This is a genomic window from Tissierella praeacuta DSM 18095 (assembly GCF_900128955.1).
Taxonomy (GTDB): Bacteria; Bacillota; Clostridia; order Tissierellales; family Tissierellaceae; genus Tissierella; species Tissierella praeacuta.
On the sequence record NZ_FQTY01000011.1, the window covers coordinates 1 to 57671 of the forward strand.

Sequence of the window (57671 nt, forward strand, 5' to 3'; positions counted from 1 at the left end):
TTTTCAAAAGTAAGATTGAAGAAGCTGGAATGACCCAAAGCATGTCCAGAGTTGGTAAATGTATAGATAATGGTCCTATGGAAGGTTTTTTTGGTATATTAAAGACTGAAATGTTTTACGGTAAGAAGTTTAAAACACTTGAAGAATTAAGGGAAAAAATAATTCAATATATAAAATTTTACAATGAAAAAAGATTTCAAAAAGGATTAGGATGCATGGCTCCTTTAGAATATCGAAACCATGCATCCTAATGTGCATAAATTTTAATTAAATTGATTGTCTACTTGACAAAGGTCAGTTCACAAAAGACTCTTTTCATTCGTTGATATAGTAAGAACAAATGAAAAAAGTTAGTTCTACGACCACTAATAAAGTTAAATCAAGGAAAGACTACTACTTATTCAAATGGAACAAAAGTTGGCAATTACCAGATGGAACAAAGATAAATGTTCGTTCTCATAGTAAAGATGGACGAGTTACACTTGAAATTTAAGGAAAAGGGAAACATAAAATAAAGATTAGATATAAGTAGAGGCGTGAATATGAAGAATAATAGTTTTAAAAAATGGATTCCTCACAAGGATGTTGATGAAGTTTATGATATAACAAAGATCGGATTTCAGAAAGATAAGGGTTCATAGTTTTATTGGTTCCAGATAATCTAGAACATAATAAGCGTTCTAATCATCTCCTTAAATTAACTTGGGATGATGTGCTTTCTTATCAGGTAACTCAAGAAAGCTATAGACCAGATGTATGGATATCTGACCAAGATGAAGTATGGACTTTTTATATAAGTGAATCTTCAGGGTACTTACAAAACTTTTTAAAAGACAACATACTTGCCCCTGAGAAAACTTATCATTTTTTTATAGGAGGAACAAATTTTATAATTGATATAATATCCGATGAATATCCAAAGGTAACCTTTGTTAAATAAATTGAATGCTTGGATGAAATAATATGGAAAATATAAAATCTTATTTTAGTTTTTAAGAATTTTTATATTCTCTTTCACCTTGAGATTTTTATTAGTAGTATTAATTCCTTATAATTGTGTAAAGGATATCTCAATTAAAACTTGTAATTAACTATTTAATATAAAAAATTAATTACAAGTATTGAAAAATAATACTTGATTTAAAGGGGAGGATTAAATTTGAGAAAAAAGTTGCCAGTTTTATTAATTATAATATTTATTATAATGTATATATTGTATTTTTATTTCATACAAAGGTTTTTAGCTAAAAAAACATTTAATGAGTATATCCAACTTCAAGGAACAACTGAAGAAAATATAAAATCTAAAAGAATATTTAAAGATTATAAACAAGGTGGTTATTTTATTGAAGTCATTTACAAAGATGATCCAGATTTTATTTATGACTATAAGTATTCAGTAGATGCAATTAAAAATATGACTAATTACAAAGCAATAAGATGTGATGTTTATACTAAATATAATGAAGCAGTAGAATTGTCAGGCGATGTTGAAAATATAAAGTATCCGCCAATTGAGTAGAAGTAAGTCATTTTTAGTATAATTTAATTATATCAAACTTATTTCAATTATGATTAAAGGGGGGGTAATTTATGAAAAGAAAAATTAGTTTACTTATGGTAATTGTAATGATGCTATCTTTTACAACAGGGGTTTTTGCAGATGGTGTTGAACAAGAAAAATTAGTGATTACCCTTGAAGATGGTACTAAGGTTAGTGAAAGACAGTTTATTGAAATTTTAGAGTTCTATGAAGGAGAAATTTATAAAATTTCTTCTGATATAAATGTTTTAGAAGGGCCTATAAATAATATTCAAGTAAGATCGGTTGCAAATATTACTATGGATGAGGTTATGACTATAATGGCAGGGACTTGGATGATTCCTGGAATTGGTAAAGTAGTTGTAACAGGAGGAGCTATTTTAGTAGGTGGTATTGCTCTTTATAAAGTTAGTTCTGAGACTGCTAGTAAAGTTAAATCATGGTTAATAGCAAGGGCAGAAGTTAAAGAAACTGAAGAAAGAGTGAAAGAGGTTTTGAAAGGAAAAATAAAAGATCGTAAAACAGGTGGAGATACGCATGTTTATAAAGGTAGTGGGGGTAAAAGAGCTGCTGAACGAGATTTTAATAAATTAAATCAAGGAAAGACTACTACTTATTCAAATGGAACTAAAGTTGGACAGTTACCTGATGGTACTAAAATAAATGTTAGACCTGGTAGTAGTAATGTTAGTGGAAACAAACCCACTCTTGAAATCCAAGGTAAGGGAAAGCATAAGATAAAAATTCGATATTAACGATATTAAGTAGGTGATAAAAAATATGTTTGAAAGTAATTTTGATAAAAATTTCAAAAAATGGATTCCTCATCAAAATGTTGATGAAGTTTATGATATGGAAAATGTAGGGTTTGAGAGAGATGAAGGGTTTGTCGTATTATTAGTTCCAGATCATTTCGAGAAAGATAAACGTTCAGAATATAATTTAAAATTAGTGTGGGATTATGTGATTTCTTATACAGTTACTGATGAAAGTTATAGACCAGAGATGTGGAAAACTAAAGAGGATTCTAATAATGAGATATGGACTTTTTATATAAGTGAATCTTCAGATTATCTAAATAAATTTAGAGAAGAAAATTATCTTGTAGCTGAAAAAACATATCACTTTTTTATATGTGGTACAAATTTAATGATTGATATAATATCCGAGGAATATCCAAAGGTAACCTTTGTTAAGCAAATATAAAGAAACAATAAAAATGATAAAAGAAGAATTATAAATATATCTTTAGAACCTGAGCCTATCAGGTTCTTTTTATATTTCTAACAAAACTAGAGAATGATTTCATCTGCTAAAATTTTTTTAGGCGAAGGAAAGATTATTTTTTTCTATATCTTTGTCACCTTCGTTTAAGCATTATCTCCAACAAAATAGGACATAAAAAAATACTCTTTAAATAATTATAAAAACACAGAAATACAATTGGTTAACTTTAAACTAGTAAAAGACTTAGATGATTTTAGAATAATAATAATATATTGTTTAATAAATTTAGATGATGAAACATGTCAAGAAATACTATCATATTCTAAGGAATACCTTTTAGGAAACTTACAGAAAGGTTCAGATATTAAAAGCATTAAAATTACAAAATTTCAAAAATGGATAGAAAAGCAATCTGATTTAAAAAAGTTTTTAATAGATGGATTAAAAAGATATTATGAAAACTGGAGGATTGATTGCAAAGATGAATATGAAGAAAAAATGAGAGATATATGTATTGATGAATTAAACTATAAATTGGAGAATATGGCTTATATTGAATCATATTTTATGTATCAAGATGGCTATCCAGATACATTTATAGCAAGATTAGATGCATATTCAAAATATAAATTATTAAACCATTATTATATGGAATTTTCAATAGATGGACAAGTATTAGATGAATGGATAGAGTGATATTTTTAAAATGAACTAAGTTTCTTAAAATTATTTGATAAAATAATACTTGGGGTGTCAAGGGTTTTTCTTATTGCTATAAAAAGTAAAGAAATTCATAATATAAATAGAAGGAGGATAAAAAGCTTTAAAACTTACATATGGTTTAATAAGAGAACAAAAATATAAGAAAGAGGGTGAAGAAAATATGATGGTAAATAAATATATCCTTATAGTTATAACACTAATATTTACATTTATTACAAATTATATTTTTAAAATGTCTTTTTTAAAGGGTGGAATTATAACTATAGGTCTAGTTACTCTAGGATATATTCTATATATGAATATTAAACAGAGAAAAAGATACTCCATTCTAGAAGAAGAATTGGATCCAGAAAAGTTTATAGAAGAGACTCACAAGGCCTATAGACATGCTGGAAAAAATAAGGAGTTAAATAGCTTATTAAATATGGACTTAGCCTTTGCTTATATGAGTCTTGGAGAATATAATAAAACTATGGAGTTTTTAGATAAAGTAGATCCTAAGCAACTACCAAAAACAAATAATTCCCTAGTTGGCTATTATACTTCCCTTATGATAGTTTATTATAATTTAGATGATTGTGATAGGGCTAGGGAGATGTATAAAGAAGCAAGTAAATATCAATTAAAAAATAAGAGAGCTGAACATCTAAGGGCTATTTTAGATGCTAATAAATATTTCTATGAAGGTGATTATGAAGCTAGTAGAAGATTATTTTCTTCCTATCCAAAAGATAAGATGAGTAAGAGATTTGAACTAGAAATTCTTTATGTTTTAGCTTGTATTGATGAAAAAGAAAGAAATTGCCAAAGTGCAAACTTAAAGTATAAGAAAGTAGCAAAAGAGGCTAATGGATTATATATTGGTAAATTATCAAAGGATAAACTTAAGGCTGATTATAGCTCATAGAAGGGGACAAGAATAAAAATAGTTATTAATTTATTTTTTAATTAAATATTTTAAAAATAGTGCTGGAGTGGTCTAGAATTATTTTAGGGGTATTTATATTAAGTTAATAAAGGAGAACAACTATGAATTGTAAGAAGTGTAATTTTTATTGTTATGATGACGAATATATTTGCCCTAATTGTGAATCGCTTTTAGAAAGGGAACTTCCTATAGATGAATATGAAAGATCCTTATTTATCTATAATAAGATGCTTGAGTTTAAAGAAAGAAAAAGAGCAATAAAAATAATTAAAATATCAAGGAGGTTTTTATTAATAGTATTAATTTCTGGTCATTTTATTTTTTGATGGTGGTTGGATACTTTTATAACATATCCTAATCGTATTGATCCTTACCAAAATACAGCTTGATGGACTATAGTTTTTGCATTAGCTTTTTATATTATACTTTTAGGCAAACCAGGCATACCTTTAGGTAAACCTTATATGGAAGGTGAAAAATTTAATAAACCTATTGGTTTAATTAATAAGAGTAGTATTAAAAAGAGTACACATGTAATTATAATATCCTTGATATTCATTTTAACGTATCTTTTTTATTTAACTTTTTTAAAGAAGATGTTTTTATCAGGCTTTATATATTGGCCGTCCTCCAAACTTGAATCTTTTGGTATAGATAAAATAGGTATCGTAATTGATATACGATATTTTATACAGTGTCTTATCATTGGAATATACTATGGGTTACATCCTATATATAACATTACTGATGCGGATTATTATCTACTTAATAGAATAAATTTCCATAATAATAGTACATTACACTAGACCTACTTTGAATTGCTTGATAAATATAGCTTTGGGTAAGATGTGATTAAATTTATATGATATAAACTCTCATTTCAAAATGATAAACTTGTATTATCAATCTTGGATTATAAAAATTTACTTCAAATGGCTAAATGGTTTGTGTTGGATAAAGAAAAAGATATACATCCTTGAAAAAAGAATATATGAACTAAAAAAAGAGAATGAAAGATATATTTGATTGAAGCAAGTAAAAGTTGAAGTTTCAAAATGAAATTTCTAAGAAAGATAAATATATAAGAAATTTTGGGGAACTTATTATATAAAATAGCATAGTAGATGAATTTAATAAAAGACAGGATTTTAAAGATAAGTGCATCGATCTAGAGTTATGATAAATTAATGAACCTTAGCAGATTGATGTGTAGCAAATATTATTTAGATTGGAGAAGGATATCAGGATGGGGGATATAAAAAGATCTAAGTGGACTAAGAGATTTTTTATTTGTATTCTTGTAATACTAATATTATTTACATTTAGAAATTTTACCTGGTATAGAAATAAATATGAAATTAAGAAGTTAGTAAATAATAATCTAGATTTTTTGAATGAATGTATTCAAAATGGAACCTATGATAAAATTTATGAACTAGAAAAAGTCAAAGACATCAAGAAATGGCCTTTAGATGATAATGAATTTTTTATTGACTTCTATTACAATGGTTATGGAATTGCTTCAAATACAACTTATATTGGTTTTTATTACATAAGCGAGGATAAGCCAATAGGATTCCAAGGATATCCTAAAAACTTGAACCAGAGGGGAAAAGGATGGCAATGGAAAGAATTGAGTGGAGATAACTGGTATTATACAGAAAAGATAGCAGATCATTGGTATTATTATGAATCTGATTTCTAATGTAAAAAATAGTGAACTTTAATTTCTAGATATAGAACATTTATAATTATGTTCATCTAATGGTTAAGAAATAATCTAAAAAATATATATAATATAATAATGGAAACTATAAATGTATTAGGATGTCAAAGATTCTGATACATTTATTTTTTATACAAATTAAAAATTTAATATGGGAAATCATAGGACGAAGTTTAGGTTAAATATAGACCAACTGATGGTTATGGCACCTAATTTCCAATCAAGGAGAAGTGGCATAGTCATTAACAATTATGTTAATTGTAAGGAAGGTGGGAAAGACTGCAATTTCAATATGATTAATATTAGTAATATATGCAATGATTGTGGTGGATACATTCATTCTGATATCCTGTTCAATGTGGATAGATGTAGATATAAAGATTTAGTAAAAGAATGTTTTGGAAAAATAAAAGACTATTGGTTTCCTATGGAGGAAGTAGAATTACAGGAGGTATGCAATGATTTAGGAATTGAAATGACAACAGAACCAAATTGCTATGTGGAAAACAGTAGGGATGAAAGATTTTTAAATATACTAGCAGATAAAAATGCTAATATAGATGAACTAAATTATTTAATGAAAAGATTTGATAGCTTTACTACAGGGGAAATAGAAAAGTTCTATGCAATAGCCTTTGCAGAAGAACCTAAATCCATGGCAGAATTAATAAATCTTAGTTTTAATTTGCACTGTTATAGCCTAATAAACAACTTTAATGATTTTAATAAGCTAGGGAAGGATTTATATCTAACCGAAAAAATGGCAGTAGCAGCTGAAGAATTAGAAAAACTGGATACATTAAATAAAGTCTCAGATAAATTTATGGAAATGGATGGAGATGTAGAATATTTTGAAAGACTTGTGGACTATATAAATTATTTAACTATAGATGAGTTCCTCTTATTAGCTGATTTTATGTATGAATTTGAACTCTTTGATGGCATTAAGGATGTTGAAAGTTATGGAAGATATATGATTTCAGAATCAGGTCATTTTGAATATGATGATAATTTGTAGGTTACCTGATGAAATCCATAGGGGTATTATGTATTACTACAATGAACACGACAGTGTAAATGGAAAGGTAGAAAAATATGAATTATCTGTTGAAATGGTAGGAGATGAGTTGATGGGAGTAATAATACTTAGTATTTCATAAAGATGAATTTCAAACAAAACATTTTAAAACACTGATTGAAACAATTGAGAATAAAGTAAGTGATAAGTGAATATGCAGGTATGTTTTTGTTCCTTAAACGATGAGTTCAGGGGAATAAACAAATTATTGACAATGAACATAATATGTGATATAAAATATATAGAAAAAATAAGTTAATATATAAATTCTATGAAGAGAAAGAGTAGGCTAGTTGATCGTTCTGCAGAGAGTTGGTGTTATGCTGAAAGCCAATGTTCAAAGATTAGTTGAAAATCATCTCTGAGAAGCAGAGCTGAAATTTATTTTAGTAAGCAATGTAGGTAGTCCACCGTTAAAAGGAACACGTATTATAATGTACGCTGATGAGTGTTATAAATTAATTTTTTATATTTTAGTTTATAGAACTAGGGTGGTAACGCGAGTATAACTCGTCCCTTATTTGGGGACGGGTTTTTTTATTTACAAGAATAATCAATAAAGGAGGAGGCACATTATGGAAAGCGATATTGGTATTATAAACTGTAATCATAATATGAAAAAAACAAATTGGAGGTTTTTAAAATGGAAAAAATGGACAGTAAGAAGTTATTATTTGTAAGTTTAATGATATTTTCAATGTTTTTTGGTGCAGGTAATTTAATATTTCCGCCTCAATTAGGACAATTATCAGGAACAAATATGATTATATCAATGGGAGGATTTTTAATTTCAGCTGTTGGTCTTCCAATACTTGCAATTGCTGTAGTTGCTAAAGCTGGTGGACTTCATATACTGGCAAGTCGTGTGCATCCAAAGTTTGCCTTTGCTTTTACAGTTTTAATTTATTTATCAATAGGACCATTTTTAGGTATACCAAGAGCAGCAAGCTTAGCATTTGAAATGGGGATCTCACCATTTTTATCAAATACAGTAGGTGAAAGTAGTTTGCCATTATTTATATACACTTTAGTTTATTTTGGGATAGCCTATTGGTTATGTATGTCACCATCAAAACTCGTAGATAGATTTGGGAAAGTTTTAACACCAGTATTATTGGTTTTAATAGCAAGTATATTTGTATTTAGTTTGTTTAAACCAATAGGTGTATTTGTAGCACCTATTGGTGATTATGCACAGTTTCCTTTACTTAAAGGATTTTTAGATGGATATATGACAATGGATGCTATAGCAGCCCTTAATTTTGGTATTGTAATCTCTATTGTTTTAAAGGAAATGGGAGTAACAGAAGAAAAAAACTTGTGTCAAATACAATAAAGGCAGGGATGATAGCAGGGTTGCTATTAGCAATTATATATGGAATGCTTGCATATTTAGGAGCTGTTTCACAGACAAGGTTTGGAGTTACTGAAAATGGAGCTCAAACACTTACAAATATAGTATTTTACTTATTTGGACAAAAGGGATCAGTTTTACTAGGGGTAATATTCTCCCTTGCTTGTTTAACAACATCAGTAGGACTTTTAACCTCCTGTAGTCAATACTTTGCAAAGTTGATGCCAAAGGTTTCATATAGAACTTTGATTACAATACTCTCTGTATCAAGTATGATATTTGCAAATGTAGGATTGACACAAATACTTAAATTTTCAGTTCCTGCATTGACTGCTATATATCCAATGGCAATTGTTCTTATGGTAATTACACTTTTAAATAATTTTTTCAAGGGAAATTCTTATGTATATTTATTTACTATGATATGTACTTCCTTTGTCAGCATCCTAGAAGCATTAGGACAATTTGGACTAAAAGTTAATATCCTTAACAATCTACCATTTTATTCAAAGGGACTTGGTTGGATTATCCCAGCTGTTGTTGGTGCAATAGCTGGATTTGTTTACGGAAACCTAAATAATAAAGGAGTTAAGAAAAAATATATGCTGAAATCCGAATAGGTAAAGATAAATACTAAAAATCAGGAACACTTTTTAAACTACCTATAAAGTGAATAATGCATAGCATCAGAAAAAGTCTGGGCATAATGTCACCATACCAACAAAAGGGTGGTATTATGCCCTTTATTTTAGCAGTTTAAATAGTTCATATATGAACAGATAGTAGATTATTATGACTACAAATTGTAGGATCAGTAACAAGGATAAAGTATATGTTACTGTTTGCATAATATGAGGATTTATTAGTGGATTGATTTTCAATCATATTGAATTTATCAATGAATTAACCATGGAAGATAAATATTGAACCTAAGAAAGGATGTAATGTAGACAGCGGTTATGAAAAAGAAAAGGGTATCGGTTACACTGGTCTAATAGGTAGTAAATTATTGCCGTTGGAGTATAACTTTAGTTAGATTAGTTAAAGGACGAAGCAAAATAAAGATAAAAAGGAAAATAGAGGTGGAACTATGGAAAACAAAGATTTACAGAAAAAGTATATTGAGCATTTAAATGTATTGCTTATAACAGTAGATTTTAAAGAACTTGATATATCCTGTGATTCAACAGATCATAGCTATGCTAAAGATATATTAAAGAAGATGCATGACATCTTTATAGAAGTTTATAAGACAGATTATCTTGACAGTTATACTTATGAGTTTGTTGAAGTTCCAGCTATAATAAGAGGACGAAATACTGGACATATAGGACTTGGAATCGTATCACTTGATTTAGAATCATCTGGTGAGCATTGGGGAACTTACTTTTTAACTCCAAGGGGAGTTATCGACCTCATGTAGATTTTGATAATGTACCAGAAAAGATAGCGTAAAATATAGTATTAGTACCACTGGAAGGCATGGGTAATGCCTGTAACCAAATATTCCAAAATGTGAGGGATGAGACTATAGGTTTTATCCCTTTGTTGTTTATGAATACCACCCGCTAAGCGGGTGGTTCCAAAGAGCTTTTAGGGGTGAACAGAAAAAAGAAACCTCCTTTGATATAATAAAGTTAGGTCTGACCAACCAAACTTAATCAAAGGAGGCATCCATAATGGATAATAATAGTTTATCACATAACAAATGGGATTGTAAATATCACATAGTCTTTGCACCGAAGTATAGAAGACAAATAATCTATGGCAAGATAAAAACAGATATTGGCAAGATATTAAGACAGTTATGTGTGAATATAAAGGAGTAGAAATAATAGAATCAGAGGCATGTAAAGACCATATACATATTCTAGTAACTATTCTACCAAAAGTATATAAAGAAACAATTACAAGAGGATATAGCATATGACCAATTAAGCATGAAAGAGTTTGTAGACCCGTTTACTGGGGAAAAAATAAAAAACTAGATACAAGCAAATCCCATTTAGGGGCTGCTTGAGAGAATAAAGTGGTTGGCAGACCTTTCAATGTGTTTTGAGACACAGCAAGTACTATGCCCTTATAGGGCTAGAGCAAACTACCTGCTTTACGGGTGGTCATGATTATATTTATTTATTACTTTGAATATATTTCAAGCAGCTTATCTGAAGCAAGGTTGAATGTTAGTGGACCATAGCTGTTCATATTTTCATCAAAATAATAAATACGCCCATTTTTCATTGCGTCTATAGACTGCCACACAGAAGAAGATTTTAAGCTTTCAACAAAGGCTTTAGACATATCATAATTATGCTGGAATACAATAAAATTTGGATTCATTTCCAGTCTATAGTTGGGAAAAGCATTAAAATGCATCACTAGAATATGCAAGAATGATACTAAATAAATCCTACGAGGATGTTTTAAATTTAAGAGAAACTTTTACCAACGAAGAATGATTTTCTAAGGGTGTATATAAATGGGTAGGTGTAAGTACTATTGGAATTAGGTTATTATTGGATATGGTTGCGATTAATTGACAATACAATGACAGAAGAAGAGTTAAATATTTTAAAAAGATTTTAGAATTTGTAATATAAGTGAAACAACTATTTTTTCATTAATATATATTCTTGACAAAAAATGAATAGTGGTTTAATATTAAATTAGAATTCAATATAAAAGTGGGGATATGAAATGGCACAAGTTTTAAAAGAAGAAGTTAGAAACAGAATACTTGAGTCTGCACAAAAAGTCTTTTATGAAAAAGACTATAGAAGCGCTAAGCTAACAGAAATTGCAGAGGAAGCTGGTATTCCCGTTGCACTTATTTACACATATTTTAAAAACAAAGCATCTTTATTTGATGAAGTAGTCAAGGGGATTCTTGATAGAATCATTAAAATAATGGAAGATGAGGAAAAATTGGAAACAGGCAGTCCTTCTGAAAGATTTAATCAAGGTGGTGCCAAGCACCTTCCAAGGATATTAGAAGACAGAATTAAACTTATTATTTTAATAGATAAAAGTGCAGGAACAAAACATGAGAAAGCAAAAGAAATTTGGGTAAATAGATTGGGACAGCATATAGAAGAAGGTTTCAAACGCTATTCAAATAATAAACATGACCCTATGCTCTCACATATCTTAGCTAATAACTATGTTGAAGGGATTATGGAAATTGCTAGGCACTATCAGGATGATAATTGGGCAAAGGACATGCTTTTTGTACTTAATAAATGTTATTTTACTGGTGTAGAATCATTATAGATAAAAATAATAAGCATCTAAATACTGTAATAGAGACATTTAATTAAAGTATATATTTAGAAAAAACAAGGTTTCGCTATTTAGTGAAACCTAACTTTATAAAGCAATATTGAATTTTAATTCAATATTATTCAATTTTGAAAGGAGATGATGAATCATAGAAAAAAGAATGAAGTTGTTTTATGTTTTTTCATGTATTTTAGCTTTACTGCTTTTATACATATCAATTGTAATAGGTAGATTTGAAGTTTCAACTTCTAATATTATTTCTCTTATTAAAAGAGAGAATCTGCCTCAACATGTAGAAAAGGTTATATTAAGCATAAGACTTCCTAGATTCATACTTAGTTTAATTGTAGGGGCTGGACTTTCAATTTCAGGTGCTGCATTTCAAAGTATGTTTCAAAACAGACTTGCTAGTCCTGATATTTTAGGAGTAAGCAATGGGGCTGCCTTTGGAGCTGCTTTTGCAATTTTGTTTTTTTCAGGAAGTACAAAAGCTTTAATAGTAACTGCGTTCATTTTTGGAATTGTGGCAGTAGTTTTGACTTATACAATAAGTCAGATTCAAAAGAGTAGACAGACAATCACATTAATTCTATCGGGGATAATTGTTGGTTCGTTTTTTAGTGCTCTTTTATCATTTTTAAAACTTGTAGCTGATACTGATCAAGCTTTACCAGCTATAACATATTGGCTTATGGGAAGTTTTATAGGAGCAAGCTTCTATAAAATAATTGTAGCAGGAATTCCAATTTTATTTGGAACTGTTATATTAATAATGATGAGATTTAGGTTAAATATCTTATCTTTGGGAGATGATGAAGCTTTTTATCTTGGTATAAATCCAAGAAATAATAGATTTATAATTATCTTCGCTTGCACACTAATAAGTGCATCTTGTGTAATGGTGTCAGGCATAATTGGTTGGGTTGGAATGATAGTCCCAAATTTGATGAGACAGTTCTTTGGGGCAGATAACAAAAATTTAATTCCCTCATCTGCAATATTTGGAGGGATATTCATGGTAGTCATGGATCTTTTAGCAAGAAGTATTTCAGAGGCTGATATTCCTATTGGTATTTTAACAGCAATTGTTGGTGCCCCAATTTTTGTTTTGGTTTTCAAAAGATTTGATGGAGGTGGAAAATAAATTGGGATTAGTAGTTAAAGGCATAAGTTTTGGTTATGAGAGGAACAAAGAGTTGTTTAAAGATATAGACTTTGAACTAAACAAGTCTGAAATTCTAGCTATATTAGGTCGTAATGGCATTGGAAAGACAACTTTTTTAAAATGCCTTATGGGAATTAATAAATATAATAAAGGTGAAATTTTTGTAGATGGACATAAAGTTTCTAACTTACAAGAACATGGAAAAACTTCATATGTTGCTCAAAACAATAAAATAAATTTCCCCTATACATTTTTAGATATGGTTCTTATGGGAAGGGCTAGAGATATTGGTATTTTCTCTCTTCCCAGTAAAAAAGATAAAGTAGATGCCATGAAAGCATTAGAACAAATGGGAATTGCACATTTACACAACAAAATTTGCACCCAAGCCAGTGGTGGACAATTACAGCTTATGTATTTGGCAAGAGCCCTGGTACAAAAACCAGAAATACTTATCTTAGATGAACCAGAATCTTTTTTAGACCTTAAGAATCAGTCTGAAATTTTAAAGCTAATTGTGAAACTTGCAAAAAAAGAAAAGATTTGTTGCATAATAAACACCCACAATCCTGCAAATGCAATGAAAGCAGCAGATAAAGTACTTTTAATAGGAAAAGATTCTAATCATAATTATGGAAAAACAAAGGAAGTTTTGACAGAAGAAAGTATTAGCACCTATTTTAATATAAAGGCAAAAATAATTGACTTAGAACCATATGGTATATCCCAATATACGATGGTAGAAATATAAACATGGAGGGAGTATAAATGAAAAAAATATCAATTTTATTAAGTTTGATTTTAATCATGAATGTTTTCACAGGTTGTAGTTTAAAAAACAATAATGAGAATTCACAAAAAGAAGTGGAGAAAGCACAAGAACTTGAACAAAGGGAAAAAGTGAACACAGGAAAAGAAAATCCAGACAATAGAATGAGAAAAATAAGAGATTTAACTGGTCAGGAGTGGGAAATCCCCACAGCCGATAAAATCAATAAGGTTATGATTATTTCTCCCCCTTTACTTTCTTATTATACACTTTTAGTAAAGGATGTAGACAAACTTGTTGCAGTAAATCCATTGGCTTACACAGTATCAGGGAAAGATTTTCTCGATGTTATGCTGCCTGAGAGAGAACATATTGAAACAGGGTTTATTAAAGGATTTAATTCTAATACAGAAGAAGTATTAAAAATTAATCCTGATATTATTTTAGTATATGGAGATTTTCAAAAAAAGGGACTTGAAGATATAGATATTCCTGTAATTGATTTTTTCCAAAATACTTTTGACAATAGAGAATGGTCTGTTAATGCTTATAATCTTATGAAAGAAATCTTTGATTTTAAAGGAGAAACAGATTTAGATGAAGAGTGGGAAAAAGCTGAAAAAATTGTTGCAGAAGCATTAAAAAAAGTACCTGAAGACGAGAAAAAATTTGCCCTTATAATTCATCAAAACAATGGAGAGGAGTTGGTTATGCTTTCTACAAACTCATTCCATGCGGATTTCCTTGAGAAATCTGGAGTCCTTAATGTCGCATATAAGAATGATGATAAAGCTACGATGCACCAAAAGATCGCTATGCAACAAAGCCTCCTTTCAATGGAAGATATATATTCTTGGGATCCTGATATAGTATATGACTATCAAGGTAGAGATGCAGACTATTATTTACAAGGGAAAATTAAAGGGCAAGATTGGAGGGAAACCAGTGCAGTTAAAAATGGAAAGGTCTATGATTTTCCTCAAGGAGCATATAACTGGGGAGCAGCAGGCTTGGAGGGTCCCTTAACAATTGTTTGGATGACTATGAAAAATTACCCAGATACAATTGAAGAGACTTTCTTCAAACAGTATATGAAAGATTATTATAAGAAAATGTTTGGTGTTGAAATAGATGATAGTTTACAAGAACTGATTCTTGACCCCATAAAGAAGTAAATTGGAAATGATAAAAATGAAACATAAACAAGGTTTAACTTAAATGGGGGTTAAAGCCCCCTTAAGTTAAAAGCCAAAAATGAATATAAATTCAATAATATATTATTTATGGAGGTAAATTATGAATGAAAAAGAGTTAAGACAATATACAATAGGAAAAAATGTTTTATCCAACACATTACTTGCTCTTAAAATAATATTTGATTTAGTGCCGCAAGTGTTATTGGTGTTATTAATAAGCAAACTATTTAATGGAGGACTAACAGCAGATTATTTTAAGACTATTATTTTTAGTATGCTAATCTCCTATACCTTAAAAGAGATTTTTAACTATCTTGCAACTAAAGTTGCTCACGATAGAGCCTATAGCAAGCTTACGGAATTAAGGTTTGCTATAATAGAACATTTAAAGAAATTAGATTTAGGTTTTTTTAAGAAACATAGTACAGGAGAACTTACAAATATTATTCAGCATGATGTTGAGCAGGTGGAAGTATATTTAGCCCATGGGCTTCCTGAAATTATGTTAGCAACACTTCTTCCAATCTTAGTCTTTATAGCAATGCTGCTTATAGATTATAGACTAGCCTTTATAATGGTTGCTGGCGTGCCTTTAATGTACTTGGTGAGGATTATGTCAGCCAAGGCTATGGAAAAGAGATTTCAAATATATTTTGCAAGAGAAATGAAAATGCGTGAAGATATGATGGAGTATGTAAAAAACATTGCCGTTATCAAAGCTTTTGCAAAGGAGGAGGAATTTAGTGGTGAAACTTTAGAATCTGCAAGAACATATATATATGATTTGAAGAAGAGTATGGGTGCTGTAACTATTCCTATGGGGCTTATTGATATTTTTATGGAAATAGGAGTAGTTCTGGTTATGATTCTTGGAAGTATTTTATTATTAAATAGGAAAATATCGGTAGCTAAATTTATACTATCTATTATTTTATCTTCAGTATTTGTATCTGCTATAAGCAAGACTGCTACACTTCATCACTTCTCTATTGTCTTTACAGAAAAACTAAAGAGCATTAGTAAAGTGCTGGGAGTTTCTTTTCCAAAAGAAAAAGTAAATGAAAATCTTAAAATGGGTGATATAGAGTTTAAAAATGTAAGTTTTGAATATGAAAAGGATGGCTTTGCTTTAAAAGATATTAACTTGAAGTTTAAAGAAAATACTTTAAATGCTCTTGTAGGAGCCAGTGGTTGTGGGAAAAGCACCCTTGCAAGTCTTATAATGGGATTTTGGGATGTAGATTCTGGAGAATTAACAATTTCAGGGAAAGATATTTCACAATATAATGGAGATAGTATCTCAAACCTTGTAGGAAGCGTTCAGCAAGAGGTTATATTATTTAATTTAAGTATATTTGAGAATATCGCCATTGGTAAAGTTGGGGCTTCTAAGGAAGAGGTTATAGAAGCTGCCAAGAAAGCAAGGTGTCATGATTTTATTTCTTCCCTTCCCAATGGATATAACACTAAGGTTGGAGAAATGGGGGTTAAGCTATCAGGGGGAGAAAAACAAAGAATATCCATTGCTAGAATGATACTTAAAGATGCACCTATCTTAATTTTAGATGAAGCCATGGCAGCTGTAGACAGTGAAAATGAAAGGCTCATAGGTGAAGCTATTGATAATTTGAGTAAAGATAAAACTGTTATTACTATTGCTCATCACTTAAATACCATAAGAAATTCAGATCAAATTATCGTTATGGATAAAGGACTTGTCCTTGATGCAGGTACTCATGAAGAATTGATGGAAAGATGTAAGTTTTATAAGGATATGGTAGAGGCTCAAAACAAAGTAGATAGATGGGACTTAAAGGAGGGAGAATATGTTTAAAGAATTACTAGGGTTTTCCAGTAAAAAAGGGAAAAGAGATGTATTTATTTCAGCTTTATTCTTCTCCTTTTATGGATTAAGTTCCGTAGGAATGTTACTTACTGTTTTTTCAATTCTCTTTAAAATTTCCGATGGAACAGAGTTAAAAAAACTCTATGGAGAATTTATCTTGCTAATAAGTTTAGTTGTATTTAAAGGAAGCTGTAATATGATAGCTGATTTAAAGAAACATGAAGCAGGATTTGATATTGTACAGCAAATCAGAGAAAAAATGATTATAAAACTAAAACTTTTTAGTTTAGGTTTTTATACTAATGAAAGGTTAGGTGAATTAAACACTATTCTCCACAAAGATGTGGATAATATGTCTATGGTAGTAGGTCATATGTGGCCACGAATGTTTGGGGATTTCCTTATTTCTTTTGTAGTATTAATAGGACTTGCACTTTTGAACATAAGGTTGGCTCTTATTATGTTTGCATCTATTCCTATTGCTTTAGGATATTTACTCTATACAATTAAACAGGCTAAAAAAGTAGAAAATGAAAACAATTCTGCCTTAGCTGATATGGTAAGTTTATTTGTTGAGTATATAAGAGGTATTCCTGTATTGAAAAGTTTTTCTAATAATAAAAGTTTGGATAATGACCTTTTAGAAAAAACAAAAAAGTTTGGCGAGACAAGCAAGGCAGCATCTAAATTTAAAGCAAAGCAGCTTTCCATTTTTGGATTTTTGATTGATTTAGGATATTTGGTTCTTTTACTATCAGGTGGCATAATGGCATTAATAGGCAGTATTGACGTATTAGGATTTATGATTATGGCTGTAGTTTCTAAAGAATTTTATAAGCCTTTTGCTTCTATGGAAACCCACTATATGTACTATGTTTCAGCAGTAGATTCTTATGAGAGATTAGGGAGAATTTTGCATGCAGATGTAATACCAGATAAGGTAGATGGCATTGTTCCAAGACAAAACCATATATCATTTAAAAATATTGAGTTTTCCTATGAAGAAGATGAATTTAAAATGGAAAATCTAAATTTTAATATTGAGGAAAAACAGGTGACGGCTCTTGTAGGAGAGTCTGGAAGCGGAAAAACTACAATAACGAATTTGCTTTTAAGATTCTATGATGTAAAGGGTGGAAGTATTACACTTGGCGGTATTGACATAAGAGATATTCCATATGACGAGCTTTTGGATCGTATCAGTATTGTTATGCAGAATGTTCAACTATTTGATAATACCATTGAAGAGAATATTAGAGTAGGGAAAAAGGGAGCGACAAAAGAAGAAATAATAGAAGCCTCAAAAAAAGCAAGGATACATGACTTTATTATGAGTTTGCCTGATGGTTATGAGACAGATATTGGAGAAAACGGAGGGATATTATCAGGAGGACAAAGACAGAGAATATCCATTGCAAGGGCATTTTTGAAGGATGCACCGATTTTAATTCTTGATGAAATGACAAGCAATGTTGATCCTGTCAATGAGTCTTTAATACAAGATGCCATTACTGAACTTGCTAAAAACAGGACAGTACTTGTCGTAGCTCATCATCTAAAAACAATTCAAAGAGCAGATCAAATCCTTGTGTTTAAAAAAGGAAACTTACTTGAGAAAGGAAAACATGGAGAACTTTTGGAAAAGGGAGGGTACTATACCCAACTATGGAGAGCCCAGTATGGTGTTTAGGTAAGATAAAATAGTGTTTATTTTTAAATTTTATATAAAGATAGGAGTGCAAATATGAATATTACGCCAAATATTTATTATAAAACCATTTTACAATATAGAGAAGCACAGATTCTATTTGAAGCTATAAAATTAGATATTTTTTCCTATTTGGACAAACCAATTACATTAGAAGAAATTACAAAAATTACAAATTACAATAGAGAAAATCTTAATATTTTTTTAATGGCACTTTCATCCTGTGGATATATAGAAAAAAATGATTTGATATACTGTAATACTGTGGCAAGTAAAGTATATCTTTCTAAAAATAGTAAAAAATATATAGGACAAGCTATTTTATTTAGAGAAGAAATGGGATCTATTTTGGGAATAGAGAAAAGGGTTAGGTATGGATTTACAAAGGAAGATAAGACATATAACTTTTCAGAACTTGCTAAAGTTGTACATCATGAAATGTATGCAACTGGAAGAGTTTATGATTTTAATATAGAGATTAAGCAAATATTTTCTAATCCATGTATGTCATATAAAGTGTTGGATTTAGGTGGAGGTTCTGGAGTATTGGCTATTGAATTTGTAAAAAATTTCCCCAATAGTGTAGCCTATGTATTTGAAACCCCTGAAGTTGCCCTTACAACTAAAAAAATAATTAAACAAAATAATATGGAAAATTATATTTCTGTTTTAGAAGGTGATTTTAATGTAGACGATATAGGGAAGGATTATGATTTAATAATTGCTTCTGGAATTTTTAATTTTGTAAGTGTGGAGATTAATAAGTTTATAAATAAAATTGCTAGATGTAATTTTTTAGATAAAACACAAATTTAGACTAATACTAAAAAAGTGATTTTATATTCCAAAGTTAAGGAATATAAAATCACTTTTTTATTTATCCAAATCTCTAAACTTGGTATTACATGAGCGAGGGAGATAATCCTTATGTTTTTTAGCTATGTCTCTTACATCTTTAGGACAAATACCTTTGTACTTTTTATAATATGTGGTAAATTTGCTATGGGAGGAATATCCTACTGATTTTGCAACATCTTTTATTTCTAGACTTGTATTTAAAAGTAGGGTTTCTGCAATGTTCATTCGTTTTCTCTGAGAATATTCAGTAATAGTCATTTGATATTTTTGTTTAAATAGTTTTTTCAATTTAGTACCACTCATCATAGCAATTTTTTCTAATATTTCTTGAGGGACATCTAAAGCGTAGTGATCATCTAAGTAATGGGCTACATTTTCAATAGCTATATTATCATCATAGGGAATTTTTTTGTTTTCTTTGCTTAAAAATGCATTTATAGTTATACTTAGCCATTCTTTGGCTTTTGCTTCAAAAAACATCTCAGCAGCAGGAGAAGTCATTTTACAGTTTAAAATTGATAGGGCTAGCTTTTCAATTGCCGTAGATATAAGAGATTTTGTCTCAAAAAACACATTTGAAAAATTTACATTCTTCTTATTCTTTATACAAGATAGATGCTCTTTTATCATCTTTTTTTTAAAACCAATCCCAACACTTAGATATGGGAAATTTCCATGTAGTAAAAATTTGTAGTTTTGCTGAGCTGCACTTGTATCTATAACATACAAAGAGTTAGAAAACAGTGTTTCATAAGGATTGAAACTTTCTCCATTTGCAGTTATAAGATATGAAGAATAAAAGGATATTAAATTACCAATGTGGGGAAAAGAGGCTACAACTCTTTCTTTTTTTATAAAAAAATCGTGGATTTCAATAATAAATTCATCTGTTTCATAAAACCAGTAAATACCCTCAAACTCTTCATTTTCAGTGCAAAATGCATGACCGACTTGGCAATATTTACAATTATCTATGCATGGGTTTAAACCCATATCTTTTATTAAATCTTTATATAAATTCATAAGAAAACCCTCCTAATATTCCTTTTAGACATTATTCCGATTAGACAAAGAACTCGTATAAATATTGTATCATTATTTATTAAATGGTACAATCTCTTGTAATAAAGAGTAATTACTTTTTTGTTAGTAGGTAATCGTGTCTAAAAGAATTAAAATAAAAAGGGGATGATAGTTTTGAAAGATAAAGAAAAGAAACCCTCAGTATTAAAAAGATTACTCCCTTATGGAGGTCAAAAAAATTATATGCTTTTTTTGGCAATGATATTTTCAGGTCTTTCAGGGATTATGGTACTTATGCCAATGGTATATATTCATAAAATTGTAAGCGGAATTATATTAAGTAATGATATTAATTCTGCAGCAATTAGATCTAATGCCACTTATGCGGCCTTATTTGCAGTTGCAGGACTTTTGCTTTATACCTTTTCACTTATTGTTTCCCATCTTTTTGCTTTTGAGGTGGAGGCAAATATTGTTAAGTTAAGCATAAAAAAACTGATAAATAAGCCTTTGGGGTTTTTTGCAAATAGGGAAAGTGGAAAAATCCGAAACATAATTGTAGATGGAGCGGCAGAGACTCACTCATTTTTAGCCCATCAACTACCAGATTTAGCTATGACTATAATTACACCTATTATACTTATTATTTTTTTCTTCATTTTTGATTGGAGATTAGGTCTAGCTAGTTCTATTCCCATTATTATTGGATTTATGCTTATGTCGACTATGATGAACAAAGATACAAAGAAAATGCGAGATGAATATTTTGGGGGGTTAGCCAATCTATCAGCTGAATCTGTAGAATATGTTAGGGGGATTCCTGTAGTTAAAACTTTTGCTCAAAGCTTAGAAAGCTTTGATAGGCTTTACTCATTAATTATAGACATTAAAAATAAAGTCATGGAAATGACTATGGGATATAAAAATAAAATGTCACTTTTTGAAGCTATTTCAAGTTCTACAGCATTTTTCCTCGTGCCTATTGCTATATTAATAATTAAAAATGGCGGAGATGTAAGGACAGTTCTTGGAAATAGTGTTATTTACCTTTTAATTGGACCTGCTTTTGGTGTTTTTATTATGCGTTCAGCAACAATTAACCAATACACTTATTTTGCAGAACTAGCTCTAAATAAGATTGATGACATTTTGGACTATGAGGATTTTACCTATGGAAATAAGAATTCTTCTAATAAAGATATAGAATTTAAAAACGTAACTTTTTCTTATAATAATGAGAAAGTTTTAGACAATATTTCTTTTAAAATAGAAAAAGGAAAAACAGTAGCTTTAGTAGGACCATCTGGAGGAGGAAAAACAACAATAGCTCGTCTTGCTGCTAGATTTTATGATGCAGATGAAGGAGAAATATTAATCGGCGGCATAAACATTAAAGACTACAATAAATCTAAATTAATGGAGAAAATATCTTTTGTATTTCAAAATTCAAAATTATTTAAAATGAGTTTAAAAGACAATTTATTAATAGGGAATCCTACTGCTACAGATGATGAAATTGAAGAAGCTCTTTTAAATTCAGGGTCAAAAGAAATTATAGATAATCTTGAAGATGGCCTTGAAACAGTATATGGGACTAAGGGAACATATTTCTCAGGGGGAGAGGCACAAAGACTTTCTATTGCCAGAGCTTTTCTTAAAAACTCAGATATCATAATTTTAGATGAAGCAACTGCTTTTGCAGATCCTGAAAATGAGCATATTATTCAAGAATCCTTCAAGAAACTTTCAAAAGGTAAAACCACTCTTATGATAGCCCATAGACTATCTACAGTGGTAAATGCAGATAAAATACTCCTAATAGAAAGTGGGAGAATTGTAGAAAGCGGAAGTCACGAAGAACTATTAGAAAAAGGATCCAAATACAAAAATATGTGGGATGAATATCAAAAATCAATTAATTGGAAGTTAGGAGGTAGAAAATGAAAGATTATTTTATAAAAAGATATGCCATGTCAGACATTGGAGCTGAAAATCTTAAAAAATCAATTTTTTCACATACAATTTTAAATTTAACAAAAATGTTTCCTCCTATAGTTGGGTTTATGTTTTTATTTCAATACTTGGAAGAATTAGAAGGAATAAGCACATTTCAAAGTTTATCATTTTTCAAATACATTATTTTAATTATCCTGATGACAGGAATAATGTATTTAGTGGCAAGATGGGATTATGTAAGGCTTTACAACAATGTCTATGAAGAGAGTGCCAATTCAAGGATTGATATTGCAAATAGATTAAAAAAACTTCCTTTGTCTTATTTTAGCAAACGTGATATTGCAGATCTTTCAGCAACTATGATGAGTGATATGACCCTTTATGAACAAATTTTTTCTCACGCTGTTCCTCATATCTACTCAACTGCAATTTCTACTATAATTATAGGAATAATGATTTTAAACTATAACTGGAAACTAGGTTTAGCTGCTCTTTGGGTAATACCAGTTGCATTGATTGTATTTTATTTTTCAAAGCACAGTCAAAAGAAGTCAGTAGATGCATGGATACAAACCAACAGAGAAGTTTTTGATGACTTGCAAGAAAAGATTGATCAAATAAGTGACATAAAAGCTTATAATTTAGAAGAAAAAGTAATGAATGAATTTTTATTTAAAATGAATAAAACTACCAAAGCTAAAATTAATGCTGAGTTCTCCTCTGGTATTGCAAATGCCTTATCAGGAATGCTTCTAAAATTTGGAATAGTTTCAGTGGCAATCATAGGAGCAAATATGCTAATAGCAGGTGAAATTAATGCTCTTGTATATATTGCCTTTTTAATGCTTACTGCAAGTATATATTTACCAATTGAAGGAATTCTTTCTTTCATGGCTATGATAATTATGTTAGATAGTGTAGTAGGAAGAATTAAAGAAATTAAGACCATGCCTATACAAGAAGGAAAAAAAGAAATGGCTCCAAATAGCTATGACATAGAATTTAAAGATGTAGTCTTTGGTTATGATGATTATACAGTAATTAATGGAGCAAGTTTTACTGCAAAGCAAGGAGAAGTTACAGCCTTAATAGGACCATCAGGTAGTGGAAAGACCACCCTTACAAAACTTGCAACTAGATTTTGGGATATAGATAAAGGAAAAATCCTATTAGGTGATGTGGATATTAGTAAAATTGATCCAGAAACATTGCTTAAGAATTATGCAATAATATTTCAAGATGTGGTACTATTTAATGCCAGCATAAAGGATAATATAGCAATAGGGAAAAAAGGAGCTAGTGAGGAGGAAATTTTGAAAGCTGCAAAAATAGCTAGATGTGATGAGTTTATAGATAGAATGCCAGAAGGAATAAATACAGTTATAGGTGAAAATGGGGAAAGACTCTCTGGAGGAGAACGTCAGAGAATCTCTATAGCAAGAGCAATACTAAAAGATGCACCTATTATTCTAATGGATGAAGCCACTGCTTCCTTAGACGTAGAAAACGAAAGCCTTATACAAGAAGCTATTTCTCATTTAATTAAAAATAAAACAGTTATAGTAATTGCTCATAGAATGAGAACCATAAGAAGTGCTGATAAAATAGTTCTTCTTAATAAAGGCAAAATAGAAGGCGTGGGAACAGATGAAGAACTTAAAGAAAAGTCTAAGACCTATCAAAATATGTTAAAAATGTCCATGGCTTCTGAAGCGGCAGAGTCAATATAAGAGGGGAGATGATTTGAAAGCTACCATGTAAAATTTAAAGAGTAAAAACTTTAAACTATGTTTATAACAAGCTTAAAACAAACTAATTATAGGTATATTACACAAGGAGGATTGTATGAATTTAAAAAACATTGAATCACTGAGAAAAGCTATTTTAAAAGAGGAATATGGAGCAGAAATACAGGACAGTTATATAACTGGTGCTTCGTACATTTACCAAACAACACAGTTTCCTAACACATCTATAAAGTATAAAAATTATTATGTATTATATAGAATTAACTCTTATTTTGGGGCTTGCTCTTATGAAAAAGAGCAGTTGGATTTAGATTTAGCCAATGAAAATTCAGGTAAATTTGTTAAAGATGTTATAAAGATTGACAATTTGCCCATTAGAATTGCAACTATGGACGCGTTTTTAGGAAGCAAGTTTTTACACAAAGAGAATTGTAATGAAAAAATTACAATACCATCTGGTACACCTTTAGAAAAAGCAAATGCTAGGGATGAATTGATAGCACGCTTGGCAAATGTGAAAGAAGGTGAAAAAGTTGCCTTAATCGGAGTAGTTGACCCGTTGGTGAAATCCATTAAAAAAAATGGTGCAATTTGTTTGCCCTGTGATTTTAATTTAGATAAAACTTCTTATGGAGACATTGTTGAATCTGATATGGAAGTAGTATTGAAAGATGCGGATAAAATAATATGTACTGCTATGACACTTAGTAACAATACTTTTGATAGGATTTTAGAGGTAGCAAGGGAAAGAGGGTTACCATTAACTGTTTATGCACAAACTGGAAGTGCTGTAGTAGCTCAATTTATTGGCAAGGGGGTTACATCACTCTTAGCAGAACCCTTTCCTTTTACTCAGTTTAGCAGTGGAGCAACGGAAGTGTTTTTATATTATTGAGTATAAAATAATCTATAGAAAATTAAAGCTGACTATTTTAGAATCATATAATTTAAACTTAAAGAATAAAAAATTTAGATTTTTAGGAGGATTATCATGAAGAAAAAAATTATCAGTATTGCATTTGTAGCGGTGTTAGCACTGGTTTTATTTGTGGGATGTGGTAACGATAAAAGTACACAAGATGTAAGTGGTCAAAAATCAACAGAAGCAACTAAAACTGTGGATACAAATGCAACAGATCAAGAAGAATTAATTTTCGTAGAAAGAGAGATAGCAAGTAAAATGGATCCGAATTTTTATCCAGGATCTAGTCATTACCTAGCGAATGGTGCTTCTGAAACATTATTTAAAATTCAAGCAAATGGAGAAGTAGAACCCTTTCTAGCAAAAGGCTCTAAACAAATTGATGAAACTACATGGAAAATTGATTTAAGACCAGAAGCTAAGTTTTGGAGTGGAGAATCTATTACTGCTCAAGCTGTCATAGATTCTTTAGAAAGATCTAGGGAAACAAATGTTAGAGCGTTGCCATTTTTAGAAGGGATTAGTTTTACGCCAATAGATGATTATAGTTTTGAAGCAAAAACAGAAAGAAAGAATTTAAACTTGCCCCTATCTCTTGCTTATATGGAATTATCCATTATAAATGCATCTAAAGCCCACGATTCTATAGAGACAATGGATATGAGCGGCATGTATAAAGTAGTTGAATTTCAACCTAAGAAAAAAATAGTTTTAGAAATAAATGAAAATTATTATGGAAAAAAACCTACTATTAAAAGAATAATCCATGAAGAAATAATGGACAATGAAGCTAGAACTCTTGCAGCCTCTAGTGGTAGGGGTGACATAGTAAGAGGGATACCAAATGAAAGTGTTGCACAATTAAAAAAGGATGACAATCTAGTGCTGCATATGGCACCAGCTGCCAATACACAGACTATATATCTTAATCTACAAAAAGAACATTTAAAAGATGTAAAGGTGAGACAAGCCTTGGCGTGGGCCTTGGATAGAGATGAGTTGGTTGTATTGGGCTCGGAAGGATTAAGCACCCCAGTCACTACTTGGTTAGGTTCTAACCCTAAATATGCAGAGGCTAAGAATGCTGTTTATACAAAATATGATCCAGATAAAGCCAAGGATTTACTTGAGGAAGCAGGTTGGAAGTTAGGAGATGATGGAATTAGACATAAAAATGGAGAAAAACTACAATTTAAATTGAGAACTTGGGGACAAGATAAAGCCTTAGGTGAAACCATTCAAAATCAATGGTCTAGAATTGGTGTTGACACAGAGGTTATTTATGGAGACTATGCTTTAATTGAAACGGCAAGAGAAACAGGCGACTGGGATGGCTTAATTGAGGCTTGGCAAACCTATGGTGATGAGCACTCACTTTTAAGTGGTCAATTTAGCCCAACTGGAACAGCAAATTACGGAAAATATGATGATGCGGAAACAAATAAGTTATTGGAAGAGCTTTTAAATGCTAAAACCGCTGAAGAAAGGCATGAACTTGCATTAGCTATAAATGAAAGAATAGCTATGGAGGTTCCTGCTATATATATGTACCCAAGAGTAGAAACGTCTGCTGTCAAGAAATCGTTAAAAGGATATAAAGAACACTTTAGACAATTTGAAAATGTAGTAAATTCAGATTTGGAATTTGAGGGATATTGATGTTTACAAAAATACTAAAAAAAACGATGGAGATGGTTGTGACCATCTTCATCGCTACAATTATTATATTTGTATTAATAAGATTGTCTCCAAGGGATCCTGTGAAAATAGTTATGGGAAATCCGGAAATAGCAATGACTAATACAAAAGAGTATGATATACGATATGAAAAAATGAGGGAAGAGCTTAATTTAGACAAAAGCATAGCTTTTCAATATATTTCATGGATTAAAAGGGTATTAAAATTTGACTTTGGGAAATCAATCTACACAGGCAGACCTGTTGCAGATGAAATAAAGGAGCGGATTCCTGCAACCGTATTACTTGCTATTCCTTCTATGATTCTTCAATGTATTTTAGGAATTTCCTTGGGGGTTATTTCTGCAGTTAGACATGAAAAGTTTACGGATCAAGTCATTCGTTTTATAAGCGTATTTTTTTCATCAGTGCCGGCATTTGCACTTGGGTTAATGTTGCTTTACTATTTTGGAGTTTATCTAAAATATTATGAAGTTTCAAACGTAGCTAATGTAAGTAGACTTTGGCTTCCTGTCATTGTTTTAGGGGTAATTTCATCACCTTCTTTAATAAGGGTGGTAAGAACTAATATGTTGCAAGAATTCGGCAGAGCCTATATATCATTCGGCATTGCCCGAGGACTTAGCAAGGGAGATATATTAAAAAATGCAATAAAAAATATTGCACTTCCAATAATAACAATTTTAGCCCTTTCATTTGTTTCCCTACTAAGTGGTGCTGTAGTTATAGAGAGTATTTTTACTTGGCCAGGCATGGGAAGGTATGCTATGGAAAGTATATTACTAAACGACTATCCAGTTACACAAGCCTACGCTTTATTTATGACTATTATGATTGTTATAATAAATTTCTTTGTTGATATAATTTATACTTATGCAAATCCGAAAGTTAAAATGGGAAGGGGGCGATAAGATGCAAAAAAACAAATCTCTATCACTTATTATAGGAATAATACTAATAACATCAATTATAGTTTTAGTTGCTTTTGCAAATGTATTTGCACCTTATGACCCCATTGAACAAGTTCCTGAAAATCGATTAATGTCTTTTAGTTCAAAGCATATATTTGGAACGGATCAATATGGAAGAGATATTTTTTCTAGGGTTTTATTTGGAGGAAGAACCACTCTAACAACCTCACTTTCTGCCTTGATATTGACAGTAATTTTGGGGCTTTTTCTGGGAATGGTGTCAGGTTATTATGGAGGCTTAATAGATGCTTTATTGATGAGGATTGTAGACGTAATGATGGCTTTTCCTTTTATGGTATTGGCTCTAATAGTAACGTCCCTATTTGGCATTAGTTTTTTAAACCTGTTAATTACTGTTGTAGTCATTGGCTGGGTACCTTTTGCTAGGTTGACGAGAAGTATAGTTATAGACGCTAAGGAAAATACCAACGTACAGGCATCAGAAATTTTAGGAGCAAAAAGTTGGAGAATAATGATAGAAGAATTGCTACCGCAGGTTATAAGCCCAGTGATGGTTATGGCTACATTTGAGCTTGGCAAATTAATGCTTTCAATTTCAGCACTCTCCTTTTTTGGCTTAGGGGCTAAACCACCTTCTCCAGAATGGGGAAGTATGTTATCAGATGGAAAAACATTTTTCTTTCAAGCACCCTATATAATAGTTGGACCAACCTTAGCTATAATATTATCTGTGTTATCTTTAAACCTAATTGGAGAAGGGTTAAGGGATTTAATGGATCCATATGAGATACCTAAACTGGAAGATTGTCCAAAAAGGAGATTGTTAGGATGAAGGATATAAAATTAAGAGTTAAGAAATTAAATGTTGAATATATAAAAGATGGGAATTCATTTAAAGCGGTTTCTAATATCTCTTTTATCCTTAAAGCAGGTGAGGTCATATCAATTATAGGAGAAAGCGGTTCTGGCAAATCTAGCTTAGCTAAAGCTTTAATAGGTCTTTTACCTGTATCTGCAAAGGTAAAAGGTGAGGTGGGCTTATATCCGAATTTTCTTATTAACTTAGAAAGTGATTTAAAGGTATGGAGTAAAATCAGGGGGAGAAAGATAGCCTATATTTTTCAAGATGCTCAAGAAGCTTTAAATCCTATGATGACTATTAATGATCATTTCAAAGAAACCCTGCTAAACCATTTTAAAATGAGTGATACAGAAATATATAAAATAAGTAAAGAGTATTTAGAATATTTAAATTTTAAAGATGCAGACAAAATATTGAAATCTTATCCCTTTGAACTCAGTGGTGGTATGTGTCAGAGAGTTTGTATAGCTCTGTGTTTAGTCTTAAAGCCGGAGATACTAATAGCTGATGAAGCTACTTCTGCCTTAGATGTGCTTAACCAAATGGAGATAATTAATTTATTGAAAAAAATACAAAAAGATTTTAATTTATCTATTATATTTATAACTCATGATATAACTGTTGCCAGATTAATAGCTGATAGAATAATTGTAATGTATAATGGGACTCAAGTGGAAAAAGGTACAGTTGAGGATGTGTTTAAAAAGCCTTCCTCAGACTATACTAAAAAAATTATTTATTGTAATAAATGTTTATTTAATTTAAAAGATAAAAGGGAAGATAGGGTTTTAAATAGCTTGCCCAAACCTTTATTAGAAATAGAAGGTGTAAACAAAAGATACAAAAATAATGGTTTTAATGCATTATCTGACATAGGGATAAAAATAAATGAAAGAGAAACTGTAGGAATTCTAGGTGAGAGTGGGTGTGGTAAATCAACTTTAGCGAAATGCATTATAGGCTTAGAAGATATAGATAGTGGGGAGATATTCTTTGATGGAGAGAGAATTGATAAATTTAGAAAAAAAGAAAGAAAACAGATATATAGAAAAATGCAAATGATATTTCAAGATGCCCGTAATTCTTTGAATCCAAGAAGAAAAACCATAGAACTTGTAAACGAACCTAATAAATATATGAAAATTTATAATAGAGAAGATGATAATCCAGTTCAAGATATATTAAAAGAAGTAGCTATAAACACTATTCATTTTAACAGCAGACCTCCACAATTAAGTACTGGGCAGTGTCAAAGGGTGGCTATAGCAAGAGCCCTAATGGTTAAACCCAAACTTTTAATTTGTGATGAAATAGTATCTGCTTTAGATGTTGAAAATAAATTACAAATATTGAAGTTGTTATTAAATGTTAGGGAAAATTATAATACAGCTTTAATCATGATATCTCATGACATACAATTTTTAAAATCAATTTGCGATAGGATACTTATAATGCAAGATGGTCATATTGTTGACGAATTTAATATTTGTTGTGAAGATAATTATTGTGTGGACAAAATGAGTACAGTGAACGAATTATTATACGTGGCTAAGGAGATGGAGAGTCAATTTGTGGATAAAATTTAGAAACAAATAAATAAAATCTTAACAGTATAAGGGAGGGTGTATTTTGGATAAGAGTATTTTAGATTTGGTGGGAACAACTTCGTTAATTTCATTAAAGAACATTCAGGCCTATACAAAAAGAATTTTACTCAAAATGGAAAGTTTTAATCCAGCTGGTAGTGTAAAAGATAGATCAGCGAAGTATATTATTGAAGAAGCAGAAAAAAGAGGTTTGCTAAAACCAGGAGGTACGATTATTGAGTCTTCTAGCGGTAACTTTGGTATAGCATTAGCTATGATAGGCGCTGCAAAAGGCTATAACATCAAAATTTTAGTAGATCCAAAAACAACAGAGTCCAACAAAGCATTATTAAAGGGGTATGGAGCTGAAGTGATTGTAGTTACTGAAAAAGATGATTGTGGCAGTTACCACAAGACTCGAATAGCACTTGCTAATAAGATGGCATCTGAAATAGATAATTCATTTAGGCCAGATCAGTGTTTTAGCCTATTAAACAGTCAAGCACATTATGAACAAACTGCTAAGGAATTATTAGAACAATGTGATGACAATATAGGGGCTATAGTAGTTGCAGTAAGCACTGGTGGACAAATAGGTGGTATATCAAAGTACTTTAAAGAGAATAGACCAGATATAAAAATAATAGGTGTTGATGCAATAGGATCTATAATATTCGGTGGAGAAGCTAAATCATATTTAACGCCAGGTGTTGGGCTTGGCTGGACTCCTGTCAACTTGAATATAGATTTAGTAGATGAAGGATATTTAATTGAAGATGAATTAGCATTTATAGCCGCAAGAGTTTTAGCGAAACATGAAGGAATAATGATAGGGCCATCTTCAGGTGCTGTTTTTTTAACTTCAATGCATATTGCAGATATCTTACCAAAAGATAAGATTGTCATTTCTATGGTGGCTGATAGAGGCGATAGATATGTAGATACATTATTTAATGAAAAATGGCTTGGAGAAGTTGGTTTTTCTATTGATACCAATATTAATTTTCTAATTGACAAAGCTAAAAGGTTAAAACCAAAACATACAAATGCTAACAAAAGTTTTTTTTATAATAATGAAATTGAAAAGGAGTTATCTATTCCAAAGAGCACTAAAGATATAAATGAAGAAATTATGAAACAAAATAAAGTTAGATTTGGTGAATAAAATGAGAATAAAGACATTTCAATCCTTATCTATTAAGGAAACATTAAGGGACAATGTTATAACAAAATACCATAATGAATTGCTAGATAGTGAAATTTATTTTAAAAATAGGAAAAGAAACTTCAATATTAAAGACATATTAAACCAATATTCAAAATTTATTATTGAAGATATTTTGGTAAAAAATTATAAACCTTGTTTATATATACATGAGGAGAGTAATACAGAGTATACCATTAGGTCAATATTGACTTGTGTTGATATTTTAGATAGCTTAAAAGAAAAAGTTATAAAACATGAACAAATATACAAAGAGAAAATAGAAAATATGTGTAGTTGTTTTACTGAGTGTCCAGTGCAGTCTGAGCCTATAATGTTGTTTTATACTGAAAGTCATGAATTTATTGATAATCTTATAGATGAAGTAATAGAGAAACAGAAAGAAACTTACAGTTTTGTATCAATTAATAATAAGAAACACAGATATTGGAGAATTGAAAATAATGATACTATAAATAAATTTATTGAAATTTTTAATAAGATTGGTAGTCTATATGTTGCAGATGGACATCATAGGTTGTGTTCATTGGAAAACTTATATAATATGACTGACAATATTGATATTCAAACTAATTTCAATAAAGTATTTGCTAATATTGTTTCAGCTAGTCAAATTAAAACCATTAGATTTTCAAGAGAATGGAAAATAAGAGCTACTGATAATATAAACAAGCAAAAAGAAAGTTTCCTTGAGGCCTTGAATAAATATTTCTACGTTTATAGTGATTTCAATAATGAGTATGATTCAGATGAGAATACGATTATGAAATTCTGTGATGAGATATTTTATTTAAAAAGAAACAAATCAAACATGAGAGAAGTAAATGGATGTTCGGCAGAGATATTTCAAAAATATATAGAACCTTTAATGAATAGTTGTTTTGATTGTTGTAGAGAAATTGAGCCATCAATAAATAATGATATAGAAAATGATAATTTAAATAGAATAACTTTTAATTTTTCGTCACCAAGTATTGATGAAATTATTCTATTGTGTAAAAAAGGATATAAATTTCCTAGAAAAACAACTTTCTTTTATCCTAAAATAGAAGATGGAGTGATTTTTTGTGTATAAAATAATCAATTACAGGAGGAAAAATAATGGAATCAACTATAAAAGAATATGACTTAACTAAGGGTATTATTTGGAAAACTTTGATAAAGTTTGCTATGCCCATTTTTTTGGGAACTCTTTTTCAAGCCTTATACTCAATGGCAGATGCAATTATTCTTGGAAGATTTGCTGGAAAAGGTGCTTTGGCAGCAATAGATTCAGTGCATACTTTAATAAATATGCCGGTTAATTTTTTTGTAGGTCTTTCATCTGGTGCTACAATTGTTATTTCTCAATATTATGGAGCAAAAAAATTTAAAAAGGTTTCTGAAGCTAGTCATAATGCTGTAACCTTTGCATTTTTAGGAGGATTATTGTTATCAATTATTGCCATTGTATTAGCTCCTTTCTTTACTCAAGTCATAGGAGTTCCCAATGAAATAATGCATGATGCTAAGAGATATCTTATTATTTATTATGCAGGGATGTCTATATCGATGCTATATAATATTGGGGCAGGAATATTAAGAGCTATAGGAAATTCAAAAACTCCTTTTTATTTTTTGATTACAGCCAATATAGTAAATATAGCTTTAGATTTGATTTTTGTAGTTATGTTTAAAATGGGTGCTGTAGGTGCAGCTATTGCTACAGTTATATCTCAAGCTGTAAGCGCAATTTTGGTAATTTTAAGATTAACTAAGACAAAATCACCTTGTAAAATATATATAAAAAAACTTAAGTTGTACAAAGAACATATGCTGGAAATTGTTAAATTAGGATTACCTATTGGATTACAAGCAACACTATTTCCAATTTCTAATACTATTGTTCAAGCAAGTATAAATAATTTTGGAGTTAATAGTATAGCAGCCTGGGCTATATGTGGGAAAATAGACTTTTTAATATGGTATGTATCGGAAGCTTTTGCTACAGCTGTATCTACTTTTGTTGCACAAAATTATGGAGCCAAAAAATTTAAACGTGCAAAAAAAGGAATTCGTGTTGGTATAATAATACCAGCAATTATACTTATAGTTATTAGTTCTACTTTATATATGGGAAGCAGAATCTTTGCTGGAATTTTAGTTAAGGATGGGGAAGTTATTGAGCTTACTTCTCAAATTATACAATTTCTTGCACCCTTATATGTATTTTATGTATTTTGTGAAGTTTTCCCTGGAGCAATACGAGGTACGGGAGAAAGTTTTAAACCAATGCTTATTACTCTTTTAGGAATTTGTGCATCTCGAATTATATGGATATTCTTTGCAGTTCCTTTACGTCCAAGCCTATTTATGGTCTTAGCTTGCTATCCTATGTCATGGATATTAACTGCAATAATATTTGCAATATTTTATATTACAAACATCTCAAAGAAATTGCAACCACTGGTGTAACTGACAAGGTTATACTTGGATAGATTACACTGAAAAAGATTATAAAATAAATAGTTTCACTGTTATAACGAAGAATATAGATAAATTGATATATTCTGATAAATAGATTAAGTGAATATAAAAAGTTGCATTAAAGAATTGCTATTAAACTGATTATATCAAATTAAAACATACTACAGGGATATACTAAATAATAGTTTAATTTCTATAAAACAATATAAAAAGCGATTAAGGAAATGATATGATACCTCCAAAGTAGATTATCTGATTAATTAAAATTAAATAATCTACTTTGGAGGTGTTTTTTATGGGAAGAAAATCACAGTATAGTAAAGAAGTCAAAATTAAAGCTTGTAATGTAAGCGGTCAATAAACCTATGGATGAGAATAATTAACCTAACCCGTGGGGATTTTGTCTTGTGAAAATATATAAGAAAGAAGGCAGTTTTTATGACAAAGTATAAAAAAGGAATCCTGATGCTGACTTGTTTTCTTATTCTCTTCATGTTTTTCTGTACAACAGCTTTTGCAGCTGGCACAGGAGATTTAGCTGGTGCAATTGGGGGTACATGGCGTGATGCTTCAGGGCAAATTAAAACTGTGGTAAATAAGGTAGTCTTTCCCGCAATCGATATAACTTTAGCTGTATTTTGATTATCGCAAACATGGTCAAGTTGAGTGGAGTGATCCGGCAATTTTATTTGCCTGTTTGATGTTCACCTTAACGGCACCGCTCTATATTTGGCGCATATTGGGTATGTAAAAGCAAAGGCACTGTGCTAAATCGAATAGTACAGTACCTTATTTGCGTAATTAGATAGATTTTATTGGGTGGATAAAGTTAGTCACTGATGGAGGGTGTGCTCATAATCTAAAAATAGAAAAAACTTAAAACTAACGCTTAGTGTGATTATAAAGCATTATAATCAATCCCATTCCAGAAATACTCCTAATAGATAGCGTGCTATGAGATCAGTTACTATTAAAGAACTTTTTAGATAAAGCTCCTCCTGTAATAGATATGCCTGCACTCAATAATAATCTCTTAATGAATGTGGCAACCATAGCCTTAGGAAATGCAATAGCTGACACAACAATGGTTACTAAATCTACTAGTTTCCCTGCAAATAATCTAACTGTATATGAAGGAAGTCCCAGCCTAGATGTATATGATACATCTAAAGAATAATGCACTGTACCTTCATACATGTTTGAGCTTCTGTAATTTATTCTACCTAATTTTGTTTTGTTATAACTAAAAGCTTGTTATTTTTGTGAGTTCATTCTACTTAGAGGTATAAGATAATATTGTGATAGACTCTCCATTGTTTTTTCGCTCAACTGCAAAAATAGAATTTTCACGTTCAATTCTTTGTGTTTTTGGTAGTTTAGAATAGTCAATCACAGCAACTTGATATGGAATATAGAAATAGCTTTCAACTTTATTTTCCTCACAAAATATGATTAAGCTCTGACCATCACCATACTCAATCGATTTATTAGCAATTCGACTGAAATTAATATTGTATTGTTTCTTAATTTCACTTGAGTCTGTATATGGTGAAACAACCACTATGTTATTCCAATCTCCAGTAACTAATTCATCAAAATTAACACTGGATAATCCGGAAATTTCTGTTTTTATTTTATGGGGTATACTGCTTTCTCTTAATAAATAAACTGAATTATAATACAAAGTTGTTATTAATATAAAGCTAAATATACCTAAAACAAAAAAAGTTTTTCTACTCATTTTCTAGACCCCACGGAATTTGTTTTTACCAAATAGTTTTTAGTGCCGATATCCGAACCTTTAAAACGTCGGAACTCTCCATTTTTCACTGCATCATTTATAAGTACTAGCGCTATATCAATTATAACATCAGAAGGTGCATTTGATGGGATTTTTGTTGCTTTGTTAATGCCCACATCGTTGTTAAACAAATCCATTTTTCTTGCTAACGCACTGCCCGGATAGTCATCTTCATGTGCCACACCAAACTCTCTTGCATATGCAGCACCTGCATCTCTCGCCGATAATATCATCCAGAGAGCATGACGAAACGCATCAGAATTATCATCCTCGTATTTAGAGGTAGAGTTATAATATTTCTTATAATATGACATAGCTGTTTTTGCAGCTGATAATACAGATATCCCCTTAAATAAACTTTTATTGAAAACTCTCTTCTCATTAGTTCTTAATCTGTTTTTTATAATGGGCAAATCACCATAAGAGCGAGTATTTAAATTACCGTTAAAAACAATACTTCCATTACTATTTACCCGAATAATTTTCTTGTCTAACCATCCTGCAATACTCTAATCTTGATTTTTTGTTCAAGATTCTCATCAGTTATGGTTGGCTCATTATATTTTATACTCTGAATAAAATTGTTTAAATCATCAATCTCTAGTCTTTCAACAATAGTCGCATAATCTATCTGCTGATTAAGAAAAGGATTCATGTCCAATTTACTTGCAAAAGTAGGAACGCTTAAACTCATTATCATTGATAATGTTATTATAAAACTTATTATTTTTGTAGTCAACTTTTTCATATAAAGTCCTCACTTTCTAAATTTAATTTATATATATCTGATTATATTTTCTTTCTTAAACCATTGGAATCACTCTCCTTAAAGTTACTTTGCTTATATGCCTTCACTTATATAACGCACGAGGAGGAAAAAGGGGACAATCTTTTTCAAAATAATAAGCCGTTGTTTCAGATATCTCTATCTTATCTAAAGTAATTCCTTCTGTGTCAAAATATATTTTTGTATCAGAAAGGCTCATAAAGATATTAAGGGTATTACCATCTTCACTAATGTATTCATATAGCATTAAACTTGGTTGTTCTATCATATTCTGCAACTGGAAACCATCTGTAATATATTGTGGAGAATACTTTTGTAACTCCCGTATAGTTAATTTTTTATCATTCTTTAACTCAAAGATACTATATTTTTCAAAGGTTTCAATGACCCACGAAATAACTTTTTCTCTAAATTCAGCATTTGCAACCATAGTCACTGAAAAGGTCATAATTATAATACAAGCCGCGACAGCTATTGATTTTCTAATTTTTTTAATATTCTTTGCAAACGTAGGTAGAAGCACAACTTTAGCATTTTCATCACTATTAACTTCCTGTTCTATATATTCTTTTAAGGCTATTTTACAAATTGCTGTCATTGCCGTTATTGATAAGATTTCATTTTCATTGCACCCTGCCAGATAGGAAACTATCTTTCTGTAATGAAATAAATATCCACTTGGATTTTAAATTTCTCGGTATCGCACCTATTTTCTACAACTTTGAGATTAGTGTTGTTTGCCCATATAGAGCAGTAGGCTTGCTGTGCCAAGGATGTTGCTCATAATGGTTAGTATGATATGTTTCTTTTCTTTATAAGATGTGTTACTAAGACTGATATTACACACACTACCACATTAATTATAACTATAACTGGTTGAACTGTTCCATAAATTAAACGAGTAGAAACTAAAAGAATCAAAAGTGAAAGTAAAGGAATAAGCCAATTGTTTTTAATATTTTTCCCCGTCAGGGAGCTTGTGTATATGAAAAAAGTAGGATTTAAAATATACAACGTAAGTAATATAAAGGGAAATCCCCAATCTGAAGGTAAATAGTTTACCCCAATAAGAGGTAGTGCTATAAAAAGAATACTAGCTAATAAAAGCGTTTTTAAGGTTAATTTCATTGACTCAATTTCCTCTGTCAAATATAAATTTCACCTAATGGGTACTTTTTCAAATACTATCATTCGTAAAAGTTTTGTTCAGTAGATATATAAAATAAGTTTAGCATATTAAAGCAGCAGCTTCAACGCACAAATTATAAACAATGGAAATGGGAAGGAATATGAAAACGGAAACCTGTTCACCGGCCTTTTGCAAGGATACTCTGGCGAATTTTAGGGATGTAGGCATAAAGAGCCACTATACAGATATAAAACTGTAGTGGCTCAATTTGTTTTGTAAGAGTTTTACAGAATACGGGCATGAGCAATTAGAGAATAAGCGATATTTCTTGTTTTAACAATAATTAACCCAAGTAAAAATGCGGCAGCAGAATGCCATATCCAGAATAACAATGCTTGAATAACACAATGGGCACACGGTTCTAAGCCATGTGCCAGTTTGCTGTAATACTTTCATTTTAAATGTCGACAGGTGTTTTAGCAGATGCTTGTTCTGTGCAGTTGCGTTTAAATAAACGGTAGATTACAAAGCACATAGGGATAATCATGGCAAGGGAAACCATATTGAGGGTAAAAACTCCTGCCTCTGAAGGGATAAAGCTCTGTATCGCACCGATGAGGTTGTTTGCCCCATGTACGAGAATGGGATACATAAGGTTATTCGTCTTCTCGTAAATTATGGCAGCGACTATTCCCATAAATGTAGTATAAACAGCCTGAACCATATTCATGTGATAGGCTCCGAACATTGTCGCTGACAGTATGATCGGAACCCATCCGGAGATAACCTTACGTATGGAGCGAAATACTATTCCTCGGAAAAGAATCTCTTCTATGAGAGGTGCGGCAATAACGGCAATCAGAATTACACCTAAACTACTTCCACCGCCGATTTCCTTGTTTGCTGCATCCATTGCGGCAAGGCTTCCCTGAAGAGCGGGTATTTTTTCAGCCAGCATAATCCAGAGATAAGAGACTCCTGAAACTCCTGCAACTGCGACGAGACTTATTGCCGAATCCTTGAGATTCGGCACAGTTCTTATTTCATCTTTGCCTTTCCTGAACGCCAACTTGTAGATAATAAAGAAGATAAGCATCAGTATCACATCTACAAGAATTTCAGCTAAATAAGAAAACTTCATAAACTGTTCCTCTGGTATATGAAAAATATTTACAAACAAATAGTAAATGCCGTAGAGAAAGATACTTGATGTAAGAAAGTGTCCCGCTATGGCAAGTATTGGGAGTGCGGCAAACCAGATTTTTCGTCTAACATCTATATTGTTTTTAGTCATGTCTTGCCTCCCGATTACTTATTGTCCTTATTGTTGTTTAATTCCTGAATTTGCCTATCAATTTCGTCTATTCTTTTAATATCATCAAAAAGAGTTTTTAGCTCATCTTTGGTAAAAGAATCCTTTGCAGCTTCTATCTGAGCTTTCAAGTATTCAGCGTAGGTAGTATCACCCATCTGTTCAACATTGCTTTTCTCCATATGGTCGAATACCTTGTCCCAAACATCCTTGTGTTCTAAGAAGATATTGTTTTCCTCTGTCACAAGTGCTTCGATTTTATCGTCAAGTGTTTTCTCAGAGGAAACAGAGGATGAAATTGTTTTGCCGGCCTTCACATCGTCGACCATTTTAAGGATATCGTCCATTTTCTTTTCATCTTCAATGCTTCCTACAATGGGTTCTCCGATGATATTACCGTTTTTATCAACCATAACGGTGGTGGGGAAAGCAAAGATTTTTCCGATATAGTCCTTTGCTTCTTGTCCGCCACTGATAAACAAATTCCTATATGTGGCACCCTGCTTTGAAAGGATTTCCTTTGCCTCTGCAAGTGACTTGTCGCTTTCTCCGGCCTCCACATTTACACCTACAAGTTCAGCGCCCTTTTCACGGAGCTTGGTGTTTAACTCTTCCAGTGCAGGCATCTCATTGACACATGCGGAGCAGCCGTTGAACCAGAAGTTAAGAAGAGTTACCTCGTTTTTGCTGAACAGGGTCTCATCAACACTATTGCCCTCAAAATCTGTTCCCTGAAATTTCGGGAAGGCTTTAGTTTGCTTTGTTCCGTCTGTTGAGGAGGGGGAGCTGACTGTGCTATTGCTGCTGCATGCAGCCAGCGAAAAAGTCATCATTATTATTATAAGTATGGATACGATTCTTTTAATTACTTTCATTTTTTATCTCTCCAATCTGATTTATTATTTTATCTTTCTTTAGTTCAAGAGGACTTTTAAATCCCCAGTGGACGCTGATTGCCTTTGTTGGGCACACCTTTATGCACTCTCCGCAGCGGATACACTCTGAGTGGGAGGTGTTTTTAGTGATGTCCACATCCATTTTGCAGGTTCTGCTGCATTTTCCGCAGGAAATGCATTTGTGCTTGTCCACATTGTAGTCAAGAAGCGAAACCTTGTTAAACAGTGCATAGAACGCACCCAGTGGGCACAGCCATTTGCAGAAGGGACGGTAGAACAGCACACTGAGAATTATAATCCCAACTAGTATTCCGAATTTCCAAGCAAAGAGACTCCCAAGTGTTGCCCTAATACTGCTGTCAACTAGGGAAAGGGGTATGCCGCCTTCCAATATCCCCTGGGGGCAGATATATTTACAGAAGTATGGTGAGCCGATTCCGGCTTTGTTTGTTATAAGGATTGGCAATGCAACTACCACAATGGCGAGAACGCCGTACTTAATGTAGCGCAGAGCCTTAAGCTTTTTGGTGCTGAACTTCTTCGTTGGAATCTTATGAAGCAGATCCTGAAACCATCCGAAGGGGCAAAGGAAGCCACAAATAAACCTTCCGAGCATTATGCCGAAAAAAATCAGTATACCAGTTATATAATAGGAAAAACTGAACTTGGAGGAACCCACCACGGCCTGAAAAGATCCGATGGGGCAGGCTCCCGTTGCAGCCGGACATGAGTAGCAGTTAAGTCCAGGCACACATACCTGCTTGACCTTTCCATTATATAAAGCTCCCTTCAGAAAATTTGGCAGATGGATGTTTGTCAGAAGCGTGGCAAACGTTTGAATGGTATTCCTTTTTTTAAAAAAATTCTTGAATGAAATTTTCTTCACTTTAGCCTTATCCAATTCCAACACACTCCAAACACAGACGAATTGCTTTCGCAAACACGGTTTCGACCTCTCCACGGTATGCACCTAAACCCACAAAGGCGATTGCCGTAATAATCAGCATCAGCTGCACTGTAAATTTTATTTGTGCCGAATATTTACCGATAGAATTCATTTGTTATCCCTCCTCTGTTTTTTTGATTTGATTTTTTCTGACAACAGAAGTATAGCAAATTGAGTATAAATTTCCTGTTAAGATAAAAACAATTCTTAAATCAATTTAGCAGAAATTTTATTTCCCATATGTTATAATATTTTTGAAAACTTGGTTTTAAATATGATAAGCTTTTCTGCAATCTGCCGAGTGCTTTTCCGGCAGTAAGTAAAAATAGAGCACAATGAAAGGAGTGTATATCGAATATGAGAATATTGGTAGTCGAGGACGAAAAGACCCTCTGCGAGACAATTGCAAAGGGACTGCGGCTTGACGGGTATGAGGTGGACACCTGCTTCGACGGGGAAGATGCTTGGGATATGATACTGTCGGAGAGTTATGATCTTATAATATTAGATTTGAATCTTCCGGGAATGGATGGAATGGAAGTACTTCAAAATATTCGCATGGAGGATGCAGAAACTAACATACTTATACTTTCTGCAAGAGGCCAGCTTCAGGACAAAATAGACGGACTCGATGGAGGGGCGAACGATTATCTGTGTAAGCCCTTTCATTTTGAGGAACTGGAAGCTCGTGTGCGAAGCCTTACGCGAAGACGTGTCGTTCAGAATAATCTTGTTCTCGAGTGTGGAGAAATTTCCCTTGATACAAAGGCACGCACTGCTTTTGCAAGGGGTGTAGAGCTATCACTTACGCGAAAAGAGCTGGGTCTTTTGGAGTATCTTATGCTCCATCAGGAGCACCCAGTAAGCCAGGAAGAGCTTATACAGCATGTGTGGGATGGAAGCGTGGACAGTTTCAGCAATTCCATCCGTGTGCATATTTCTGCGCTTCGCAAGAAGTTGAGAGCGGTCTTGGGATATGATCCGATTACTAATCGCATCGGGCAGGGCTACCTGATAGGAGGTATGTCTGAATGAAAAAAAGGCTCTCCCTTCAGTGGAAACTCACATTAATGACTGCATTTCTGGTAATTGTAGCCTGTCTTACCCTTAGCTACTTTATCAGCAGATCGGCTGTACTATATATGGATGATATTGAGGATTCGGTAATAGCCATATTCCCAAAGGAACTATTTTCGGAGGACTCCTCAGTAAATGTTGAATTATATATTGATACGACGGCGAATCTTTCTGACATGGTTAAAAACACACAGGTGGAATTTTGGGGGAAGAGTCTGCTCATAACATCAATTATCACGCTAATAAGCAGTACCCTGATATACTTTATCGTAGGATACGCGCTGCGCCCGCTTAAGAAACTTGGCAGGCAGATCCAAGATATTCAGGCAAAAAACATGCAGCAGCCCATTGCTTTAGAGAGTAACTCTATTGAAATTCTGCGTCTTATCGACGCTTTTAACGGAATGCTCAAAAGGCTTAACAATGCCTTTTCCGCACAGAGGCAGTTTTCCGCTAACGCCGCCCACGAACTTCGCACCCCTCTTGCGGTTATGCAGACCAAAGTTGAGGTGTTTGAAAAAAACAAGAACCCTGGAAATGATGACTATCAAGAGGCAATAGACATGGTTAAGATACAGACCGACCGTTTATCCCATGTAATAGACATCCTTTTGGAAATGACCGAGCTTCAGTCAGCAAAAAGAAGTGACCATATCTCACTTGCAGAGCTGACCGAAGAGGTTATCTGCGATTTAGTGGCTGTGGGGGATAAAAAGGGCATAAGCCTTACTCAGAAACCCGGCGATGCACAGATTATGGGCAGTGATATGCTGATATACAGAGCAATCTATAATCTAATTGAAAACGCAATTAAATATAATCATCAAGGCGGCGAGGTTTCGGTTGAAATCAAAGAGAATGATGAATATGCCAGGGTAATTGTCTCCGATACGGGTTCGGGAATCGATAAAAATGACTGGGAGCAGATATTCGAACCGTTTTTCAGAGTGGATAAGTCAAGAAGCCGCGCTATGGGAGGTGCGGGCCTTGGATTGGCACTTGTACGAGAAATCGCCCGCCAGCATGGTGGGGATGTTTGTGTCCTTCAAAGCTCAGCACAGGGAACACAAATTGAGCTGAGTCTTTTGTTGGGTTAACATTATAAAGATATCTTTGCTCGGTGAATGTAAGGAGGGATGTAATATGAACAAAATCATATATATAGCAGATGATGAACAAAATATCCGGGAATTGCTCAAAGACTTTTTGAAGGATGATTATGAAGTGGAAGTTTTTGAGACAGGGGACGCACTGATGAAACGCTTTGATGCTGCTCCAGCGAACCTTGTGATTCTTGATATCATGATGCCAGGAACAGATGGGTTTACGATCTGCTCAAAGATTCGTAAAACATCTGATATCCCAATTATTTTATTAACAGCAAAGGACATGGATGCTGACTATATTACCGGCTTTACAATGGGGTGCGATGACTATTTTATCAAACCATTTTCCCCTATTAAGCTGGTCATGCGGGTGAAGGCCATTTTTAACCGGGCGGAGAATTGGTCAGGAGAAAGCAGCCGGGATAAAGATCTGTCATTTGGAGATATTACACTGCATGTCAGTCAAAAATTGGCCTTTTGCCGGGAACAAGAGCTAAAGCTTACCAATACAGAGTATGCACTTCTGATTTTCCTGTTTGAAAACAGGGATCGAGCCGTATCCAGAGAGGAACTCCTCAATTCTATCTGGGGATATGATGAGTCAGTGGAAACACGGGCAACTGACGACACCGTCAAACGGCTTCGAAGAAAAATGGCAGCTTGCTCCAGTAATGTTATCATTGAAACCGTTTGGGGATATGGATTTCGTCTAACAGAGGAACAACCACTATGAGAATACGTCCAACATTAAAATCTTCTCTATTTATAAGCCCCTCACTGATAATAATTGGTGCCTTTGCCATTATTCTATTGGCATTCAATATTATAGTATCCCAATATACTAACCGCATCGCTTCCGAACATATCGACAGCCAGTTCTCGACATTTTCGTTATACAGCAAAAATGAAGAGAATTGGTGGAAGTTCACGAAGAACGAAAGCGGATATGGGCTGACAACGGCATATGTCGTACTGGATGAATCAGAAAAAGCAATAGACCCCAGTCCCCCTTGGCCGAACCCAGAGGAAGAAGCCATGACGGAATACATCACCTCGCTTTATCAACAAAACCGCCATGATTTGCGTGATGGAAAAATGCTATCCTTTACCCATGAGAGCCAAGCCTACCGCATTCAGATGGGGACATATTATGGTTACTACGATGGGTATATGATCTTTGAAGATGAAAAGAACCAAGAGAATCACCAATACGATATTCTTGTATTTACAAATGTTACTCCCCTGGTTTCATTTGGAGCAACTGTCAATCAAATTCTCTGGATTCTGATGGCAGGTGTACTTTTGCTTACTTTGTTTTTAATGTTTCTTAGGTCTTATAAGCTAGACGCGGCCTTTAAAGCGCTGAACGCTTTTATATTTCGAGCTGGGAAGCGGGAGACATTGCCGAGAAATCCTGCTTTTGTATATAAAGAATTTTATCAGGTAGCTAGAACGATTCTCGCAATGATAGATATGATTGATCAGGCAGAAAATGCACAGAAACAGTTCTTCGCCAATGCTTCCCACGAGCTGAAAACACCCCTTATGTCCATTCAAGGGTATGCCGAAGGCTTACAGTCGGGGGTAATCAAAGATAAGGAAAAGTGTTTGTCAGTCATCATTCACGAGACTCAGAAAATGTCACTGCTGATCAATGATATTTTATTGTTGTCTCGAATGGATGCGGCAAATCACCATATGCCCCATGAAGTATTTGATCTTCGGGAACTGGTTTTATATTGTACTGGAACCATTGAAACGACTGCACAGAAAAACAATATTGCTCTTCAGTTTAATGTAGCCGATACCCCCATTCCTTGCTGTGGTGACGAGTCTGAAATGGAGCGAGCTGTGCTCAATATTCTTACCAATGCTTTACGCTATGCAAAAACAGTAATACACATTACATGCAGGCAAACTGACGAGGGTGCCATCATTACTATTGAGGACGACGGCACCGGAATATCTTCAAAAGATCTTCCCCATATATTTGAAAGGTTTTATAAAGGTTCTGGTGGGAATTTTGGAATAGGCCTGTCTATTACGCAGGAGGTGGTTCAGCAGCATCATGGGAAAATTACTGTAGATTCAAGTCCAGGAAAAACAATATTTCGCATTCTATTACCGGTGCATCAATAGGTGTTTCTCCACAATGTTTCAGCTTGCCACAAATCTGCCATAATTTTCATGCACTCTTTCGGAGATTTCCAAGGATTGGATGTATATAATCATAATTAAGTTAAGTAACCAACCTCACATTGAGGTAAGCTAAAAAAACATATTAAAAGGAGGAACTTCAATATGAAATACTTGAATTATTTATCGAAGACTAAAAACGTTGTTACATGCGGCCTGTTGGCCACTATGGTTCTTGCGGGAAGCTCTGTTTCCGCTTTTGCTGCCGAAGTCCCTGGCGGCTATGGTTCCCACATCAACCCAGTCAACCCCGAATACCAGCAGGTTGAAACCATTGCTCAACCTACTGATGAATCTATGGCGGATTTTGTCAAAACACTATATATGCTGACCAAAGAGGAAAAGGCTTTGTTGGTAGAAACTGAAAATGCCAAGGCACCTTACTACGAGCAGATGAATGAGCTAAATAGGCAGATTGATGAAAAGACAGCTATGATTGTAAAGCAAGCAGATCCAATTTTTAATCAGATTTTCAAAATCAAAAACGCGCACGAAAATCTATGGACTAAGTTGGATACCCACGAAAACCAAGCCCAGAAAACAGTGGGACATGATTATATCAAGTTCATTCAGCTTTCTGATGTCTTGACGAAGTCAGAAAAAGAACTGTTGATTCGTGAACAGAAGAAGATCGATAAGCTCTACGAAAAAGTGGATACCTATTATGCTCAGGCAGAAGAGGCCACTGCTGATTTAAAGACACAGCTAGAGGCAGTGATTTCCAACATTCAGAAAATTGATTCCAAGACGACTTCTATCTGGGGCAAAGTTTACGCTAAGTAAAACTGTAATTCCAGCGAAATATGGCTCTTACTAATATATAATAGAAAAAAAGCTCGGCATTTGCCGGGCTTTTTCTCTATATTTCGATAAATTTTGCTCAGATGACTGGACTGCTTTGCAGAGTTCTGGCACATGTATAATAGAAAAAGTTACTACCGAAGGTGTTGCTTATTTTGCTCGTTTCGTGATAGCAAACACAATATCAACTGCTGGATTTTTTCCAACACTTTTATCAGTATGATATTCATATTCCAGATTTTGTGCATCATAATCACTCTGTGGCAACCATTTTGTATAAAAATAGCGTTTTGCCTCTCCAACGGCTAATCACCACAGCATACCAAACTGTGGCTTGACCGTAATAACCCCATAGAAGCCGCAGGGTAGAACAAGTGATCGTCAGGGCAATGTCATAGGGGAGCCTATAACAGGTTCAATTGATACTCAGTCACAAATTGATGACTTAAACAAAAAAATTGATAAAATTATGGAGAAAGACTTACAATAGGAGAATAGAAATTGTGTGGCGGCATTGAGTAATTATACTGGACATCAATCTTCCAAAACCAGAATACGCTCTTTGCTTCGCCGAAAAGCAGTGCAGGAAAACACGGTTCTACACTGTGGTGAATTGTCATTTGATACAATCAGTAGGATTGCCTATGTTAATGGTGATGAAATCAAATTGACAAGAAAAGAAACTGAGATTCTTGAATATCTATTGTTGCATTTGGCACAGTATGTCACTCAAGAAGAATTATTGGAGCATGTTTGGGATAGTGAAGCGGACAGTTTCAGCAATGCTGTTCGTGTTCATATGTCAGGTCTGCGGAAAAAGCTAAAAGAGAGCACAGGTAGAAATATGATTACTAATGTAATTGGAAAGGGGTATTTGATCAGTGAAGAGTAAAAAAACACTATACGTTAATGAATGAAACGGGAGAGGAATTAAAAAATGTGATTGTGGACTTACAAGAAAATGACATTTTGCTTCTGATTGTGGATGATGCTCAGCTCAAGTCAATCACTGAATTTCAAATATATTCTTTTTCTGTAATGATTGCAACTATCCTGCTTGGCTCGTTGGCATTTTTTCTTATTATCATGCATGTAATTAAGCCTTTGAAGGTTCTAACAGAAAAGGTTTTTCTAATTAATATTGATAGTGTGGAGAGTCTGCGTAATGACATCGTAATGTCTAAAGGCGGATATGAATTGGAGAAGCTTTCCCAGAGCTTTGATGCAGTACTGAATAAGATCTATGAAAGCTATGAAAAGCAAAAACAATTCAGTGCAAATGTTGCTAATGAACTTCGTACAAAAATTGATGTTTTCAAGAAAAAGCAGACCCTAAAGGATATAGAAATTGAAGACTTTATTTCCACCATGGAAAACAATGTGACCCGATTATCAGGATTGGTAGAGGGTATTTTGTTTTTGAGCAGAGATGCCCAGCCCCAATATTCACAAGTAAATGTACGGGCACTTTTAGAGGAATCAAGAAACCGAGTTACAGGAGGCTATGGTATCGGGCTAGCTTTGGTGCAAAATATAATTACAAGATAGATTGTCTTTATTGGCAAGTTTTTTATAGAAAAATCATTTTAATAGAAACTTTATACCCTGTTTGTTAAACTGAGCATATGAGGTGATGGAATGGATGAAAAAAAGAAAAAAAGGCTGGTTTCCAATAATTGTTTTCGCTTTACTGTTTGGTCTGTGTCACATGGCTATTAACCTAATGTCTGCCATATCAGGCATGATACCAGAAGGTAACTGTACCAAAGTAATTTTAATGTTTTAAAAAATAGTATTGTCAAAAGCACTGACTTATTTTTACAATAGGTGGGTGCTTTTGACATATATTAATCAATTTTAGAAAGAAAATTATCTATAGCATTAGAAACTATAATGGAAATACGTAAGGGCGAATTCATGGATTTAATAGAAAGTATTATATCTTAGCTAAGAACAAGTATGTTGGAAATGTTATGAAGTTTTTTATAAAAGAACAATATTATTACTTAACCAAAAGGGAATATTTGAAATCATAATTATATTATTATACAATTAAATAGATAGAATAAAGTTTTTTATTGATAAAATTCTACTATTAAGAGTATTATCTGCCTAAAAATTGCAAATTTAAGGGGGGTAAAAATGATATATGAGTTATTCAATTTATGTAGCTGATGATGAAAAAAATATAAGAGAATTAATACAATCTTTTTTAGAAGATGAAGGATTCAGGGTCAAATTATTTGAGACTGGAGATGCACTACTTTGTGAGTTTGAAGAGATACCTGCTGATTTAGTTATATTGGATGTCATGATGCCGGGAACAGATGGATTTAGTATTTGTTCATCCATTCGCAAAAAGTCGGATGTCCCGATTATTTTGCTTACTGCTCGTGGAACCGATGCAGATTATGTTACAGGTTTTACATTGGGTTGCGATGATTATTTTGCTAAGCCTTTTTCTCCTATTAAACTTACTATGAGAGTTAAAGCGATTTTTAAACGACTATCAAAAGAGAAAGAAAAAACAACAGATGACGAACTGAACTTTGGTGACATTGTGTTATATCCCATGCAAAAAACAGCATATTGTAAAAATAAAGAATTAAAACTTACTAATACAGAGTATTCACTACTAAGTTATTTAATTGAAAATAAGGACAAGGCAATTTCCCGTGAAGAGTTGCTCAATGTAATATGGGGTTATGATAGTTTTGTAGAAACAAGAGTTACTGATGATACAATAAAAAGGTTGCGAAAAAAAATACTTACTCATAATAGCAATATATCCATTGAGACAGTTTGGGGATTTGGATTTAAGCTGAATCTGAAAGATTAGGCGATAATAATGAAAATAAAACAAAGAAAAAAAGTAAAAAATTAAAGTTAAGTCTATTTTTAATTCCATCCAGTGTAATACTTATAGCATTTTGTTTAATATTAGCAACATTTAATATTGTAATTCAATATATAGAGAAATTAACTAATATATAGAGAAATTAACTACTAAAGAAATCAATAGAGAGTTTAAAATTTTTGATATATATTACTATGGTTCTAATTACTTAAATAATCATCAAAATGATGGGAAGGATAAAAATGATTTGGAGTTTTTCATTACAGTCTACTATGCTATACTTGATGAGAACTACAATGCTCTAATACTAAATGATAAATTATATTCAGAGTTAGGACAAGAAAGAATACAAGTAATTGCAAAATACTTTAGAGAAAATCGCAACATTATTAGTAAGAATCAAGCAATTATGTTAAAGCATGATCGCAATACTTTTTACATCAAACCCAAAATTTATCATGGGAAATCTGATGGATATTGTGTTTTAAAAGATACTTCTCATGAAGCAAAAGATTTTACTGTAATCGTATATGCCAATATAACACCAATGCAAAATTTCGTGGACTTAATACACAAGATATTAGGTTTATTAATGATCTTGTCAGGAATTATTTCAATCTTTGTTATCTTAAGAATGACAAAAAAAATTGATAATTCTTTCAATAAGTTAAAAAAATATATTATAGACGTAGGGGAGCGTAAGGCTTTACAAGAACTAGATGTATTAGATTACCGAGAGTTTAACGATGTTGGAAAGACAGTACAAAAAATGTCATCTCTAGTTGTTGAAATCTTGTTTTTATCCAAAATGGATATGGATCATAGTAAAACGAATCAAGAAATAATTGAATTAAAAGAGTTGATATACGACTGTTCTTGGAGATAATGCATACATATTTGGAGATGAACAACGTTTGGAGAGAGCTTTTTTAAATGTTCTTTCCAATGCTACACGGTATGCAAAAACAACAATTAAAATTATTTGTGAAGGTAAAGAAGAGAATATTGTTATATCAATTATTGATGATGGAAATGGAATATCTAATAAAGATTTGCCACATATCTGCCACAAACTTGATACAGTTTTAAGGATATTTTTCCCAAATGTTTTGTTTATAATAAATACAGATGGTAAGTTAAGACAGAATTCTTAACAATATAAAATCATCTAAAATAAAATTAAGAGGAGATGTTAAACAAAATGTTAAATCAAAAATCAAAAATTCTAATAGCAGGTATGCTGACTGTGGCAACAGTAATTGGAGGATCTGGTATTAAAAGTGAAGCAAGAATGTTAAAAGATATGAACTCTAAAGAAACAGTATCTATTCAGACCATAGATACTTCTAGTCAACCTGACATTACAAAACGTTTCGGAGAAATGAATTTCTTGAGTCAAAGTGAAAAACAAAGGTTGATTGATGAGAAAAATGCCGTTAAACCGTATTACAATAAAATTAACAGTCTTGAAAAAGAAATTCGAAAAATAAGTGACAATATTATGAAAGACGCAAAGGAAATACTTCAAGAATATGATTCAATTTATTGGGCAAATATGACTTTGTGGATGAAGTTAGATTCTGAAGTTCCAGAAACCCCTTATGATAAACTTCCTAGCAATACAGAGCGTATCAAGACATCAAAAGTACTTACAAAGAATGAAAAAGAAATTTTGAAAAATGATGCTAAACGCTTAGATGAAATTGATGCTGAAATCCAAAAATATTACGATAAGGTAGAAAAAGCAACAGCTACTTTGGGCAAACAAATTGATATAGAGTATGAAAAGATTGAAGCAATTAATCAAAAGAATAGTGATATTTGGCAAAAGATTCATAAAAACATGGATGGTAAATAGAATATAATACAGTATTACCTTGATAACAAAAATTAGTTACTTAGCAGAGGACTTTAAAATTATATAAAGATTAAAACATTAAGGATGCGTATTGCTATGATTTAGGGTCATAGAAATACGTATCCTCTTTTTATACTCTATATAATATCTCTAAAATATCTAGAGCAAATTCTTTTTCACCACAACGCATACTGGTTTGAAGATGAAATTTGGGTCAAAAAATGGGGAAATTAGGTTGATAAGTAAATGGTTGAATAATATACTATAGATAAACATAAAAGTAGAAAAGTATGCTGCTATAATCAATAAGGAGGAAAATATATGTATCAATACAAAAATGTAAAATTAACTCCAAAAGGATTTATTGTATCAGAATTAGAAATGGTATACCAATGGAATTTGAAATTATTTTTGAAGGAGAAATAGATAATTAGTATTAAGGATTTTATTTTTATATAAGTAGTATAATGTATAATAATTAAAATAAAGTAATAGAGGTGAAAATATTGGTTAAAGAAAAAAATAAGGCAAGGTTACTTTTATATGGAAGTATTTTTTTAGCTATTGCATTAGGGGTATATGCTCAAGATATTGCTTATTTTTTGTATAATAATTTGGCTGTACCTTTAATGGTAGGTATAAGCATTGCAACAATACTTAGCATACTTTTCTTCTTGAGTCCACCTATATTGGTATCTAGGATTAATAAACAAAATAAAGTTGGAGAGAAAGAAATTAATATATATTTAGGCATTAATGCTTTAATAGGTATAGTTATATCTACATTTTCATTAATTGTTTTGATAGCTTGGTTAGGTTAATATAATTTATATTTCATTCATTTAATAAATAAGAAATAATTTAAAGAATATATGCAAAAATTTAGTAGTGAAAACTATTTGTATTTTTATATAAATCTAAAACTAAATATAGAAAAATAAAGAGGTAAAGTTTAGTTAAATTATAGGTCAATATAAACTTCAATTTGGAATTAGAAAAAGTGTAAATACCATTGTTCATAACATTAAAATATATAATTCATGACAAATCATGGCATAGAAATATAAAATTGTTATAATAAAACCAAATAAATAATTAATTAACAAAGGAAGGGGGATATCACGCAAGTACTCCATACAATATGGTCAGATATAATTATATTGCTAGTGACACCTGCGGAGGATAGCAATAAGCTTTTAAATCAAAAAGAAAAGATAATTTTTAAAAAACGGATAAATATTAATTTATGCATCTTAGCTTGATGAACTATATTCTTTTTGTTTATTGGCATGAAAAAATTCTGAATATATAGTTATGGAGTTATATGATTTCTTTTATGTTTTTATTGGGAAAAAATAAAGGAGGGGTTTTATAATGAAAAGAATGCTTATCTTATGTATTACTTTGTGTTTGCTGCTTACTGGAATTACAGGAACTGCTTTAGCAGATAGTGGTATTGAGGTTAAATTGGAAAATCTTGAAAAACAAAAAGAAAATAATTTGATTTCAATAAAAGAACAATTAACACAACAAGATATGATGGCACATTATTATATCTACGAAGAAATAATTGAAGAAGAATATAATGCTCTGAAAAGAAAAGTTGAAAACCAATATGGTCATAAGTCACTTTATAGAGCTGATGATAAAGTTAGATTAAGAAATGGTGGGCAAATATCCTATAAAATGGGGGAAAATATAACTAATGATCCAAGAGGACACGCTTTTTTAGTGTCAGATTATTATACAAAAACACAAACAAAAGATATAATAAGAAAATATGATAGAAATAACAGAATAACATGGAAAGACCTATCAAGATTTGTAATTGAAACTGTTATATCTGAAAAAAGTAAAATTCCTTATATAGGACCCTTATTAATTGGTATAGAAGGCACAAAATTAGTTAGAGATTATATAACAGTAAAACAGATAGAAGCAGTAGAAAACTCAAGAACGGGTTGTATGATAATTGCATCAAGTTCTACTACAGTAGGTAGAAGTACTACAATTAGAGTATGGGAAGATACTCCTTATGCATATATACCAACAACTGCTACAAGAGTAAAAATTAAACATTTTTAAGGGGTGCCATTAGTAAGATGGATCAAAATATAATAAATTTTATAATAAAAAAGGTTATCATCCCTCTATATTTGTCTTATCGCCTTTATAATATTATAAAATCGATAAAACAGCAAAAATCAAATATAATTAGTTTCACTAAGTTATTTCAACCTATTGTGTTTCTTTTTTTAGTTTTTTCTTATACACATTATTTTAATTACGATATTTTAGATGAAGTTATGATATTTATTGCTTTCCCTATACTTTTTTTAATTGAATCAGTTTTGTTTTTTAAAAACAAAGCTGATTGGACTGCAAAAGAAAAAATAATATATATAACAATTTTATCTTCTTTTATAATCACTGAATTATTATATGTATTTAAGCTTAAGAATATTAACCCCACTATTTTTTCTAAATAGTGAGGGTTTATTATTTTTCTATACCAGTTTTAAGAACCTTAGAGTTTGCTCTTTATATTTTTCCATATATGTCCTCTAATAGTTTTGAATGTTCATTAGTTGGGTAGATAGGATTTTTGTGAATACAATATTAATATTATATATTTGTAAGCATTGTCAAAAAAGTGTATATTTGTGATATAGTTAATGTAAGTTATCATTTTGCTAGGGAGGTATGAAGTATGTTTATAATAGCAATTTGTGATGATGAACAGATAATAGTTTCACAAATTGAGAATATATTATTGGATTATTCCAAAAGAACCAGTTTGGAAGTAGATATTATAGTATTTTATTCAGGGGAAGAATTGTATAAATATATGGAATTGGGGTATAACTTTGACTTAATATATTTGGATATTGAAATGGAACCTATGAATGGACTTGAAGTAGGAAAGATGATAAGAAATAGGATGCAGAACCATAAAACGGACATTGTTTATATCTCAGGTAAAGATGGTTATGATCGTCAGCTGTTTGATGTACAGCCCTTGCACTTTATTTCAAAACCTATTGATCCCAATAATGTGATAGAAGATTTAAAGTTAGCTATGCTTAGGGCAAACAAACTAGGGGGTGTATTTACATATAAAAAAGCCAATGAATCACATAAAGTACCAATAAAGGATATTATATATTTTGAGAGTCTTGGTAGAGAAACAAGGATTGTTACAGTAAATAACGAAGATATTTTTTATGGGGTAATGCAGAAAATATTTGATATAGTCGGGAAATATCAATTTATTAGAATTCATAGATCCTACATTGTTAATTATAATCATATATCCATTTTTAGATATGAGGAAGTTATTATGTCAAATGGGATAATACTACCTATAAGTCAGGCAAAAAGAAAAGAAATTAAAGATATACAGTTAAGTATAGAGCAGGAGGAATAAGTGGTGAGCATTGATATACATAATTCCGTTTATATTTTCAGTAATATCTTTATGACTTATACAGTATATAAGTTTATGAAAATATTTTATGAAAAGGAAAATACAAAAGCAAAGGCAATAGAAATAGGGCTTTATGCTATATATTTTATAGCTATTACTATATTACGTATTTTTGTTAATATCCCTATTATACTCTTGATTTCAAATTTGGGACTTTTCCTAATGCTAACATTAAATTATAAGGGTAGTTTTAAAAAGAAGATTTTGACAGCTTTTTTAATATACCTTACTTTAATGTGCATTGAAATGATAATTGTTTTATCTACAGGATATTTTAAATTAGATTTTTTAATAAGAAATAATTATGAATCAATTTTAGGAATTATTATTATAAGAATAGTATCATATTTTGTAGTACTGATTATAGCAAGCTATAAAAATATTCGTCAAGGTGATATTGTTCCTAATACCTACTGGGTATGCATACTTATTATACCAATAGGAACATTATATTTACTGATTACAACATTTATGGTAAGTGGACTTGCATCTGTAACAATATTTATAGCTATAGCACTGGTATTATTTATTAATTTTGCAACATTTTACTTATATGATGAAATTTCAAGAATATTATCAGAGGAAAAAGATAAGATACTTATGCAGCAACAAAACAAGTATTATGAAAACCAGCTGGAACTAATGAGAGCATCTTTGAAGTCTATAAAAACCATAAAGCATGATTTGAAAAATCATATGGGCTCCTTATATGCCTTGGGGGAAGAAGATAAAAAAGAAGAGTTACTGAAGTATTTATCTGGGATGATAGAAGTGCTTAATAATAAAGAAGGTTTGGCATCTACAGGAAATACTGTTATAGACAGTATAATCAACTTTAAATTACAAGAGGCAGAAAAGGAGAAAATTGCAATAAATATAGATTTAAATATTCCGAGAGAACTAAAAATTCCTTCATTTGATATAACTATCATTCTAGGAAATCTATTAGATAATGCATTAAATGCAGTAAAGAAGTTGGAGAAAGATAGATACATAGATATTAAAATCAAATATACAAAAGGACGATTAATTGTAAGGATAGATAACTCCTTTGATGGAATAATCATAAAAGAAAAAGGTAGAATAATTACTTCACATAGAGATAAGAACAATCATGGTTTAGGATTAGAAAGTGTAAAAACAGTTTTAGAAAAATACAATGGAACTATAGAATTTAAATATGATAGAAATAAATTCCATACAGGGATGTTAATGTTTATTGAGTGAGAACAAAGATTAAATTAGTCTTTGGTTGGATAATGGATAGGTTACAATAAACTAGACAACTAAATTAGGTTCATGTAAACTAATATCAATTAATATAATTGATTTAATATAAATAGGGAGTGTGATATCGTGAATATTAATCTCATGGACAGAAAAATGATTAAAATGCTCTGTACAAAGTCTGTAGGTATGAATTTGGGCGACAATTTGTACAGAGGTAGATATTTTTTAGTCGCTTTTGATAAATAAATTCATACATATACAGGCTTTGTTTCCTTAATTAAATAATAAATTTAAGGAAGTGAGCTTTATGAAATATGTAAGAATTGATAGAATATTACCAGATGATTTAGTTAAAGAAATTCAAAAGTATGTCCAAGGCGAATATGTATACATTCCTTCTCTTCCTGAAAAGAGGAAAAGATGGGGTGAAAAATCTAAAAGTCGAGATTATCTAAAGGCTAGAAATGAAAAGATTCTAAACCTGTATATGGGTGGGCAATCAATTAGCAATCTAGCTGAAGAATTCTTTCTTTCGGAGAGTAGTATTAAGAAAATTGTATATAAAAAAGATAAGTAGATTAAAGCTACTACTTTTATATGTGTAGTAGCTTTTGTGTAAAAGATGATATAGAAATGATTATTATCTTTCTTAAAAAATGTAGAAGCTTTAAAATGGTATTGAAGATAAAATTCATTTGAAAACGAATTTTCAATTCTTCCAGTAGATATTATAACAAAAGGAGAGAATCAAAGTGAATAAAAAAATATCATTAATTCATTCTACAAATTTAGCTGCAGTAGATTATGCTTATGCTGGACGTATACCTTCTGGAATGGACTTATTATTTTTGGCGGGGGCATGTCCCATTAATAAAAACGGAGAAGTACCTAGCTTGAGTGATTATGAGTTTCAGGCGAAACTTTGTGTAGAGAATTTAAAGGAAGCACTGAAGGAATGTGGGGCTACTTTGGAAGATGTAGTATATACTAGGGTTCTTGTAGCATCTCACCATCAGTCAGATTTGGTAACTGCATGGGAAACAATAAGAGAAAAGTTTGGTAATCACCATGTTCCAAGCACTTTATCCGGAGTTACAGTATTAGGATATACAAATCAACTGGTGGAAATTGAAGCAGTAGCAGCAGTAGAAAATAATACAAAATGATTGAAGTATTTGCGTCTAAAGAGAAAGATATCTTCATAAAAAATAAATTTTATTAGAAATATAAATGCATTGAGATATAAACCCTTGTTTCTCTTGCTTTATATAAGTTCTAAAATCTAATATAGAGATTAAAGGAAGTGAAGTTTTCGGTCAACTATTGATTGAGGCTTCCTTCTTTTATGTATGGTACATCACTAGGAATAGAACAACTAATGATGAATATTATATTTCACAAACAATAAAATCTATACAATTAATGGATTACATGTAGAATTTATATACGTTATAGTCTTTCTATTCCGTCCTATAAATTAGCAATAATATGTTCTTCAAAACATAAGTTAGCTTTAGAAGAACATATTGATATCAATAAGCCAATACAAGAAAAATTATTGCTTAGGGAAAAAGGCAGCGCAATTAGAGATGTTTTTGATAGTGCATTACCTAAAATTCTAATAGAAGAAATCAATAGTGGTGAAATTTTTGAGATAAAGGTAAATGATTTCCAATTAGTTAATATAAATCATATTGTATTTCATAAAGATAAATTTCAAACAAAGAGTTTTAAAACATTGATCAAAATAATTAAGAATAAAGCGGATGATAAGTGAATGTACCTTCATTCAGCAACAGTAATTGTAAGAAATGGGACTATACCTTGGATACAACGGGACAAGAGAAAGAGGGTAACCAAGTCTTAGAATGACAAAGTTGCCCATATTCCTATACTAATTGGCATTAGCTTGGTTCAGAGCTTGCTTATTCTGATCAAGATGTGAACTAACAACTTTAATCAAAATAAAATAGTTCTTCAAACTTTTTATCAAGTGCAATACACAGAATCAGTGCTAATTTAGCACTAGGATTAAACTGTCCTGTTTCAATAGAGCTGATTGTATTACGGGAAACGCCCACCAGTTCAGCAAGTTGCTGTGTTCTCCCATAAAGCTATTGAATATTACTTCGAAAATAAAAACAAAGCAAAATGCAGTAAAACCAAGTTTACTTGTCAATAGAATTTACTAAGTTTTATGTACAATATTAAAATATTAAGAATCAAGAACTTAAATAGGATATTAAAGAGATATACTCAGAAAATGTAAAAGAGTATAAATTATTTTAAAAATAATCTAAAACTGTACAAAAGTTAGATGACTTATTTGAAAAGATGAAATATTATATAAGTACATCATGATGTAAAGTT

The 57671-nt window shown here is 31.6% G+C and carries 60 protein-coding genes, 4 pseudogenes and 1 other annotated feature; of the genes and pseudogenes, 52 read left to right on the forward strand and 12 right to left on the reverse strand.

Translation table 11 applies throughout. From position 1 onward, the window contains the following. The 14 genes and pseudogenes from BUB33_RS10795 to tnpA all read left to right on the forward strand — a co-directional run. On the forward strand, positions 1–251 hold a 251-nt coding region (locus BUB33_RS10795; protein ID WP_143154898.1), incomplete at its 5' end, for an IS3 family transposase. A 395-nt stretch (positions 252–646) separates the two neighbouring features. Beyond that, positions 647–940: a hypothetical protein gene (locus BUB33_RS10800; RefSeq protein ID WP_072976279.1), complete on the forward strand. Its 294-nt coding sequence runs from the start codon at positions 647–649 to the stop codon at positions 938–940. Between the two features lie 219 nt (positions 941–1159). Beyond that, the gene (locus tag BUB33_RS10805; RefSeq protein ID WP_072976280.1) at positions 1160–1522 is read left to right on the forward strand and encodes a DUF3139 domain-containing protein; all 363 of its coding nucleotides are present in this window, start codon (positions 1160–1162) and stop codon (positions 1520–1522) included. Positions 1523–1593: 71 nt separating this feature from the next. Then, positions 1594–2298: a hypothetical protein gene (locus BUB33_RS10810; protein WP_072976281.1), complete on the forward strand. Its 705-nt coding sequence runs from the start codon at positions 1594–1596 to the stop codon at positions 2296–2298. Between the two features lie 25 nt (positions 2299–2323). Continuing rightward, entirely contained in the window at positions 2324–2749 is a 426-nt protein-coding gene (locus tag BUB33_RS10815; protein WP_072976282.1) for a hypothetical protein, read from the forward strand. Between the two features lie 237 nt (positions 2750–2986). Then, positions 2987–3466: a hypothetical protein gene (locus BUB33_RS10820; RefSeq protein WP_072976283.1), complete on the forward strand. Its 480-nt coding sequence runs from the start codon at positions 2987–2989 to the stop codon at positions 3464–3466. Positions 3467–3656: 190 nt separating this feature from the next. Further along, positions 3657–4400, forward strand: coding sequence for a tetratricopeptide repeat protein (locus BUB33_RS10825; protein WP_159429187.1), 744 nt, complete (start codon positions 3657–3659; stop codon positions 4398–4400). A 122-nt stretch (positions 4401–4522) separates the two neighbouring features. Then, a complete protein-coding gene (locus BUB33_RS10830; protein WP_072976285.1) occupies positions 4523–4747 on the forward strand; it encodes a hypothetical protein in 225 nt (74 codons plus the stop codon). Between the two features lie 920 nt (positions 4748–5667). Beyond that, positions 5668–6126: a hypothetical protein gene (locus BUB33_RS10840; protein WP_072976287.1), complete on the forward strand. Its 459-nt coding sequence runs from the start codon at positions 5668–5670 to the stop codon at positions 6124–6126. 313 nt (positions 6127–6439) lie between these two features. After that, positions 6440–7165, forward strand: a complete 726-nt coding sequence (locus BUB33_RS16610; protein ID WP_234950037.1) for a hypothetical protein — start codon at positions 6440–6442, stop codon at positions 7163–7165. Beyond that, the gene (locus BUB33_RS16085; protein ID WP_159429188.1) at positions 7149–7307 is read left to right on the forward strand and encodes a hypothetical protein; all 159 of its coding nucleotides are present in this window, start codon (positions 7149–7151) and stop codon (positions 7305–7307) included. Before BUB33_RS16610 ends, BUB33_RS16085 begins: the two co-directional genes overlap by 17 nt. 180 nt (positions 7308–7487) lie before the next feature. Beyond that, positions 7488–7746: a binding site (T-box leader), on the forward strand. Between the two features lie 176 nt (positions 7747–7922). After that, positions 7923–9199, forward strand: a pseudogene (gene brnQ, locus BUB33_RS16615) (branched-chain amino acid transport system II carrier protein). Positions 9200–9669: 470 nt separating this feature from the next. Further along, positions 9670–10002, forward strand: a complete 333-nt coding sequence (locus BUB33_RS10855) for a hypothetical protein (protein WP_200778200.1) — start codon at positions 9670–9672, stop codon at positions 10000–10002. Positions 10003–10258: 256 nt separating this feature from the next. After that, positions 10259–10567: pseudogene (gene tnpA / locus BUB33_RS10860) on the forward strand (IS200/IS605 family transposase). 148 nt (positions 10568–10715) lie between these two features. Here the strand turns inward: tnpA and BUB33_RS10865 are convergent. Next, positions 10716–10955, reverse strand: coding sequence for a substrate-binding domain-containing protein (locus BUB33_RS10865; protein WP_072976288.1), 240 nt, complete (start codon positions 10953–10955; stop codon positions 10716–10718). Positions 10956–11276: 321 nt separating this feature from the next. Between BUB33_RS10865 and BUB33_RS10870 the strand changes: the two genes are divergently transcribed. The 7 genes from BUB33_RS10870 to BUB33_RS10900 all read left to right on the forward strand — a co-directional run bounded on the left by BUB33_RS10870 (position 11277) and on the right by BUB33_RS10900 (position 19358). Next, positions 11277–11849 carry a TetR/AcrR family transcriptional regulator gene (locus tag BUB33_RS10870; RefSeq protein ID WP_072976289.1) on the forward strand — a complete coding sequence of 191 codons (573 nt, stop codon included), beginning with the start codon at positions 11277–11279 and terminating at the stop codon, positions 11847–11849. Between the two features lie 169 nt (positions 11850–12018). Next, the gene (locus BUB33_RS10875; protein WP_072976290.1) at positions 12019–13002 is read left to right on the forward strand and encodes a FecCD family ABC transporter permease; all 984 of its coding nucleotides are present in this window, start codon (positions 12019–12021) and stop codon (positions 13000–13002) included. Between the two features lies 1 nt (position 13003). Continuing rightward, on the forward strand, positions 13004–13774 hold the full coding sequence (locus tag BUB33_RS10880; protein ID WP_072976291.1) for an ABC transporter ATP-binding protein: 771 nt from the start codon (positions 13004–13006) through the stop codon (positions 13772–13774). A 17-nt stretch (positions 13775–13791) separates the two neighbouring features. Beyond that, entirely contained in the window at positions 13792–14967 is a 1176-nt protein-coding gene (locus BUB33_RS10885) for an ABC transporter substrate-binding protein (protein WP_072976292.1), read from the forward strand. A 121-nt stretch (positions 14968–15088) separates the two neighbouring features. Further along, entirely contained in the window at positions 15089–16822 is a 1734-nt protein-coding gene (locus tag BUB33_RS10890) for an ABC transporter ATP-binding protein (RefSeq protein WP_072976293.1), read from the forward strand. Then, positions 16815–18524 (forward strand): ABC transporter ATP-binding protein, encoded by a 1710-nt coding sequence (locus BUB33_RS10895; RefSeq protein ID WP_072976294.1) that lies wholly within the window; start codon positions 16815–16817, stop codon positions 18522–18524. Before BUB33_RS10890 ends, BUB33_RS10895 begins: the two co-directional genes overlap by 8 nt. A gap of 54 nt (positions 18525–18578) precedes the next feature. After that, a complete protein-coding gene (locus BUB33_RS10900) occupies positions 18579–19358 on the forward strand; it encodes a class I SAM-dependent methyltransferase (RefSeq protein ID WP_072976295.1) in 780 nt (259 codons plus the stop codon). Positions 19359–19415: 57 nt separating this feature from the next. Here the strand turns inward: BUB33_RS10900 and BUB33_RS10905 are convergent, their stop codons facing one another. Beyond that, positions 19416–20423 (reverse strand): helix-turn-helix transcriptional regulator, encoded by a 1008-nt coding sequence (locus BUB33_RS10905; RefSeq protein ID WP_072976296.1) that lies wholly within the window; start codon positions 20421–20423, stop codon positions 19416–19418. A 174-nt stretch (positions 20424–20597) separates the two neighbouring features. On the opposite strand from BUB33_RS10905, the gene BUB33_RS10910 reads away from it, so the two are divergent. The 11 genes and pseudogenes from BUB33_RS10910 (at position 20598) to BUB33_RS16855 (ending at position 34569) form a co-directional block, all read left to right on the forward strand. Then, a complete protein-coding gene (locus BUB33_RS10910; protein ID WP_234950038.1) occupies positions 20598–22367 on the forward strand; it encodes an ABC transporter ATP-binding protein in 1770 nt (589 codons plus the stop codon). After that, entirely contained in the window at positions 22364–24109 is a 1746-nt protein-coding gene (locus BUB33_RS10915) for an ABC transporter ATP-binding protein (protein ID WP_072976298.1), read from the forward strand. The genes BUB33_RS10910 and BUB33_RS10915 overlap by 4 nt, the downstream gene beginning before the upstream one ends. Before the next feature lie 115 nt (positions 24110–24224). After that, positions 24225–25022, forward strand: coding sequence for a Rossmann-like domain-containing protein (locus BUB33_RS10920; protein ID WP_072976299.1), 798 nt, complete (start codon positions 24225–24227; stop codon positions 25020–25022). Between the two features lie 96 nt (positions 25023–25118). Next, positions 25119–26708, forward strand: coding sequence for an ABC transporter substrate-binding protein (locus BUB33_RS10925; RefSeq protein ID WP_072976300.1), 1590 nt, complete (start codon positions 25119–25121; stop codon positions 26706–26708). Further along, a complete protein-coding gene (locus tag BUB33_RS10930) occupies positions 26708–27658 on the forward strand; it encodes an ABC transporter permease (RefSeq protein WP_072976301.1) in 951 nt (316 codons plus the stop codon). The genes BUB33_RS10925 and BUB33_RS10930 overlap by 1 nt, the downstream gene beginning before the upstream one ends. A 1-nt stretch (position 27659) precedes the next feature. Then, positions 27660–28511 (forward strand): ABC transporter permease, encoded by an 852-nt coding sequence (locus tag BUB33_RS10935; RefSeq protein ID WP_072976302.1) that lies wholly within the window; start codon positions 27660–27662, stop codon positions 28509–28511. Continuing rightward, positions 28508–30127 carry an ABC transporter ATP-binding protein gene (locus tag BUB33_RS10940; RefSeq protein ID WP_072976303.1) on the forward strand — a complete coding sequence of 540 codons (1620 nt, stop codon included), beginning with the start codon at positions 28508–28510 and terminating at the stop codon, positions 30125–30127. The genes BUB33_RS10935 and BUB33_RS10940 overlap by 4 nt, the downstream gene beginning before the upstream one ends. Positions 30128–30170: 43 nt before the next feature. Next, complete coding sequence (locus BUB33_RS10945) at positions 30171–31292, forward strand: cysteine synthase family protein (protein WP_115322176.1); 1122 nt, start codon at positions 30171–30173, stop codon at positions 31290–31292. Position 31293: 1 nt separating this feature from the next. Continuing rightward, the gene (locus tag BUB33_RS10950; RefSeq protein ID WP_072976305.1) at positions 31294–32427 is read left to right on the forward strand and encodes a DUF1015 family protein; all 1134 of its coding nucleotides are present in this window, start codon (positions 31294–31296) and stop codon (positions 32425–32427) included. Positions 32428–32453: 26 nt separating this feature from the next. Further along, positions 32454–33806: an MATE family efflux transporter gene (locus BUB33_RS10955; RefSeq protein WP_072976306.1), complete on the forward strand. Its 1353-nt coding sequence runs from the start codon at positions 32454–32456 to the stop codon at positions 33804–33806. A 504-nt stretch (positions 33807–34310) separates the two neighbouring features. After that, positions 34311–34569, forward strand: a pseudogene (locus BUB33_RS16855) (DUF3852 domain-containing protein). A 209-nt stretch (positions 34570–34778) separates the two neighbouring features. Here BUB33_RS16855 and BUB33_RS10965 read toward each other — a convergent pair. The 9 genes from BUB33_RS10965 to BUB33_RS11010 all read right to left on the reverse strand — a co-directional run bounded on the left by BUB33_RS10965 (position 34779) and on the right by BUB33_RS11010 (position 40750). Next, positions 34779–35015, reverse strand: a complete 237-nt coding sequence (locus tag BUB33_RS10965) for a hypothetical protein (RefSeq protein ID WP_072976307.1) — start codon at positions 35013–35015, stop codon at positions 34779–34781. A gap of 76 nt (positions 35016–35091) precedes the next feature. After that, on the reverse strand, positions 35092–35559 hold the full coding sequence (locus tag BUB33_RS10970; RefSeq protein WP_072976308.1) for a hypothetical protein: 468 nt from the start codon (positions 35557–35559) through the stop codon (positions 35092–35094). Beyond that, positions 35556–36032, reverse strand: a complete 477-nt coding sequence (locus BUB33_RS10975; RefSeq protein ID WP_132984256.1) for a DUF6973 domain-containing protein — start codon at positions 36030–36032, stop codon at positions 35556–35558. The genes BUB33_RS10970 and BUB33_RS10975 overlap by 4 nt, the downstream gene beginning before the upstream one ends. Positions 36033–36109: 77 nt before the next feature. Next, positions 36110–36367, reverse strand: a complete 258-nt coding sequence (locus tag BUB33_RS10980) for a hypothetical protein (RefSeq protein ID WP_072976310.1) — start codon at positions 36365–36367, stop codon at positions 36110–36112. 103 nt (positions 36368–36470) lie between these two features. After that, positions 36471–37004: a DUF4367 domain-containing protein gene (locus tag BUB33_RS10985; RefSeq protein ID WP_072976311.1), complete on the reverse strand. Its 534-nt coding sequence runs from the start codon at positions 37002–37004 to the stop codon at positions 36471–36473. A gap of 988 nt (positions 37005–37992) precedes the next feature. After that, positions 37993–38829 carry a CPBP family intramembrane glutamic endopeptidase gene (locus tag BUB33_RS10995; protein ID WP_072976313.1) on the reverse strand — a complete coding sequence of 279 codons (837 nt, stop codon included), beginning with the start codon at positions 38827–38829 and terminating at the stop codon, positions 37993–37995. Positions 38830–38843: 14 nt separating this feature from the next. Continuing rightward, entirely contained in the window at positions 38844–39722 is an 879-nt protein-coding gene (locus tag BUB33_RS11000; protein ID WP_072976314.1) for a TlpA family protein disulfide reductase, read from the reverse strand. Beyond that, positions 39709–40650, reverse strand: coding sequence for a 4Fe-4S binding protein (locus BUB33_RS11005; protein ID WP_200778202.1), 942 nt, complete (start codon positions 40648–40650; stop codon positions 39709–39711). The genes BUB33_RS11000 and BUB33_RS11005 overlap by 14 nt, the downstream gene beginning before the upstream one ends. Further along, positions 40637–40750, reverse strand: coding sequence for a CD1871A family CXXC motif-containing protein (locus tag BUB33_RS11010; RefSeq protein ID WP_234950039.1), 114 nt, complete (start codon positions 40748–40750; stop codon positions 40637–40639). Before BUB33_RS11010 ends, BUB33_RS11005 begins: the two co-directional genes overlap by 14 nt. 296 nt (positions 40751–41046) lie before the next feature. Here BUB33_RS11010 and BUB33_RS11015 point away from each other — a divergent pair, with 296 nt between their 5' ends. The 20 genes from BUB33_RS11015 to BUB33_RS15730 all read left to right on the forward strand — a co-directional run bounded on the left by BUB33_RS11015 (position 41047) and on the right by BUB33_RS15730 (position 57078). Then, entirely contained in the window at positions 41047–41724 is a 678-nt protein-coding gene (locus tag BUB33_RS11015; protein WP_072976317.1) for a response regulator transcription factor, read from the forward strand. After that, entirely contained in the window at positions 41721–42863 is a 1143-nt protein-coding gene (locus BUB33_RS11020) for a sensor histidine kinase (RefSeq protein ID WP_072976318.1), read from the forward strand. The genes BUB33_RS11015 and BUB33_RS11020 overlap by 4 nt, the downstream gene beginning before the upstream one ends. Before the next feature lie 46 nt (positions 42864–42909). Beyond that, entirely contained in the window at positions 42910–43605 is a 696-nt protein-coding gene (locus BUB33_RS11025; protein WP_072976319.1) for a response regulator transcription factor, read from the forward strand. Further along, a complete protein-coding gene (locus tag BUB33_RS11030; RefSeq protein WP_072976320.1) occupies positions 43602–45011 on the forward strand; it encodes a sensor histidine kinase in 1410 nt (469 codons plus the stop codon). The genes BUB33_RS11025 and BUB33_RS11030 overlap by 4 nt, the downstream gene beginning before the upstream one ends. 162 nt (positions 45012–45173) lie before the next feature. Then, entirely contained in the window at positions 45174–45851 is a 678-nt protein-coding gene (locus BUB33_RS11035; RefSeq protein ID WP_072976321.1) for a hypothetical protein, read from the forward strand. A gap of 523 nt (positions 45852–46374) precedes the next feature. Then, positions 46375–46761, forward strand: coding sequence for a winged helix-turn-helix domain-containing protein (locus tag BUB33_RS11040; RefSeq protein ID WP_072976322.1), 387 nt, complete (start codon positions 46375–46377; stop codon positions 46759–46761). A 17-nt stretch (positions 46762–46778) separates the two neighbouring features. Further along, positions 46779–47417 (forward strand): sensor histidine kinase, encoded by a 639-nt coding sequence (locus BUB33_RS11045; protein WP_072976323.1) that lies wholly within the window; start codon positions 46779–46781, stop codon positions 47415–47417. An 85-nt stretch (positions 47418–47502) separates the two neighbouring features. Beyond that, on the forward strand, positions 47503–47655 hold the full coding sequence (locus BUB33_RS16090; RefSeq protein ID WP_159429190.1) for a hypothetical protein: 153 nt from the start codon (positions 47503–47505) through the stop codon (positions 47653–47655). Positions 47656–48018: 363 nt separating this feature from the next. Beyond that, positions 48019–48708 (forward strand): response regulator transcription factor, encoded by a 690-nt coding sequence (locus BUB33_RS11050; protein WP_072976324.1) that lies wholly within the window; start codon positions 48019–48021, stop codon positions 48706–48708. Positions 48709–48973: 265 nt separating this feature from the next. Continuing rightward, the gene (locus BUB33_RS11055; protein WP_072976325.1) at positions 48974–49612 is read left to right on the forward strand and encodes a hypothetical protein; all 639 of its coding nucleotides are present in this window, start codon (positions 48974–48976) and stop codon (positions 49610–49612) included. Positions 49613–49619: 7 nt separating this feature from the next. Then, positions 49620–49880: an ATP-binding protein gene (locus BUB33_RS11060; protein ID WP_084725390.1), complete on the forward strand. Its 261-nt coding sequence runs from the start codon at positions 49620–49622 to the stop codon at positions 49878–49880. A gap of 47 nt (positions 49881–49927) precedes the next feature. After that, positions 49928–50584, forward strand: a complete 657-nt coding sequence (locus BUB33_RS11065; RefSeq protein ID WP_072976327.1) for a hypothetical protein — start codon at positions 49928–49930, stop codon at positions 50582–50584. A 506-nt stretch (positions 50585–51090) separates the two neighbouring features. Beyond that, positions 51091–51405 (forward strand): hypothetical protein, encoded by a 315-nt coding sequence (locus BUB33_RS11070; RefSeq protein ID WP_072976328.1) that lies wholly within the window; start codon positions 51091–51093, stop codon positions 51403–51405. A 553-nt stretch (positions 51406–51958) separates the two neighbouring features. After that, positions 51959–52669, forward strand: a complete 711-nt coding sequence (locus BUB33_RS11075; RefSeq protein ID WP_072976329.1) for a hypothetical protein — start codon at positions 51959–51961, stop codon at positions 52667–52669. A gap of 17 nt (positions 52670–52686) precedes the next feature. Further along, positions 52687–53073: a hypothetical protein gene (locus BUB33_RS11080; RefSeq protein WP_072976330.1), complete on the forward strand. Its 387-nt coding sequence runs from the start codon at positions 52687–52689 to the stop codon at positions 53071–53073. A 221-nt stretch (positions 53074–53294) separates the two neighbouring features. Further along, a complete protein-coding gene (locus tag BUB33_RS11085) occupies positions 53295–54011 on the forward strand; it encodes a LytR/AlgR family response regulator transcription factor (RefSeq protein ID WP_072976331.1) in 717 nt (238 codons plus the stop codon). Positions 54012–54014: 3 nt separating this feature from the next. After that, positions 54015–55298: a sensor histidine kinase gene (locus BUB33_RS11090; RefSeq protein WP_072976350.1), complete on the forward strand. Its 1284-nt coding sequence runs from the start codon at positions 54015–54017 to the stop codon at positions 55296–55298. Positions 55299–55608: 310 nt separating this feature from the next. After that, a complete protein-coding gene (locus BUB33_RS11095; RefSeq protein ID WP_072976332.1) occupies positions 55609–55878 on the forward strand; it encodes a CD3324 family protein in 270 nt (89 codons plus the stop codon). Between the two features lie 175 nt (positions 55879–56053). Beyond that, the gene (locus BUB33_RS11100; RefSeq protein ID WP_072976333.1) at positions 56054–56467 is read left to right on the forward strand and encodes a RidA family protein; all 414 of its coding nucleotides are present in this window, start codon (positions 56054–56056) and stop codon (positions 56465–56467) included. Positions 56468–56859: 392 nt separating this feature from the next. Next, complete coding sequence (locus BUB33_RS15730; protein ID WP_072976334.1) at positions 56860–57078, forward strand: type 2 periplasmic-binding domain-containing protein; 219 nt, start codon at positions 56860–56862, stop codon at positions 57076–57078. A gap of 178 nt (positions 57079–57256) precedes the next feature. Here BUB33_RS15730 and BUB33_RS11110 read toward each other — a convergent pair. After that, positions 57257–57400 (reverse strand): annotated as a pseudogene (locus BUB33_RS11110) (helix-turn-helix transcriptional regulator); the annotation flags it as partial. Positions 57401–57671 lie beyond the last annotated feature (271 nt).

Coding starts and splice junctions, on each gene's coding strand:
- BUB33_RS10810 (WP_072976281.1), top strand. CDS start 1,594: ATGAAAAGAAAAATTAGTTTACTTATGGTAATTGTAATGATGCTATCT.
- BUB33_RS10815 (WP_072976282.1), top strand. CDS start 2,324: ATGTTTGAAAGTAATTTTGATAAAAATTTCAAAAAATGGATTCCTCAT.
- BUB33_RS10825 (WP_159429187.1), top strand. CDS start 3,657: ATGGTAAATAAATATATCCTTATAGTTATAACACTAATATTTACATTT.
- BUB33_RS10830 (WP_072976285.1), top strand. CDS start 4,523: ATGAATTGTAAGAAGTGTAATTTTTATTGTTATGATGACGAATATATT.
- BUB33_RS10840 (WP_072976287.1), top strand. CDS start 5,668: ATGGGGGATATAAAAAGATCTAAGTGGACTAAGAGATTTTTTATTTGT.
- BUB33_RS16610 (WP_234950037.1), top strand. CDS start 6,440: ATGATTAATATTAGTAATATATGCAATGATTGTGGTGGATACATTCAT.
- BUB33_RS16085 (WP_159429188.1), top strand. CDS start 7,149: ATGATGATAATTTGTAGGTTACCTGATGAAATCCATAGGGGTATTATG.
- BUB33_RS10855 (WP_200778200.1), top strand. CDS start 9,670: ATGGAAAACAAAGATTTACAGAAAAAGTATATTGAGCATTTAAATGTA.
- BUB33_RS10865 (WP_072976288.1), bottom strand. CDS start 10,955: ATGCATTTTAATGCTTTTCCCAACTATAGACTGGAAATGAATCCAAAT.
- BUB33_RS10870 (WP_072976289.1), top strand. CDS start 11,277: ATGGCACAAGTTTTAAAAGAAGAAGTTAGAAACAGAATACTTGAGTCT.
- BUB33_RS10875 (WP_072976290.1), top strand. CDS start 12,019: ATGAAGTTGTTTTATGTTTTTTCATGTATTTTAGCTTTACTGCTTTTA.
- BUB33_RS10885 (WP_072976292.1), top strand. CDS start 13,792: ATGAAAAAAATATCAATTTTATTAAGTTTGATTTTAATCATGAATGTT.
- BUB33_RS10890 (WP_072976293.1), top strand. CDS start 15,089: ATGAATGAAAAAGAGTTAAGACAATATACAATAGGAAAAAATGTTTTA.
- BUB33_RS10895 (WP_072976294.1), top strand. CDS start 16,815: ATGTTTAAAGAATTACTAGGGTTTTCCAGTAAAAAAGGGAAAAGAGAT.
- BUB33_RS10900 (WP_072976295.1), top strand. CDS start 18,579: ATGAATATTACGCCAAATATTTATTATAAAACCATTTTACAATATAGA.
- BUB33_RS10905 (WP_072976296.1), bottom strand. CDS start 20,423: ATGAATTTATATAAAGATTTAATAAAAGATATGGGTTTAAACCCATGC.
- BUB33_RS10915 (WP_072976298.1), top strand. CDS start 22,364: ATGAAAGATTATTTTATAAAAAGATATGCCATGTCAGACATTGGAGCT.
- BUB33_RS10920 (WP_072976299.1), top strand. CDS start 24,225: ATGAATTTAAAAAACATTGAATCACTGAGAAAAGCTATTTTAAAAGAG.
- BUB33_RS10925 (WP_072976300.1), top strand. CDS start 25,119: ATGAAGAAAAAAATTATCAGTATTGCATTTGTAGCGGTGTTAGCACTG.
- BUB33_RS10930 (WP_072976301.1), top strand. CDS start 26,708: ATGTTTACAAAAATACTAAAAAAAACGATGGAGATGGTTGTGACCATC.
- BUB33_RS10935 (WP_072976302.1), top strand. CDS start 27,660: ATGCAAAAAAACAAATCTCTATCACTTATTATAGGAATAATACTAATA.
- BUB33_RS10940 (WP_072976303.1), top strand. CDS start 28,508: ATGAAGGATATAAAATTAAGAGTTAAGAAATTAAATGTTGAATATATA.
- BUB33_RS10950 (WP_072976305.1), top strand. CDS start 31,294: ATGAGAATAAAGACATTTCAATCCTTATCTATTAAGGAAACATTAAGG.
- BUB33_RS10955 (WP_072976306.1), top strand. CDS start 32,454: ATGGAATCAACTATAAAAGAATATGACTTAACTAAGGGTATTATTTGG.
- BUB33_RS10965 (WP_072976307.1), bottom strand. CDS start 35,015: ATGTATGAAGGTACAGTGCATTATTCTTTAGATGTATCATATACATCT.
- BUB33_RS10970 (WP_072976308.1), bottom strand. CDS start 35,559: ATGAGTAGAAAAACTTTTTTTGTTTTAGGTATATTTAGCTTTATATTA.
- BUB33_RS10980 (WP_072976310.1), bottom strand. CDS start 36,367: ATGAAAAAGTTGACTACAAAAATAATAAGTTTTATAATAACATTATCA.
- BUB33_RS10985 (WP_072976311.1), bottom strand. CDS start 37,004: ATGACAGCAATTTGTAAAATAGCCTTAAAAGAATATATAGAACAGGAA.
- BUB33_RS10995 (WP_072976313.1), bottom strand. CDS start 38,829: ATGACTAAAAACAATATAGATGTTAGACGAAAAATCTGGTTTGCCGCA.
- BUB33_RS11000 (WP_072976314.1), bottom strand. CDS start 39,722: ATGAAAGTAATTAAAAGAATCGTATCCATACTTATAATAATAATGATG.
- BUB33_RS11010 (WP_234950039.1), bottom strand. CDS start 40,750: ATGCTGATTATTACGGCAATCGCCTTTGTGGGTTTAGGTGCATACCGT.
- BUB33_RS11015 (WP_072976317.1), top strand. CDS start 41,047: ATGAGAATATTGGTAGTCGAGGACGAAAAGACCCTCTGCGAGACAATT.
- BUB33_RS11020 (WP_072976318.1), top strand. CDS start 41,721: ATGAAAAAAAGGCTCTCCCTTCAGTGGAAACTCACATTAATGACTGCA.
- BUB33_RS11025 (WP_072976319.1), top strand. CDS start 42,910: ATGAACAAAATCATATATATAGCAGATGATGAACAAAATATCCGGGAA.
- BUB33_RS11030 (WP_072976320.1), top strand. CDS start 43,602: ATGAGAATACGTCCAACATTAAAATCTTCTCTATTTATAAGCCCCTCA.
- BUB33_RS11035 (WP_072976321.1), top strand. CDS start 45,174: ATGAAATACTTGAATTATTTATCGAAGACTAAAAACGTTGTTACATGC.
- BUB33_RS11045 (WP_072976323.1), top strand. CDS start 46,779: ATGAATGAAACGGGAGAGGAATTAAAAAATGTGATTGTGGACTTACAA.
- BUB33_RS16090 (WP_159429190.1), top strand. CDS start 47,503: ATGGAATGGATGAAAAAAAGAAAAAAAGGCTGGTTTCCAATAATTGTT.
- BUB33_RS11050 (WP_072976324.1), top strand. CDS start 48,019: ATGAGTTATTCAATTTATGTAGCTGATGATGAAAAAAATATAAGAGAA.
- BUB33_RS11065 (WP_072976327.1), top strand. CDS start 49,928: ATGTTAAATCAAAAATCAAAAATTCTAATAGCAGGTATGCTGACTGTG.
- BUB33_RS11075 (WP_072976329.1), top strand. CDS start 51,959: ATGAAAAGAATGCTTATCTTATGTATTACTTTGTGTTTGCTGCTTACT.
- BUB33_RS11080 (WP_072976330.1), top strand. CDS start 52,687: ATGGATCAAAATATAATAAATTTTATAATAAAAAAGGTTATCATCCCT.
- BUB33_RS11085 (WP_072976331.1), top strand. CDS start 53,295: ATGTTTATAATAGCAATTTGTGATGATGAACAGATAATAGTTTCACAA.
- BUB33_RS11095 (WP_072976332.1), top strand. CDS start 55,609: ATGAAATATGTAAGAATTGATAGAATATTACCAGATGATTTAGTTAAA.